This window comes from Methylobacterium sp. J-067 (assembly GCF_022829465.1).
Taxonomy (GTDB): Bacteria; Pseudomonadota; Alphaproteobacteria; order Rhizobiales; family Beijerinckiaceae; genus Methylobacterium; species Methylobacterium litchii.
This window is the reverse complement of sequence record NZ_JAKSXZ010000123.1, coordinates 54,345-109,383: the sequence shown is the minus strand read 5'-3', so window position 1 is coordinate 109,383 and position 55,039 is coordinate 54,345. Positions and strand designations below refer to the sequence as shown.

The following is a 55,039-nucleotide window of genomic DNA, read 5'->3' as shown; positions in this document are numbered from 1 at the left end:
ACGACAATACAACTTAAAGTTATAACGGGAATGGCTTGAAAACGCCCATCCGGCCGGGCGACCGCGTCCCCCGGAGGTGACGGTCCCACCGACCATGAACGGGGGGATGCCAAAGTCGGCGGGACCGGCCGGACAAGTCCGGCACTGTGACGGTGATCCACTCGGGCCGAGGCGACAATTACATGGATCAAAAGCAGCCGCCGATTTGTGCGACCTCATTGAAAAATGGCTCGACATACAACCAAAAGGCGAGTTCCCCGGCCAACCGGCGGCCCCGCACCGGCCAAGCCTGATTCGGTAAGGCTTGTGCGGTAGGACGGGACGGAGTTTCCGGCTGCGCAACCGCATGGACAGGCCCACCTCAGACAGGCTCCCCCGCCGCTCCCCCGCCCTGAAGGCGGAGGACGCCCTGCGCGTCGCCGAGGCGCGGCTGCTGCGGGCGCAGGAGGCCGTGGGCATCGGCCTGTTCTCGGTGAGCATCGCGGACGGGACCCTCTACCCGACCCCGCATTTCTGCCGGCTCTACGGAATGCCGGAGCGGGAGAGTTACCCGGCCGAGGCCTTCGAGAACCTCGTCCTGGCCCAGGACAGGCACCTCGCCTCCACCGCCGAGAGCCGCCGCAGCGGCGAGCCGCCGAAGGACGTGGAGTACCGGATCCGCCGCCCCGACACCGGGGAGATCCGCTGGATCGCCCGCCGGGGCGAGATCGAGCGCGACGCGGACGGCCACCCCGTCCTGTTCCAGGGCATCGCCCGCGACATCACCGAGAAGCGCGCCGTCCGCGACGCCCTGGCCGAGAGCGAGCAGCGCTACCGCGCCCTGTTCGAGGCGGTGGACGACGGGTTCTGCATCATCGAGTTCATCGATGGGCCGGACGGCCCCCTGAGCGACTACGTCCACGTCGTCGCCAATTCCGGCTACCAGCGGCATACCGGCATCCCCGACATCGTCGGCAAGCGCCTGCGCGAGATCGCGCCGGACGAGGCCGAGGGCTGGCTCGACCTCTACGGCGGGGTGCTGCGCAACGGGGTGCCGATCCGGTTCGAGCGGGCCTTCGTCACCGTCGGGCGGCACATCGAGGTCTCGGCGGCGCGGGTGGAGCCGGCCTGCCGCCGGCAGGTCTCGGTGCTGTTCCGCGACATCACCGAGCGCAAGCGCGCCGAGGCACGCCTGCGCGAGAGCGACGAGCAGTTCCGCATCCTGGCCGAGGCGATCCCGAACCATGTCTGGTCGGGCCGCCCGGACGGGACGCTCACATGGTTCAACGCGCAGACCTACGACTACACCGGCCTCGCGCCCGGCCTCCTCGAAGGGCTGGACGGGTGGCGTCAGGCCGTCCACCCGGAGGACCTGCCGGCGGCCGCGGCGGAGTGGTCCCACGCCCTCGCCACGGGCACCGTCTATCAGCACGAGATGCGCCTGCGCCGGGCGGACGGGACTTTCCGCTGGTTCCTCGTCCGCGCCGAGCCGATCCGCGACGCAGCCGGGGCGATCGCGCGCTGGGTCGGCACCAATGCCGACATCGACGAGGGCAAGCGTCGGGCGGTGGCCCTGGAGCGGCTGGTGGCCGAGCGCACCGCCGACCGCAACGCCCTGTGGCAGCTCTCCCGCGACCTGATGCTCCGCTGCACCTTCGAGGGCATCGTCACCGCCGTGAACCCGGCCTGGATGGAGATCCTGGGCTGGCGCGAGGACGAGCTTCTCGGCCGCAACCTGTTCGACCTCGTCCATCCCGAGGATGTGGCACGCAGCCTGGAGGGGGCGCGCGACCTCTCCTGCGGGATGTCGCATGCCCGGTTCGACAACCGCTACCGGGCCCGCGACGGCGGCTACCGCTGGATCGCGTGGTCGACGCGGCCGAGCGAGGGGTTGATCAACGCCGTCGGCCGCGACATCACCGCCGAGCGCGAACGCGCCGAGGCCCTGGCCCGCACTGAGGAGGCCCTGCGGCAGGCGCAGAAGATGGAGGCGGTGGGCCAGCTCACCGGCGGCCTCGCCCACGACTTCAACAACATGCTCGCCGGCATCGTCGGCTCCCTGGAGATGATGCAGACCCGCCTGCTCCAGGGCCGCACCGGGGAGCTCGACCGCTACATCGGCGCGGCGCAGGGGGCGGCCAAGCGCGCGGCGGCCCTGACGCACCGGCTGCTCGCCTTCTCCCGCCGCCAGACGCTGGACCCGAAGCCCACCGACGTGAACCGCCTCGTGGCGGGGATGGAGGATCTGGTCCGCCGCACGGTCGGGCCCTCCGTCGCGGTGGAGGTGGCGGCGGCGGGCGGCCTCTGGCCGACGCTGGTCGACCCGAGCCAGCTGGAGAACGCCCTCCTCAACCTCTGCATCAATGCCCGCGACGCGATGCCGGAGGGCGGGCGCATCGTGATCGAGACCTGCAACCGCTGGCTCGATCCCCGCGCCGCCGCCGAGCGCGACGTCGAGCCCGGCCAGTACGTCTCGCTCTGCGTCTCGGACAACGGCACCGGCATGGCGCCGTCCATCGTCGCCAAGGCCTTCGACCCGTTCTTCACCACGAAGCCCCTCGGCGAGGGGACGGGGCTCGGCCTGTCGATGATCTACGGCTTCGTCCGCCAGTCGGGCGGGCAGGCGCGGATCTATTCCGAGGTCGGGCAGGGCACGAGGGTCTGCCTCTACCTGCCCCGCCATCTCGGGGAGGCCGAGGAGCCGGACGAGATCCCCGCGCAGGTGGAGGCGGCCCAGGCCAAGGCCGGCGAGACGGTGCTGGTGGTCGACGACGAGCCGACCGTGCGGATGCTGGTCGCCGAGGTGCTGGGCGACCTCGGCTACGCCGCTCTCGAGGCGGCGGATGGCCCGTCCGGCCTGAATGTGCTGCAGTCGGACGCGCGGATCGACCTCCTCGTCACCGATGTCGGCCTGCCGGGCGGGATGAACGGGCGGCAGATGGCCGATGCCGGACGGCTGAGCCGCCCGGACCTGAAGGTGCTGTTCATCACCGGCTATGCCGAGAACGCGGCCCTCAACCACGGCCACCTCGCCCCCGGCACGCAGGTGCTTACCAAGCCCTTCTCCCTCGACACCCTGGCCGCGCGCATCCGCAGCCTGATCGAGGGCTGAGGCCGGCTCAGTGCGCAGCCGCCACGGCGCCGCCGAGGCACTGGTGCATGAAGGCCTTGCGGTCCGGCCCCTTCGGCAGGGCCTTGGCGATGGCCTGTTCCCGGCAGGCGTCGCGCTGGGGCTTCATGCAATCCCGCATCGCCGCCTTGCGCTCCGGCCCCGTCAGGCTCCGGCTGTCGACCTGCGCGCGGCACTGCGCCCGCGCCGAATTCGCCTCCGGCGCGGCGGGGGTGGCGGCCGGCTGCGCCAGGGCGATGCCCGACAGGGCCGCGAAGGTCGCGGCGGCGAGGCAGGAATGGACGAGTGTTCTCATGGAGGCTTCCCGGATGGCGGCCCCGTGCGGGCCGGAGGCCGCATGAAGCGCCGGAAACCTATCGGCTCGATGGCAAGCGCGTGACGAAACGTAACGGCGAGGACCCGAGGCCGCGCGATGACAACTTGTCATCGAGGTGCCGTCCAAAACTACAGCTTCGTTCAGGATGAGGCGCCTATGGAGGGAAGCAGTCTCGCCGAAGTGCGGCGTGACGGGGCGTCCGTCCATGAACAGCGCGACCTTCCTGCTCGCCTTCAACTTCGCCATCGGCCTGTCCTTCGCCGCGGCCTTCCTGGCCGTGTCCCGGCGTTCCAGCCTTGCCCTTGGCCGTTACTGCGCCGCCGGCTTCGTGGCGGCGGCCTCGACGGTCGCCATCGAAGGGATGGTCGCCGCGATTCCCTCCGTGCGCCTCGCCTCCACCCTCTCCTTCGGATCGCTGATGACGGCGCTCACCGCGATCACGGCGGGGCTCGTCCGGCATTACCGGCCACAGGCGCGGACCGGCGCCCTCTGGACCGTCCTCGTCGTCGCGGTGATCGCCAACGCCTTCGTGGTGTTCGACTTCCCCCGGGGAACCTGGGAGCAGGCCTTCGGCTACCAGGGACCCTTCGCCGCGATGCTCGCCATCGCCGCGACGATCGTGGCCCGGCACTCGCCGCGGCGGCCGGTGGATCTCGCGCTCGCGGCGGTGCTCGGCCTCAGCGCCCTCCAGTTCGCGGCGAAGCTCGTCATGCTCGGCCTCGCGGGGGCGGGGCCGGGGGTGCGCGCCTACTTGTCGAGTCCCTACGCCTTCTACTCGCAGACGGCGGGGGGCATCCTGTCGCTGCTGCTCGGCCTCTCCCTCCTCGGCCTGCTGATGGCGGAGACGATGGCCGAGGCGAGAGACCGGCTGCAGACGGACGCCCTCTCCGGCCTGCCGAACCGCGCCGCCTTCCTCGAACGGGCCGCGCGCACCCTGCGCGCCTTGCCGCCGGGTGAATCGGCCGCCCTGATCATGGCCGACCTCGACCGGTTCAAGGCGATCAACGACACCTACGGCCACAGCGCGGGCGATGCGGTGATCCGCGCCTTCGGGGCGAACCTGCGGGCGCATTGCGGCGAGGGGGCGCTCTGCGGACGCCTCGGCGGCGAGGAATTCGCCCTGCTCATCCCCGCCTGCACGCCCCAGACGGCGCGGGCGCATGTCGAGGCGGTGCGGGCGCTCGGCAGGAGGACCCGCTATCCGGAGTTGCCGGAGGGTCACGCCGTCACCGCGAGCTTCGGCGTGACCTTGATGGCGCGCGACGAGCCGCTGGAGACGGCCCTGCACCGGGCCGACATGGCCCTCTACGCGGTGAAGAAGGCAGGCCGCGACGGCCTGCGCTTCGCCCCCGATCCGCGCACCGCTCAGCCTGCCCCGGCTCAGCTCTTGTCGAACGGGTTCTGCGAGGTGCGCAGGCTCAGGCGGATCGGCGTGCCCGGCAGGTCGAAGGCCTCGCGCAGGGCGTTGACGAGGTAGCGGGTGTAGGATTTCGGCAGCGCGTCGAGCTGGTTGCCGAACAGCGCGAAATGCGGCGGGCGGCTCTTCACCTGCGTGGCGTAGCGGATCTTGATCCGCCGGCCCGACACCGCCGGGGGCGGGTTGCGCGAGGTCGCCTCGCTCAGCCAGTCATTGATCTTGGAGGTGGACACGCGCCGATCCCAGACCTCGGCGGCATTCACCACCGCCTGCATCAGCTTGTCGATGCCCTCGCCGGCCAGCCCCGAGAGCGGCACCACCGACACGCCGCGCACCTGCGGCAGCAGGCGGGTGCAATTCTCGCGCAGCTGCTTGAGCAGGCCCGGCTGGTCGGCCACGAGGTCCCACTTGTTGAGGCCGATCACCAGGGAGCGGCCCTCGCTCTCCACGAGGTCGACGATGGTGAGGTCCTGCTTCTCGAAGGGGATCGTCGCGTCGAGGAGCACCACGACCACTTCGGCGAAGCGCACGGCGCGCAACCCGTCCGAGACGGCGAGCTTCTCCAGCTTGTCGTCGATGCGGGCGCGGCGGCGCATGCCGGCGGTGTCGTGCAGCTTGATCCGCCGGCCCCGCCACTCCCAGTCGAGGGAGATCGAATCGCGGGTGATGCCGGCCTCGGGGCCGACCAGCAGCCGCTCCTCGCCGAGCATGTTGTTGATCAGCGTCGACTTGCCGGCATTGGGCCGCCCGACGATGGCGACGCGCAGCGACCGGCCGCCGGGGCCGTCCTCGTCCTCCTCCTCGTCGGGATCGGGCTTGGGCAGGGCCTCGATCAGGGCGTTGTGCAACTCGCCCAGGCCCTCGCCGTGCTCGGCGGAGAAGGGGATCGGGTCGCCGAGCCCGAGGGAGAACGCCTCGTAGGCGCCCGATATCCCGGCCCCGCCCTCGGCCTTGTTGGCGATGAGGATGACCGGGCAGCCCGCCCGGCGGGTCAGTTCGGCGAAGGAATGGTCGGCCGGCAGCACCCCGGCGCGGGCGTCGATGACGAACAGCACCACGTCGGCGGCGAGGATCGCCGCCTCGGTCTGCATCCGCATCCGGCCGGTGAGGGTGTCGTCGTCCGACTCCTCGAGGCCGGCGGTGTCGATGACCCGGAAGATCAGGCCGCCGAAGGCGACGTCGCCCTCGCGCCGGTCGCGGGTCACGCCGGGGCGGTCGTCCACGAGGGCGAGCTTCTTGCCCACGAGGCGGTTGAAGAGCGTCGACTTGCCGACATTCGGCCGGCCGACGATCGCGACGGTCGGCATGTCCATCGGGTCAGTCTCTCGTGTGTCGGGGTCAGCGGGTGATGGGCGGCGGCGGCGCGGCGGGTTCGGGCTTGGCCTCCGTCTGGGTGACGGGGCCGCCCGCGACGATGGCCGCGTAGACCTCGATGCGCTCGCGCAGGGAGCGCGGCGTGTCGGGATCGGCGACGATCTGGTCGAACCACCGGCTCGCCTCCTCGTAATCGCCCTTCTTCAGGGCGGCGAGGCCCAGCATCTCCCGTGCCGTGTGGCGGTAGGGGCTGCCGGCGGCGAGGCTCTGCAGGTTGGCGAGGGCGGGATCGGGGTTCGGGCCGTCCATGCGGATCAGCGCGGCGCGCAGCCGGGCGAGGTCGCGCAGGCCGTCGCCGAGGGAGGCGTCGCCCGCGAGCGAATCGTATGCGGTGGCGGCCTTGGCCGGGTCGGCCTTGGCGGTCTCGGAGGCGGCGCGGAAGCGGGAGAGGAGGCGGTAGCCCGCCGTGCCGTCCTGCTCCAGGGCGGTGAAGGCCTTGTCGGCCTCCTCGGGCTTGCCGTCGCGGGCGAGGCGGTTGGCCGCGTCGAAGCGCACGGAGGCCGCCTCGGCCGCCGCCTGCTGCTGCGTCTGCCAGTAGCGCCACCCGGCGACGCCCACGACCAGCAGCACCGCCAGCGCGATGATCACGCCGCTGTAGCGGCGCCAGATCGTGAGGATCCGCTCGCGGCGGTACTCCTCATCGACCTCGCGGATGAATTCGTTGTTCTCGGCCATCGTATCCCGGCCGGCGGCGGGCGCCGGACCACCTCGCGATCCTCGAAGGCCGTGCGCCTAACACAGGGGCGCGGACTTGGCGACCTTTGCTCCGTCCGTAGGGACGGCCGCGTCCGCCGTTGCCAGACCGCCTATCGGTTCTGAGCCCTCACATGCTCCCCGGCCAGACCGGCACGCCGATCACCGGGTAGTGGAGGTAGCGGGCGAAGACGAACCACGCGGCGGTGCCGATTAGCACCACCAGCACGTCGTTGCGCCAGCCGGCCGGCACGGCGACGGCGGCGCGGCCCCCGGCCGGCACGCCCGCCGCCCGCTCGCGGCGCTTGATGCTGATGCGGGCCGAGACCGCCCAGGCGAGGAAGCCGCCGAACAGCAGGATCGAGCCGAGGTCGCCGTTGGCGAGGAGGTGGGCGGTGGCCCAGATCTTCACGGCGAGCAGCATCGGGTGCTTCGCCTTCGCGCGGATGTGGCTCGGGATGTAGGTCGCCGCGAGGCTGATGAAGGCGAGCAGCACCAGCGTGAGCGCGAGGTGGCGCGTCCAGACCGGCGGATCCCAGACCGGGATCATCCCCTGCAGCCGGTAATCGTGGAAGCCGACGCCAATCAGGATCAGGCCGAGCAGGGACAGGGCAGTGTAGCCGAGCTTGTAGCGGTTCTCGCCGATCCGGCCGATGATGGCCATCCGGCGGGCGCTGAGCATGGAGAAGGCGTGGGTGCCGAGGAACAGCACGAGGCCGAGGATGAGGAGGAGCATGGGGCCTCGTGGACAAACGAAGGGTCGCGGTTCTCAAGCGAAGTTCGGGGCGCTTGTCCAGCCGCCGCCCGGACGCAGCCCGTCCCGGGTTGACCTTCGGCACGGGGAATGCAGGCCTCGGTGCCTGGAGGAGATCCCATGGCCAATGACAGCCCCGACGATTCGGTGATCCGCGACGAGACGGCCCTGCGCGCCGGAATCGGGCCGGTGCGGGCGCTCGCCGCCGAGAAGGTCCTCGACCATCTCGACGCCTACGCCCTGCGCTTCATCGCCCTGTCGCCCTTCCTCGTGCTCGCCAGCGCCGACGGGACGGGCGACGTCGATGCCAGCCCCCGGGGCGACGCCCCCGGCTTCGTGGCCGCCCCCGACGCCCGCACGCTGGTGATCCCCGACCGGCGGGGCAACAACCGGGTCGATTCCTTCGTCAACATCCTCACCAATCCGAATGTCGGATTGATCTTCTTCGTGCCCGGCATCCCCGAGACCCTGCGGGTCAACGGCGCGGCCGAGATCACCCGTGATCCGGCGCTGCTGGAATCGGCCGTCGCGCAGGGCAAGGTCCCCGAGACCGGGCTCGTCGTCCGGGTCAGGGAATCCCTGTTCCATTGCGGCAAGGCGCTGATCCGCTCCCGCCTGTGGGACGCCGGCCAGCACGTCCCGCGCGACGCCTTCCCAAGCCTCGGCCGCATCCTCGCCGACCAGACGCGGGCGCTGCCCGTCGAGGAGGCGGAGGCCTCCATCGCCGAAGCCTACGTGAACCGGCTATACTAAGCCCCGCCACCGGAGCGAGGAATGCCATGGCCGACCCGAGACCGCCCGCCAACCGCGCCCGTGGCACCAGCGCGACGGGGGCTCACACCCTCGGTGCCGGGGCGGCGGGGGCCTATGCGATGGGAGCGCTCGCCCTCGGGGTGGTGGTGTTCGGCGCCTTCGCCATCGGCCGCCTGTCCATCGGCCGGGCGCGGATCGGATCGCTGGAAATCGACGAGTTGACCGTGCGCTCCCTGCACATCCTCCGCGAGGAGTGACGCTTGTCGCCCCGATGGAACATAAGTAGAACAGAAGCGCTGTGGGTGCCTTGCCGCGCGGCATTGCCGACGGGCGGCGAGGGGCGCATGTGTAGGCCGTAACGGCAGCCCCGTGAGATGCGGAACGCAAGGAGAGATCGATGGCGGGCAGCGTCAACAAGGTGATTCTGGTGGGCAACCTCGGGCGCGATCCCGAGATCCGTCGCCTCGGTTCGGGCGATCCGGTCTGCAACCTGCGGATCGCGACCTCGGAATCGTGGAAGGACAAGGCCTCCGGCGAGCGCAAGGAGAAGACCGAGTGGCACTCGGTTGTGATCTATAACGAGAACCTGTCGCGGGTGGCCGAGCAGTACCTGCGCAAGGGTTCGAAGGTCTACATCGAGGGCCAGCTCCAGACCCGGAAGTGGGCCGACCAGTCGGGCGTCGAGAAGTACACGACCGAGGTGGTGCTGCAGCGCTTCCGCGGCGAGCTGACGATCCTCGACGGGCGCGGCGGCGGTGGCGGCGAGTTCGCGTCCGAGGAGGAAGGCGGCGGCCAGATCAGCCGTGGCGGCGATTTCGGTAGCGGCGGCGGTGGCCGGGGTGGCGATTTCGGCGGTGGCCGCGCCCAGGGCGGCGAGCGTCGCCCAGCTCCGTCCACGGGTGGCGGCGCCGGCGGTGGCCGGGGCGGTTACGACCTCGACGACGACATCCCGTTCTAGGATCGGTCCTGTCCCTCTCCCCGGCTGCGGGGAGGGGGACTCCTCAGCCGCCCGTCACGCTCATGTGCCGGGGCACGGCCGCCGGGCGCTGGCGCTCGATGACGAAGTCGTGGCCCTTGGGCTTGCGGGAGATCGCCTCCTCCACCGCCCGCGCCAGCACGGCGTCGTCCTGCGTGGCGCGGAGCACGGCGCGCAGATCCGCCGAATCCTCCTGGCCGAGGCAGAGATAGAGCTGGCCGGTGCAGGTCAGGCGCACCCGGTTGCAGCTCTCGCAGAAATTGTGGGTCAGCGGCGTGATGAAGCCGAGCCGTCCGCCGGTCTCCTCCACGCGGACGTAGCGGGCCGGGCCGCCCGTGCGGTCGGGCAGCGGCGTGAGGGTGTAGCGGCTCTCCAGGCGCTGGCGCGCCACCGAGAGCGGCAGGAACTGGTCGGTACGGTCGGCCTCGATCTCGCCGAGCGGCATCACCTCGATCAGTGTCATGTCCATGCCGAGGCCGTGGGCCCAGGCGATCATGTCGGGGATCTCGTCGCCGTTGACGTCGCGCAGGGCCACGGCGTTGATCTTCACCTGCATTCCGGCCTTGCGCGCGGCCTCGATGCCGCCGAGCACCACCGGCAGGTCGCCCCGGCGGGTGATGTCCTTGAACTTGGCCGCGTCCAGGGTGTCGAGGGAGACGTTGACGCGCTTCACCCCGAGGGCCGCCAGTTCCGGCGCGAAGCGCGCGAGCTGGGTGCCGTTGGTGGTGAGGGTCAGCTCCTGCAGCGCGCCGGACTCGAGATGGCGCGAGAGCCGGCGGAACAGGTGCATGATGTCCCGGCGCACCAGGGGCTCGCCCCCGGTGATGCGCAGCTTGCGCACGCCGCGCGCGATGAACACGCCGCAGAGCCGGTCGAGTTCTTCCAGGCTCAGGAGGTCGCGCTTGGGCAGGAACTGCATGTTCTCGGACATGCAGTAGGCGCAGCGCAGGTCGCAGCGATCCGTCACCGAGATGCGCAGGTACGTGATCGCCCGCTGGAACGGGTCGATCAGCGGCGCGGGCCTCGCGCCGGCCGGCAGGACCGTCGAAGGGAGGGAGATGTCATCGGCCATTGCAAGGGATATGATGGCCGGAACGCTCCCGGGCAAGCGTGCCCAGTGAGCGCAACCCCCAATTGCCCCAACGGTGTGACCCGTGAACCCTGTCCAGACCCAGGACCAAAGCCAGGATTTCTGGCCGACCGAGCTGCGCCTGTCCCCGGACAAGCGGATCCTCAACGTCGCCTTCGAGGACGGCACGCGCTTCGCCCTGCCGGCCGAATACCTGCGGGTGTCGAGCCCGTCCGCCGAGGTGCAGGGCCATTCCCCCGCCGAGCGGAAGGTGCTCGGCGGCAAGCGCAACGTCGCGATCCTCGGCGTGGAGCCGGTCGGCAACTACGCGGTGAAGCTCACCTTCGACGACATGCATGACACCGGCCTGTACGGCTGGGGCTACCTGCACGAACTCGGCCGCAACTACGTGCGGCGGTGGGAGACCTATCTCGGCGAACTCGCCGAGCGGGGGCTCGACCGAGACACGGTGGCACCCGCCAAGTCCGGCGGGTGCGGCTCGGGCTCCTGCGGCTGCCATTGATGCCGGGCTTCGCCTGCACGATCCCTGCCGTGCCGACGGTGCAGCAGGACGACGCCTCCGTGCGCGTCACGCGCTGGGATTTTACCCCCGGCGCCGTCACCGGCTGGCACGAGCATGGCTGGCCCTATGTCGTGGTGATGCTCGCCGACGGCATCCTGCGGGTCCATGACGGACAGGCGGTGAGCGAGACCACCCTGAAGGCCGGGGACACCTACACCCGCCCGGCCGGCATCCGTCACGATGTGATGAACGGCGCGGATCATCCGATCGCCTTCATCGAGATCGAGCTGAAGCGGCCCGGCGCCCTTTAGAGGCCCTACTCCTCCTCGCCGCCCTCGCCGCCCAGCGACCATTCCTTGACCCGCGCGAGGTGGTCGTAGGCCCCCGTGCCCTTGGCGTATTGCGGGTAGGGTCGTGAGGTGAAGGCCGCCTCCCCGGTGAGGAAGCGGGCGATCAGGCCGCGCAGGCGCTGCATGTGGTCGGCGACGATCGCCTCGACGCTGCGCTCGTCGCCGCGCGGCGGCTTCACGGGGATCGGCACGAAGGCCTTCCGCCCGCCCGAGGCCTGGACGTAGAGCAGGTCCGGCGTCTGCGCGGTGCGCGGCAGGTCCTTGAAGGCGCCGTGCATCAGCATCGCCGCCTCCAGCGTCAGCTGCGGCGAGAAGCCGGCGAAGATCTCCTTCGCGCTCGGCACGGTGCCGGTCTTGAAGTCCACGATGCAGGCGGTGCCGTCCGGCCGGAGTTCGATCCGGTCGGCGCGGGCGCGCAGGGTGAAGGTCTCGCGGCCGAGCGGAATCGTCCAGCGGCCGAACATCTCGGCGTGAACGCGGGTGAGGCCGGGCCGCCGCTCGGCCTCCCAGGGCAGGTAGGACAGGGCCATGCGGGCGTAGCGCGGCCACCATTCCGCGTAGAGGCTCGGATAGGCGTCGTTGATCGGCCCGAAGGCGTCGGCGGCGATCTGGGCGAGGCGCTGGTCGGCCGCGGCCGGCAGCGCCTGCGGATACGCGGTGGCGAACTCCGAAAAGATGCGGTGGACCAGGGTGCCGCGCTCGCCCGCGCCGGGCTGTGCGGCCAGCGGTTCCAGGGGATCGAGGCCGAGGACGTGCCGCGCGAAGATCGCGTAGGGGTCGCGCACCAGGGTCTCGATCTCGGTGACGCTGAGGCTGCGGGGGAACAGGGCCGGGTCGGGCTTGGGCGCGGGCCGCTTCAGGCGCGGCTGGGCGGGCGCGGCATCGAGGGCGTCGGCGAGGCCCGACAGGCGCCGCCCGGCGTTCAGCGCCGTGCCCCAGGCCTCCTCGCCCGCGAAGGCGCGCATCCGCTGGATCAGCCGCGAGGGGACGGTGGGCGAACCGTCGCGCTTGAGGGCGCGGGTGATCACCACGTCGTGGCAGCCCAGGGCCTCGGTGAAATCGTGGGCCATCTGGCCGATCCGCCGCTCCGGCGGGTCGAGGCCGATCCGCTCGCGCATCGGGCGGTTCAGGAAGGCGTCGGTCACGGTGCGCACCGGCCAGACGCCCTCGTCCAGGCCGCCGATCACGATGCGGTCGGCCTGGAGCAGGCGCGCCTCGATCAGCCCGAGGATGCGCAGGCGCGGATGCGGCGAGGGCCCCGCGCAGCCGACCTTCCGCTCCCGCGTCAGGGTGGTGAAGAAGCTCGGATAGTCGGCGAACTCGCCCTCCATCCCGCCGGGCTCGGCCATGTCGAGGTCGTCGAACAGGGTGTCGAGGCAGGCGAGCGAAGCCTCGGCCTCCGTTGCCTCGTCCCCTTCCGGGCCGGAGAGCAGGGCCTCGCAGGCTTTCCGGTGTCCGGCGGCGAGGGCGACGAGGTCGTGGGTGCCCCTGCCGTCCGGGCCGGGGAACGCGGCGAAGGCGCCGTCCAGCCGGTCGAGGATCGAGGCGGCCAGCTCCCAGTCGATCTCCGTCAGGCGCCGCTCGGCCCGGGGCGGGCGGCGGTCCGGGTCCTCCCCCGTCCGCCGCGCGGCGAGCGCCCGGCGCAGGCCCGCCAGGGTCGGGGCGGGGGCGGGGCCGCGCAGCAGGCCGATCTCCAGGGCGGCGGCGCCGCGCACCAGATCCGTGCGGGCGAGGCCGAGCCGCACCATCGGGTGCGACAACAGGGCGATGAGCCGGGCGGGGAGGGAGTCGGCCTGTTCGCGGGCGAGGTCGGCGGCGAATTCCGCCGCGAGGCGGGCGAGGCGCCCGGCCGGGGCGGCGGCGAGCGCCAGCCCGGCGGAATCCTCCGCGACGATCCCCCAGCGCAGCAGCTCGACGGCGACCCGGCCCGCGAGCCCCCGGTCGGGGGTGACGAGGAAGGCCGTCGCGCCGGGCGTCTCCAGGGTCTCGCGCAGCGCCAGCGCGGCGACCAGCGCCTCCTCGCGCTCGTCGGCGGCCTCCACCAGGGCGAGCCCGTCGAGGCCGAGCCGCGCGGTGGCCTCGCGCTCGGCCGGGTCGAGGATCGACCATGCATCGGTGGTGTCGGCGGGCCGGAGCGCCTGGGAGAGCATCCGGGTGCGGGCCGTCCCGGCGGCGTCGGGGGTGCCGAGCGCGACGATCTCCGTCCGGTTCATGGCGAGGCCGCCCGGCCCGAGCAGCCGGTGCAGGATCGCCTGCGGATGGCCGTGGGCGATGGTGCGGGTGAAGCCCTCACCGGTCTCGATCCCGTCCCAGCCGGCCTCGTCGAGGTCGAGATCGAGCCCCGGCAGCACCACCGCGCCGCGCGGCAGCCTCGCCACGGCGGTGATGAGCTTGGCGGTGGCGGGCACCGAGCCGAGGGAGCCCGCGACGATCACCGGATCGTCCGGCGCCTTGGCGAGGCGCTCGCCCTCCGCGAGGATCAGGCTGCGGGCGCGGGCGACGGGGTCGGCGAGCTGGCGCGCGTCGAGGAGCTTCGGCCAGTTCTCGGCGGCGATCTTCACGAAGTCGAGGGTCAGGCCGAAGTAGCGGGAATACTCCGCCTCCACCGCCCCGGCGATCTCCGACCAGGGCAGGCCCTCGACGGTGAGCGCGTCCATCAGCCCTTCGAGGTCGCCCGCCAGCCCCACCGCGTCGGCGGGGGAGGAGGGCACGAGGAACGGCACCTCGTCCTGCAGGGGCAGGAGCGAGCGGTCGACGGTCTGCGCCCAGGCGCGGACGAGGCGGGCGAGGATCAGCCGCCGTTCCAGCGGCGCGATGGGCGGCCGGGCCGGGGCGGCGCCGAGCAGCGGATCGGCGGCGAGGTCGAGTTCGGCCTCGTCCGCCTCGCCCAGCGGCACGGTGCGCGGCAGCAGCGCCGCGTCGCCCAGGCGCGCGGCCAGGATCGCCGAGAGGGCGCGGGCGGCCCGGCGGGTCGGCAGGTAGATCGAGACGGAGGCCAGCGCCAGCGGGTCCCGCGCCACCGGCCCGACCAGCTGCCCGGACAGCAGGGCGTCGGCCACGGCCGGCAGGAACGGCACGCCACGGGACACGGTGAAGACGGCCTGACGGGCGGTCATGGAGCGGGCGGGGTTTCGGGAGGCGAGGACGGGTCTCGCGGGAGGCCCTTATACACGCCCCGGCGGGGCGCCGCCCCCGATTGGCGCCCGCCGATTGACGCCCGCCCGGCGGGGTGGGAAAGCCATGGGCATGAGCATGCCCGCCGATCCCCGCGCCGCCCTCGGCCTGCCGGTCAAGGAGGCCGACGTCGCCGCCATGAAGGCGGAGGCCGCGTCGTGGTTCGCCACCCTGCGGGACCGGATCGTGGCCGCCTTCGAGGCGATCGAGGACGAGGCGGAGGACCCCCTCCACCCGGACGCCCCGCGCGAGCCCGGCCGCTTCGTCCTGACACCGTGGCAGCGCACCGACCACAGCGGCGTGCCGGGCGGCGGCGGGGTGATGGCGATGCTCAGGGGCCGGGCCTTCGAGAAGGCCGGAGTCCACATCTCGACCGTGCATGGCGAATTCGCCCCCGAGTTCCGAGCGCAGATGCCCGGCGCGGCGGAGGATCCGCGCTTCTTCGCGACCGGCATCTCACTGATCGCCCATCCCTGGAACCCGCATGCGCCCACCGTGCACATGAACACGCGGTTCGTAGCGACGACCAAGGCGTGGTTCGGCGGCGGCGCCGACCTGACCCCCGTGCTGGAGCGGCGGCGGACTCAGGACGACCCGGACAGCCGGCACTTCCATGCCTGCCTGCAGAAGGCCTGCGAGGCCCACGGGGTGGATCACGCGGCCTACAAGGCGTGGTGCGACGAGTATTTCCACCTCAAGCACCGGAACGAGCCGAGGGGCATCGGCGGCATCTTCTACGATTACCGCTGGAGCGAGGAGCCCCAGGCGGACCTCGCCTTCACCAAGTCGGTCGGCCTCGCCTTCCTCGACGCCTATCCGCCGATCATGCGTGGGAACATGCGCAAGGCCTGGACGGAGGAGGATCGGACGGAGCAGCAGATCCGGCGCGGGCGCTACGTGGAGTTCAACCTGCTCTACGACCGGGGCACGATCTTCGGGCTGAAGACCGGCGGCAACGTCGCCTCCATCCTGTCCTCCATGCCGCCGACCGTGCGCTGGCCGTGAGGTCGCGCCCGCGATGACCGATGCCTACGCGCCGCAGCAGGATGCGGCCCTGAAGGCGATCGATGCGTGGCGCCGCGACGGCGGCGCGCAGGTGTTCCGCCTCTTCGGTTATGCCGGCACCGGCAAGACGACGCTCGCCCGCCGCATCGCGGAGGATGTCGACGGGTCCGTGGTGTTCGGCGCCTTCACGGGCAAGGCCGCCTCGGTGATGCGCCAGAAGGGCTGCCACGACGCGGCGACGATCCACTCGCTGATCTACCGCACCAAGGAGGCGGAGGAGGGCGGCGGCCCGACCTTCACTCTCAACCGCTCCGGCCCGGTGGCCAAGGCGGACCTCATCGTCATCGACGAGTGCTCGATGGTCGATTCCGACCTCGGCAACGACCTCCTGTCCTTCGACAAGCCGGTGCTGGTCCTGGGCGATCCGGCCCAGTTGCCGCCGGTGCGCGGCGGCGGCTTCTTCACCGAGGCCGAGCCCGACGTGATGCTCACCGATGTCCACCGGCAGGCCAAGGACGACCCGATCGTGCGCATGGCCATGACCGTGCGCGAGGGCGGCCGGCTGGAGCGGGGGGAGTTCGGGGCGAGCCGCGTCGTCTCCCGCCGGGACCTCGACCCCGCGCAGGTCATGGAGTGCGATCAGGTGCTGGTCGGGCTCAACAAGACGCGGCGGCTCTACAACAACCGCCTGCGGGAGATCGCCGGCCACACCGATCCGATGCCGGCGGTGGGGGAGAAGCTGGTCTGCCTGCGCAACGATCGGGTGAAGGGCCTGCTCAACGGCTCGACCTGGACGGTCCATGCGCTCCGCGCGCCGCCCCGGCCGGACATGGTCCGCCTCGACATCGTGCCGGAGGACGACCCGGCGCTGCGCCGCCGCCCCACCGACATCAAGGTGCTGCGGGCGATGATCGCCGGCACCGACGAGGAGATCCCCCTCTACCAGCGCCGGGAGACCGACGAGTTCACCTACGGCTACGCGCTCACCGTGCACAAGGCGCAGGGCTCGCAGTGGGACCGCGTGACCCTGTTCGATGAATCCTACGCCTTCCGCGAGCACCGGGCCCGGTGGCTCTACACCGGGCTGACGCGGGCGGCGCAGGCGATCACCGTGGTGGTGTAGGGCCTCAGGCCCGGCACGCCTCGAAGCCCTCGCGGATCGTCGCCTCGTCGAGGTTGCGGCCGATGAAGACCACGCGGCTGACGCGCGCCTCGTCCTTCCCCCAATCGCCCTGCACGTCCCCGTCGAGGATCATGTGCACGCCCTGGAAGACGAAGCGCTTCGGCTCGTTCGGGAAGGCGACGATGCCCTTGCAGCGCAGGATGTCCGGGCCCTGGACCTGCGTGAGGTTCGAGATCCACGGCATGAACCTCTCCGGGTCCACCTCGCCCTCGATCTTCGCGGAGATCGAGCGGATCTCCGAATCGTGGTGATGGTGGTGGCCCTCCTCCAGGAAGTCGGGCTCCACGTCGAGGATGCGGTCGAGGTCGAAGGCGTTGCGCTCCAGCACTGCGTCGAGGGGCACGGCGCAATTCGTCGTGCGGTGCAATTGCGCCAGGGGGTTGATGGCGCGGATCTCGCCCTCCACCCGGTCGAGGTCGGCGGGCGAGACGAGGTCCGACTTGTTGAGCAGGATCACGTCCGCGAAGGCGATCTGGTTCTTCGCCTCGGGGGCGTCCTTCAGGCGGTCGGTCAGCCACTTGGCGTCGGCCACCGTCACCACCGCGTCGAGGCGGGCGGCGTCGCCGACATCCTGGTCCACGAAGAAGGTCTGGGCCACGGGGGCCGGGTCGGCGAGGCCGGTCGTCTCGACGATGATCGCGTCGAACTTGCCCCGGCGCTTCACCAGCCCGTCCATGATGCGGATCAGGTCGCCGCGCACGGTGCAGCAGACGCAGCCGTTGTTCATCTCGAACACTTCCTCGTCCGCGCCGACGACGAGGTCGTTGTCGATGCCGATCTCGCCGAACTCGTTGACGATGACCGCGTAGCGGCGCCCGTGATTCTCGGTGAGGATGCGGTTGAGCAGGGTCGTCTTGCCCGCGCCGAGATAGCCGGTGAGCACCGTGACCGGGATCTTGCCGTCCGTCTGGGGGGAATGTGCCATAGCGGCCTGCCGTGTTCGCGAAGGGTCGTCGGGGTTGCGGCTGTAACATTGTCACGCGACCTCGCCAACGGAAGGGGCCCCGTCCCCAGCCCGTCACAGGTCCGTCATGCGGGTCGATCACAGACGGAGACAGCCCCTCACGAAACCGTCGTTTGCCGCGCGGCGGCCGAGGTTCTAACCCCCATCCCGAGACGGTGGCGCGACTGATTTTGCGTCATTGCCTTGGAAAAGCGCCAACCTCGGGTTCAACGCTTGCTCCCAAGGCAGGCGCGAATCGCGGCTGACATCTCACCGCCCGGCTGAAACGACGCCCATGGACGCCCGCAACCCCCTCCATCCGGATCAGGCAGGCCTCTCCCCGACGCGGCCCGCTCGGCGGCGGCGGGGCCGCGTTCTCCTCGTCCTGCTCGTCGTCCTGGGCGGCATCGGCGCCTTCGCGGCCCTGCGCCCGCACGAGGCGCGCGACCTCGGCGAGCGGGTGATCGCGGCGGTCAAGGGGTTGTTCGCCTCGGACGACCAGGATGCCGGGATCGACGCGACCAAGGCCGCCCCGGTGGAGCGGGTGTTCCGCCCGAGCAAGGAGCAGCGCGCCTCCTTCGAGATCCTGCCCGTGGCGACCCAGGTCTTCCGGCCCGAGGGCGCGGCGGAGGGCCGAATCGCCCTCAACGACGACGACAACGTGCCGGTGGTCTCCCCCTATTCCGGCCGCGTCACCAAGGTATTGGTCCGGGCGGGCGACGACGTGAAGGCCGGGGACGTGCTGTTCGTGGTCGAGGCCACCGACATGGTCCAGGCGCAGAACGATTACCAGGCCGCGCTCAACACCCTGCAGAAGCAGCAGGCGCTGCTGAAGCTAGACCAGACCATCGCCACCCGGCAGCAAGAGCTGTTCCAGGCCAAGGCGGTGGCCCTGAAGGACTACCAATCCGCACAAAACGACGTGATCGCAGCGCAGAGCGACCTGAAGACCGCCGAGGCCGCCCTCGACGCGGTGAAGAACCGCCTGCGGCTGCTCGGCAAGACCGATACGGAGATCGCGGCCTACGAGAAGAACGGCACGATGAGCCCGGAGACGAAGATCCGCGCGCCCATCCCCGGCACCATCGTCCAGCGCAAGGTCGGCATCGGCCAGTACATCACCGCCTCCGGCGATCCGCAATTCGTGATCGGCGACCTCTCCACCGTCTGGCTCATCGCCAACGTGCGCGAGAGCGAGATCCCGAAGATCCGCATCGGCCAGGAGGTCGAGGCGAAGGTGGCGGGGTTCGGCGCCCGCGTGTTCAAGGCGCGGGTGAACTACATGGCCGCGAGCCTCGACCCGGCGACGCGCCGCCTCGCCGTGCGCAGCGAGGTCGACAATCCCGACCGGCTGCTCCGGCCGGAGATGTTCGCCACCTACACGATCGTCACCGGCAAGGGCGAGCCGAGCCCGAGCGTGCCCCTCTCCGCCGTCGTCTACGAGGGCGGGCGCACCCATGTCTGGGTGGCGCGGCCGGACGGGGCGGTGGAGGCCCGCGACCTGCAACTGGGGCTGATCAACGGCGACAACGCCCAGGTCGTCTCCGGCCTGCAGGCCGGCGAGCAGATCGTGACCCGCGGCGCCCTGTTCATCGACAGGGCGGCCACGGGCGACAAGGCGTCGTGAGGCGGGCGCGATGAACGCTCTGATCGTCTTCGCGCTGAGGCAGCGCGTCCTCGTTTGCCTGCTCTTCGTGCTGATGCTCGGCATCGGCTACGCCGCCTACACCAAGCTCAACATCGAGGCCTATCCGGACCCGGTGCCGCCGCTCGTCGACGTCATCACCCAGAATCCCGGCCAGTCGGCGGACGAGATCGAGCGCTACATCACCATCCCGCTCGAGGTGGCCCTGGCGGGCATTCCCAACGCCCAGGTGGTGCGGACGATCTCGCTGTTCGGCCTCTCCGACGTGAAGGTGCAGTTCAACTACAATTACACTTACGAGGAGGCGCTCCAGCGGGTGCTCAACCGCCTGTCGCAGGCGCCGCAACTGCCGAACGGCGCCCAGCCCTCCATCTCGCCGACGAGCCCGGTCGGCGAGATCATGCGCTACAAGCTCGTCGGCCCGGCGGGCTACTCGCCGATGGACATGAAGACCCTGCAGGATTGGGTGCTGCAGCGCCGCTTCAAGGCGATTCCGGGCGTGGTGGACGTCACCGCCTTCGGCGGCAAGGCCAAGGAATTCGAGGTCGCCGTCGACCTGAACCGGCTCCAGGCACAGGGCCTGACCCTGGTGCAGCTAACGAACGCCTTGAACAACGCCTCGATCAATGTCGGCGGCCAGACCCTCAATGTCGGCCAGCAATCGGCGGTGGTGCGCGGCGTCGGCCTGATCCGCGACATGGACGACATCAAGGACACGCTCATCAGCCTCGTCAACGGCGTGCCGGTGCTGGTGCGGGACGTGGCGGACGTGCGCGTCTCGAACGCCCCACGGCTGGGCATCGTCGGCCACGACAACCAGCCGGACGTGGTCGAGGGCATCGTGCTGATGACCCGCGGCGGCGAGAGCCTGCCGACCCTGGAGCGGGTCGAGGCCGAGATCGACAAGATCAACTCCTCCACCGTCCTGCCGCCGGACGTGAAGATCGAGCGGATCTACGACCGCTCGGGCCTGATCCACACCACCACGCACACGGTGATGCACAACCTCGTCTTCGGCGTGGTGCTGGTCTTCGTGGTGCAGTGGCTGTTCCTCGGCTCACTCACCAGCGCGATCATCGTGGCGGCGACGATCCCCTTCGCGCTGGGCTTCGCCATCCTGATCCTCGTGATCCGGGGCGATTCAGCGAACCTCCTCTCGCTCGGCGCCATCGATTTCGGCCTGATCGTCGATGCGACGGTGATCATGGTCGAGAATGTGTTTCGGCACCTCGCCGAGCCGGAGCATTCCGAGGGGCAGCCGGCACCGGGGGGGCTGAAGGGGCGGCTCGGCACCATCGCCATCGCGGGCGCCGAGGTGAACCGGGCGATCTTCTTCTCGGCCACCATCATCATCGTCGGCTTCCTGCCGCTCTTCACCATGTCGGGCGTCGAGGGCCATATCTTCGGGCCGATGGCCAAGACCTACGCCTACGCCCTGGTCGGCGGTCTGGTCGCCACCTTCACCGTCTCGCCCGCCCTCTCGGCGCTCATGCTGCCGAAGAAGGTCGAGGAGCGCGACACACTCATCGTGCGGGTGCTGCGCGTCGGCCACGAGACCGCCCTGCGCTTCGGCCTGCGCAACCGCGTGCTGACCGTCGCCGTGATGCTGGCGGTGTTGCTTGGCTCGGGACTGGCCGCCCGGCATCTCGGCCTCGAATTCCTGCCGAAATTGGAGGAGGGCAACCTCTACGTGCGCGGCACCATGCCCTCCTCGATCTCCCTGGAGGCCGGCAACGCCTACGTGCAGCGCCTGCGTAAAATCTTCCAGGAGGTGCCGGAGGTGATCACGGTCATCTCGCACCAGGGGCGGCCGAACGACGGGACCGACGCCACCGGCTTCTTCAACGTCGAGATCCTGGCACCCCTGAAGCCCATCGACCAGTGGCGCAAGGGCCTGGACAAGGACACCCTGATCCACGACCTCAACGCCCGGCTCGAACAGGAATTCCCCGGTATCGAGTTCAACTTCTCCCAGTATATCGAGGACAACGTCCAGGAGGCGGCCTCGGGCGTGAAGGGCGAGAACTCGGTCAAGATCTACGGCACCGACCTCGCGCAGCTGACGAAGACCGCCAACCAGGTGAAGGCGGTGCTCTCGACCGTTCCGGGCATCACCGACCTGTCGGTGTTCGAATCCCTCGGCCAGCCGACGGTGCGGATCGACGTCGACCGGCACAAGGCGGCCCGCTACGGCCTCTCGATCAGCGACGTGAACACCACGATCCAGGCGGCGGTCGGCGGCCAGACGGTGGGCGACCTCTACGAATACGGCTCGGACCGGCACTTCCCCATGCGGGTGCGGCTCGCCAAGGAGTACCGCTCGTCGCTGGCCACGATCCGCAACATCGCGGTCGGCGCGCAGAACCCCAATGGCGGGGTGATCCAGGTGCCCCTCTCCGAGATCGCCGACGTCGATCTCGTCTCCGGCGCCTCGTTCATCTACCGCGAGGACCAGGAGCGCTACATCCCGGTGAAGTTCTCCGTGCGCGGGCGCGACCTCGGCTCGACGGTGCTCGAGGCGCAGCGCCGGGTGGAGCAGGAGGTCGACATGCCCTCCGGCTACCACGCGGAATGGGTCGGCCAGTTCACGAACCTCACCGAGGCGGCGACGCGGCTCAGCCTCGTCGTGCCGATCACCCTGCTGCTGATCGCGCTGCTCCTGTTCGTGAACTTCTCCTCCGTCACCGACATGCTGCTCACCCTCTCGGTGATCCCGATGGCGATGATCGGCGGCATCTTCGCCCTGTTCGCGACGGGCACGCCCTTCTCGATCTCGGCGGCGATCGGCTTCATTGCCCTGTTCGGCATCTCGACCATGGAGGGCGTGATCCTGCTCGCCTACTACAACCAGCTCCTCGACGAGGGCTGGGAGCGGTCGGAGGCGATCTGGAACGCCGCCGTGGTGCGCATGCGCCCGGTGATGATGACCTGCGTCGCGGCCTGCGTCGGCCTGCTGCCGGCGGCGATCTCCACCGGCATCGGCTCGCAGGTGCAGAAGCCCCTCGCCCTCGTGGTGGTCGGCGGCATCATCCTGGCGCCGAACCTGATCCTGGTGATCGTGCCGATCCTGATCTCCCTGTTCTCCCGGCGGAAGACCAACCCCGACGCGCGGGCGCTGCGCGAACACCGGATGGCGGCGTGATGGCGGGCCTTGCGCGCGACGCCGTGGCCGGCGGGCCACAGGCGTGGGGCCGACTCGGCCGGCGGGGCGGGGTCCGCATTGACTCCGGCCGTCCCGGCGGCCCTTTTCCCGAGGAGCGGAGCGGGTGTCGGACCGCGGCGGGGGCATGATGACGAGGAGGGGCCGGAACGGTGCCGGGCGGGTCGCGGCGGCCCGGACGACGCGCGGCGTCGTCGCCGGATCGCTGGCGGCGGCGTGGCTGTCGGCCTGCGCCGTGGGGCCAAACTTCGTCCCGCCCGAGGCGCCGCCGGTCACGCGCTACACCAAGGAGCCCCTGGCCAACCCTTCCGCCGCCGACACGGTGCGCACCCGCCAGGGCGGCTCGGCGGACCAGAGCTTCGTCTCCGGCGCCGACATCCCCGGGCAATGGTGGACCCTGTTCCACTCGAAGGCGCTCAACCGCCTCGTGGAGCAAGCGTTCGCCAACAACCCGAACCTAGAGGCCGCGCAGGCCGGGTTGCGGGTGGCGCAGCAGAACGTGCTGGCCCAGAAGGGCACCCTCTACCCGACCCTCACCGCCACGCCCCAGGCGCAGGAAGCCCTGGCGCCGGGCCTGCAGCTGCAATCGCCGCTCAACAACCAGGCGCGGTATCTCTACTCGCTCTTCACCCCGCAGGCGGTGGTCTCCTACAACCCCGACGTGTTCGGGGCCGACCGGCGGCAGATCGAATCCCTGGAGGCGACGGCCGAGAACCAGCGGTTCCAGCTGGAGGCCGCCTATCTCAGCCTGACGGCCAACGTGGTGGCGGCGGCGATCCAGGAGGCGGCCCTGCGGGCGCAGATCGACGCCACCAAGAAGGTGATCCAGGCCCAGACCGAGGTGCTGGGGCTCTACAACAAGCAATTGTCCCTCGGGCAGATCGCCGGGGCGGACGTAGTGCAGCAGCAGGCGGCGCTGGCGCTGTCGCAGCAATTGCTGCCGCCCCTGGAGAAGCAGCTCGCGATCCAGCGCGACCTGCTGACGGCGCTGGCCGGGCGCCTGCCCTCGGACGAGGTGTCGGAGACCTTCGCCCTGGCGTCGCTGCGCCTGCCGACGAAGCTGCCCGTCAGCCTGCCCTCGCGCCTCGTGCAGCAGCGGCCGGACGTGAAGGCGGCCGAGGCGCTGGTGCAGCAGGCCTCCGCGAATGTCGGCGTGGCGGTGGCCAACCGCCTGCCGCAATTCAACATCGGGGTGACCGGCGGATCGAGCGCGGTGCGTCTCGCCAACGTGACGAATCCCGGCGCAGCCTTCTTCACGATCATCGGCCAGACGACGGCGCCGATCTTCGACGCGGGCACCCTGTTCCGCCGCCAGCGGGCCTCGGAGGAGAGCCTGAACCAGGCCCAGGCGCAGTACAAGGCGATCGTGATCACCGCCTTCCAGAACGTCGCCGACGCGCTGCGCGCCCTCCAGGCCGACGCCAGGGCGGTGGCCGCCGCCCAGGCCGCCGAGAAGGCGACGGGCCAGAGCCTGGAGCTGATCCGCAAGCAATACACGGCGGGCGCCGTGAACTCGTCGCAGGTGCTGATCGCGCAGCAGGGCTATCTCTCGGCGCTGGTCACCTCGGCCTCGGCCCGCGCCACGCAATATGCCGACACGGCGGCCCTGTTCGTGGCGCTGGGCGGCGGCTGGTGGAACCGCAACGACGTCGCCCCCGCGCCGCCGGAGACGGACCCGCTGAAGTTCCTGTAAGACGCCTCACACGTACATGGTGAGGGCGTCCTGCAGCATCTCGTTGGCAGCGTTCAGCACCTTTGTGTTGGCGCTGTAGGCCTGCTGCGTCTCGATCATCTTGGCGAACTGGTCCGAGATGCTGGCATTCGACTGCTCGATGGAGCCGGCGGTGACGCTCGACCCGGCGAGGCCGTAGCTCGGGGTGCCCGACGTGTCGGTGGCGAGGTAGGTGCCGCCGTCGAGGGGGGCGAGGGTCTCCGGGCTGTCGAACTGGGCGAGCGTCATCGTGCCGAGGCTCTTGGTGCTGCCGTCGGCGTTGGTGGCGGTGATCGAGCCGGCCGCTGAGATCGCGAGGCTGGCCGGCGCGGCGCTGCCCGTGGCGACCTGGACCGGCGCGCTCGCCGAGGGGCCGGCGAACAGGTAATAGCCCGCCCCGTTCACGAGATAGCCGTTGGCATCCGCCGAAAAGTCGCCGCGGCGGGTGTAGCCCGTCTCGCCGCCGAAGCTCGGCGTGGCGGTGGAGCCGGTGTTGGCCTTCACGATGAAGTAGCCGTCGCCGGAGATCGCGAGGTTGGTCGAGACCCCGGTGGAGGCGATGGTACCCTGCAATTGTAGGCTGGAGCGGGAACTGAGGGAGACGCCCCCCGCCGGCTGCGAGCCGGCCTCCGTCTCGGCGAGGAGATCGGCGAAATGCGTCTCCGTGCTCTTGAACCCCGCCGTCGAGGAATTGGCGATGTTGCCGGAGATGTTGTTGAGGGCGAAGGCCTGGGCGGAGAGGCCGCTGGTGGAATTCGAGACCGCGTCGAGGAGGCTCATGGCGTCGTCGTCCTGCCCGGACGTCCCGCGCGGATCGGGGCGGGTGCCGGCCCGCCGTTTATGGTTTCGAGACCGTTAAGGCGGGGTGTGTTCCTGAATGTTTCGAGCCTACCCGCCCATCGCCGTCAGCAGCACCTCCCGGCGGTGCGGGCGGTCGCGGTGCTCGATCAGGTAGATCCCCTGCCACGTGCCGAGGGCGAGCCGGCCGCCGACGACCGGGACCACGAGGCCCGAATCCGTGACCATGGTGCGGATATGGGCGGGCATGTCGTCCGGTCCCTCCGAACCGTGGACATAGGCATCGTGCCGGGGGGCGAGGCCGTCGAGGGCGGTGAGGAGGTCGGTCTGCACGTCCGGGTCGGCGTTCTCCTGGATGGTGAGGGAGGCCGAGGTGTGCCGGCAGAACACGCTGGCGAGGCCGTTCCCGATGCCGCTCTCGTGCACGAAGCCGGCGATGGCGGCGGTGATGTCGGTGAAGCCCTGGCCGGGCGTGGCGACGATGAGCCGGCCGCTCGCCTGCTGCGTCACCGGCCCGGAGGACAACGCCTCGACCCGTCCGAATCGACCGCTCCTCATGCGTCCTCCTGCAGGCTGGCGCCGGGGGCGATCTCCGTCTCGCCCCGGGCGAGGATGCGCTCCAGCACGTCGATCCGGTCCGCCTCCGCCGGGGGCTTGTCCCAGCGGATGCGGCTGACGCGGGGGAAGCGCATCGCCACCCCCGACTTGTGGCGGGTGGAGCGTTGCACACCCTCGAAGGCGATTTCCAGCACCAGCCCGGCCTCGGGCCCGTAGGCGACCTCCCGCACCGGGCCGAAGCGCTTGGTCGTGTGGTTGCGGACGTAGCGGTCGAGCTTGGCGAGTTCCGCGTCGGTGAAGCCGTGATAGGCCTTGCCCACCGGCACCAGCTCGTCGCCGCCCTCCGGCGCTTCGCGCCACACGCCGAACGTGTAGTCCGAGTAGAAGGACGAGCGCTTCCCGTGCCCGCGCTGGGCATACATCATCACCGCGTCCACGATATGCGGCTCGCGCTTCCACTTCCACCACGGGCCCTTGGGGCGGCCGGGCAGGTAGACGCTGTTGCGGCGCTTGAGCATCACGCCCTCGATCGCGTCCGCATCCTCCCCGGCGCCCACGGAGGCCGGGTCGGCTCGGGCGGCGGCCAGCGCGTCCCAATCCGCGAAGGGCACGAGGGGCGAGATGTCGATGCGGGCGTGGTCGAGGCGGCGGATCACCGCCTCCAGCCGCTCCCGCCTCGCCGAGAACGGCTCGGGCCGCAGATCCTCGCCCTCGCTCGCGAGCAGGTCGTAGGCGCGCACATGCGCCGGGAACTCCTCCAGCAGCTTGCCCGTCACGGATTTCCGGTTGAGCCGCTGCTGCAGCACGTTGAAGCTCTGCACCCGGCCCTCGCGCAGGATCAGCAACTCGCCGTCCAGCGCCCCTTCGAAGGTGATCGCCTCCGCGAGGTCGGGGAAGGCCCCGGTGATGTCCTCGCCGGTACGGGAATAGACCCGTCCCACCTGCACGCCCTCGCGGTCGCGCCCGCCGACGAGCTGCACGCGGATGCCGTCCCATTTCCACTCGGCGGAGAAGGCCTCCGGCTCGAGCTTGTCGAGGTCGTCCCGCTCCTCGATCGGGTGCGAGAGCATCGGCGGCCGGAAGGGGGCCGGGTTCAGGGTCTCGGGGCGCTCGGCCCGTCCCTCGACCCAGGCGAACAGGCTGGCGAAGGGCGGCTCCAGCCCGTGCCACACCTCCTCGACGGCATCCGCTTCGTGCCCGCCCAGCGCCCCGACCGCCGTCTTGGCGAGCCGCGCCGAGACGCCGACGCGGAGGTTGCCCGTGACGAGCTTCAGGAGCGCCCAGCGCCCGGTCTCGTCCAGCGCGTCGAGCCAAGTGGCGAGATGGCCGGGCAGGTCCTTCTTCGCCGTACTGGCCAGGGTCTCCACCACCTCCGCGAGGCTCGGGGGAGGGGGATTGTTGTGGCCGATGCCGGCCCCGTCAGCCTCGGCCGGCGCGGGCCAGATCAAGGCCGTCGTCTCGGCGAGGTCGCCGACGTAATTGTGCGACAGGCGGAACAGCACCGGGTCGATGCGTGCCTCCACCAGCCCCCGGATCAGCGCCGGCTTGGCCTCGCGGAAGCTCAGCGAGCCGGTCATGGCGCCGAGGGCATAGCCGCGCTCCGGGTCGGGCGTCCGGGCGAAGTAATCCTGCAGCAGCCGCAGCTTGGCGTTGCGGCGGGGCTCGTAGCCGAGGCGGTCGAGGAGGTGGGCGAAGTCGTTCACGCCGCCTCCTCCGTGCCGGCCGCCACGGGCTCGGCCTCGCCGTCGTCGCCGTAGCCGAGGAGATGCAGGGGCTTGGCCCGGATGCCCACGCTGCCGCACCAATGGACCAGGGCGTCCTCCTGCCCATGCGTCACCCAGACCTCGCCCGCCCCGGTCTCGCGGATGGTCCGGCACAGGTCCGGCCAGTCGGCGTGGTCGGAGATCACGAGGGGCAGTTCCACGCCCTTCTGCCGGGCGCGGGCGCGCACCCGCATCCAGCCGGAGGCGAAGCAGGTGACCGGGTCGGGGAACTTGCGCGACCACACGTCCTGGATGGAGGAGGGCGGGCAGATCACGATGGCGCCCGCCAGGTCCTTGCGCTCGGCGGCCACCACCTTGCGCGTCTCGCCCAGCGGAATGCCCTCGCGCTTGTAGAGGTCGGTCAGCTTCTCCATCGCCCCGTGGAGATGGATCGGCCCGTCCCAGCCCTCCTCGCGCAGGAGCGCCATCACCCGCTGCGCCTTGCCGAGGGCATAGGCGCCGACGATGTGGGCGCGCTCGGGGAAGAGCCTCTGGGACGCGATGAGCTTGCGCACTTCGCCCCGCGTGTCGGGATGGGTGAAGACCGGCAGGCCGAAGGTCGCCTCGGTGATGAACACGTCGCAGGGCACGACCTCGAAGGGCAGGCAGGTCGGGTCCGGGGCGCGCTTGTAGTCGCCCGAGACGACGACCCGCACGCCCTCATGCTCGATGACGATCTGCGCCGAGCCGAGGACGTGCCCCGCCGGCACGAAGCGCACGGAAACGTCGCCGACGCGCAGGGTCTCCCCGAGCTTGGCCTCCTGCGAGGAGCCGCAAAAGTCCTCGCCGTAGCGCACGGCCATGATCCGCAGGGTCTCGGGGGTGGCCATCACATGGGCGTGGCCGGCGCGGGCATGGTCGGCATGGCCGTGGGTGATGAGCGCCCGCGCCGCCGGCCAGGTCGGGTCGACGTGGAATTGCCCGAGGGGGCAGTAGAGCCCCTCGCGGGTGAGGGTGAGCAGATCGCTCGCGCGTGTGGACATCGACCCTCGATCAGACACCTTGCGGGGCTCCGCCCCGCGCCCGCAAAAGGGCGAGTCCTTCTGAAACCCTGTTCGACGCATGTACGTCCCCCAGAGTTCCGGCGATCTCCTCGCCGACCGCCGTTATCGCTACGCCGAGGCCTGCCTCGCGGAGGGCGACGCGGCCGCCTGCGCCGACCTCGCTGCCCAGGCGGTGGAGATCGCCCCACGCTACGCCCCGGCATGGCTGCTCCTCGGGCGGGCGCGGGAGGCGCTGTTCGCCGCCACCCGTGAGGCCGCCGAGCGGGAGGCCGCGCTCGCGGCCTACGGGACGGCGCGCGGCCTCGACCCGGAGGATCGGATCGGCGCCGGGCTGCATCTCGCCCGGCTCGGGATGGGGGAGGGGGCCGCCCTCACCCCCGCCTATGTCCGCGCCCTGTTCGACGGTTACGCGCCGCGCTTCGAGCGCCACCTCGTGGAGGGGTTGCGCTATGTCGGGCCGGCCCTCGTGGCGGAGGTGCTGCCCGCCGCGCCGGCGCGCTTCGAAGCCGCCCTCGATCTCGGCTGCGGCACCGGCCTCGCCGGGGCGGCCCTCGCCCATCGGACCGGGCGCCTCACGGGCGTCGACCTGTCGCCGGCCATGCTGGCGCAGGCCTGCGCCAAGGGCTGCTACGACAGGCTCGTCGCGGCCGAACTCGGGGCGTTCCTGAGGGACGAGCCGGCGGAATCAGCCGATCTCTGCCTCGCGGCGGACGTGTTCATCTACTGTGCCGACCTCGCGCCGATCCTCGCCGGCATCGCCCGCGTGCTCCGGCCGGGCGGATGGGCGGCCTTCACGATCCAGTCGCCGCCGGAGGGCGAGGCGGACCCTCCGGTGCGCCTCGGCACGGACGGACGCTACGCCCATGCGGATGCTCACGTGCTCGCGGCGGCCGGGGCGGCCGGTCTCGCGGTGCGGGTGCTACGCGAGGCGACGGTCCGGTTCGAGGGGGGAAGGCCGGTGCCCGGTCGCATTGCCGCCCTGCAACCCGTGCTTGGATGAAACCTCGGCCGGCTCCGTCCATTAAAGGTCGGCCGCCATGGGGCGGCCTTAGTCACGGGGGGTGACGCATGGTCAACGAGCGGATCGAGAAGGACAAGTCCAGAGCCCCGGAGGACAAGTCGTTCCCCGCCGATCCACGGTCCCGCCTGTTCTTCGCCATCGCCCTGGCGATGCTCGCCGGGACCGCCGATTCCATCGGCTTCCTCGAATTCTCGCAGCTCTTCATGTCGTTCATGTCGGGCAACACCACCCGCTTCGGCGTGGCGGTGGCGAACGGCGACTGGGACAACGTTACCCGCGTGGCGAGCACCATCGCGGTGTTCTGCTTCGGCGCCTTCCTCGGCACGCTGATCGCGGCGGCGGTGGGCCGCTGGCGGCTCTCGGTGCTGTTGACGATGCAGGCGGCCCTGCTCGCCGCCGGCCTGCTCATGCCCTGGGGCACCTTCGCCTATCCGCTCCATGCCTACCCGATCGTGCTGGCGCTCGGCCTGCAGAACGCCACCCTTCAGGACGAGGGCGGCCGCTCCCTGGCCCTCACCTACGTGACCGGCGCCGTGGTTCGGTTCGGCACCGGCTGCGCCAACCTGCTGATGGGCACCGTGGCGCCCTCCTTCTGGATCCAGGCGCCGCTCTGGGCGGGCCTCAGCACCGGCGCCGTGCTCGGCGGCCTGCTCGATTACCGCTTCGGCGAGATGGCCTTCCTGTTCCCCGCCAGCCTCGCGGCGATCCTGGCCCTCATCGCCATCGCGCTCACCGTGGCGAAGCCGGGCAGCACCCTCGTCGCCGGCTCCTCGCCCGCGCCGGATGCAAGCCCCAAGGCGAAGATCATCGACGCGATCCACTGACACGACCCGCCGCCGGTTGTGGGCGAGGCGCGGCCTGCGGTTTTCCGCGGGCCGCGCCTGCCGTAAGCCTGCACCGCCCGGAATCAGGCGGCTCCCCGTCCGTGACCGGGGACGGAATCGCGCGATGGATCCCCGCCACACGGCCCCCCACACCAGTCCCAACCCCAACCCCAACCCCCGCCCCCGCGTGGTCGCGGTCGCCGTCCAGAAGGGCGGCACCGGCAAGACCACGCTCTCCGCCTCCCTCGCCGTCGCGGCGACCCAGGCCGGCGAGCGGGTGACGGCCTTCGACGCCGACCCGCAGGGCTCGCTCTGCGCCTGGGGCACCCTCCGGGGGGGACCCGAGCCGGTGGTCGACCGGCTGCGGCCCTGGGAATTCGCGCAGTTCCAGCCGATCCTCGACGAGCAGGCCGAGCAGGGGCGCACCCTCGCGATCATCGACACGCCGGGCTCCTCCATCGGCGGCGTCGCGGCGATCCTGCGGCTCGCCGACCTCGTGATCATCCCGATCCGCCCCTCGCGGCTCGACCTGATGGCGGCCCTGCCGACCATCGAACTCCTGGCCGGGCAGGGGCTCGGCGACCGCCTCGCCCTCGTCCTCAACCAGTGCCCGCCGCCGCCCTCGCCGCGCACGGGGCTCTACGCGCAGCAACTCGCCGGCCTCGGGATGATGGCCGAGCCCGCCCTGCTCCAGCGCGTCGATCATCAGGATGCCATCGCCCTGGGCCGGGGCGTCACGGAGCACGCGCCGGCCGGCTACGCGGCGTCCGAGATCCGCGCCCTCTGGTCCTGGATCGACCGGCGCATCGCCCGGCCCTGACGGCCGGGGCGGGGAATTAGTCCGCTTGTTCTCTTTCTATGTGTGTGAGCGCACCCAACAACGACAATAAAAGGATTAAATGACAGCTGGATATACTGTGCGCATGCGCACTTATACATTCGAAAATAGGCGCTATGTTCTTCTCATCGGCGCAGGACAGAGGGTCCGGCGCGAAGACACCTCGAAGGGGTTATTGACATGAAGCGCTTTGCGATCCTGGGCCTGGCCGTCACCGCTCTCGCCCTGCCGTCCCTGGCCCATGCCGAAGGCGGCGACGGCAGCCGCCAGGCGGCCGGCGGTGGCCACATGAGCAGCTACATCAGCGACCCGTACCACAACCCGAAGTCGCTCCATTCCCAGCGGATGGGCACGGGCCAGATCGCCGGCGCGCCGATGTTCCACGACGGGCACCGCGCCACGGTCAGCCGCGGCGTCGTAATCGCCCCGCACTGGGCCTCGGGCACCGCGCCCCGCCGCTAACGCCACCTGACCGGAAGAACCCCCGCGATCCGAGGATCGCGGGGGTTTTTTATTGGAGTAAGCGAAGACCAAGACCGAAGAAGGGGCGGTTATCCGCCCTGTTCCCGCGTCACGAGGGTGCGGTTGGGCGCGACGTCCTTCTTGTCCTGGTAGAGGGGGACGATGGCGCGCAGCCAGCCGCGGGTCTCGTAGCCGCCGTAGTTGCGCTCGATCACGTCGCGGGTGACGTAGGCCTGCAGGTTCACCGGCCCGAAATTGTAGCCGACGAGGGCGCCCACCGCGATCTGCCCCTGCCGCCGGTAGCCGGCGACGGCCGTCGGCAGGTCGGTGGAGCCAAAGGCCACCGGGCCGATCTCGAACTTGCCGAACCTCTTCGTCGCGGTGAGGTCGAGGTTCAGATAGTCCGGGTAGAGCACGCCGAAGGGCGAGCGCTCGTTCAGGAACGTGCCGTAGAGCAGGTTCGCTGTCAGGTTGAACCCGTTGCCGGTGTAGCTCGCCGCGAAGCGGTGCGAGAGCGAGGCTTCCTGGGTGAGGAAGCGGGTGTCGATCGGCAGGTAGCCGCCGAACAGGTAGCTCACACCGAAATCGTTGCCGAGGTCCCAGGCGAGCTGCCCGGCGAGCAGCGGCTGGCCGATGCCGCTTTGGTAGGATCCGCCGCGCGGGCTCGCCGCCGCCACCGGCTGCGTGAAGAAGAACTGGACCCGCGCGCCGAGCACCGTCCAGGGCGTCGCGAGGGCGAGCGTCGGCAGGTTGACGTTCGAGTCCGACGAGGCCGGGGCGGTGTCGCGCACGCCGAAGCTCGACAGGTTCACGAAATACAGGCCGACCGGCAATTGCGCGCCGGTCGGCAGGCCGATGGTCTGGCCCGGCTGGGCCGCCGAGCCCGCCTGCGCCGCGCTTCCCGCCAGGGCCACGCCCAGCCCTAGCCCGAGCGCCGTGGCCCGCTTCGCCCTCGTCCGCATCCACGCCTCCGCGTCCCGTCCCTGTTCGATGAGACGGCTACGCTTCGCGGATTCATCCGGCCGGGGCGGGGGAACGAGCCGGCGGCGTGTCCTATGGCACGGGGCGGCTCAGCCCCTTTCGCCCAACGCGGCGAGGATCCGCGCCCAGGACCGTGTGCCCTTGTGGAAGCTCGTTAGGTCGTACTTCTCGTTCGGCGAGTGGATGCGGTCGTCGTCGAGGCCGAAGCCGATGAGCAGCGTGTCCTTGCCGAGCAGCCGCTTGAAGTCGCCGACGATGGGGATCGAGCCGCCCGCACCCACCGTCACCGCCGGCACGCCCCATTCGGCTTCCAGGGCCGCCTTGGCGGTGGCGAGTTCCGGCATGTCGAAGGGCAGGCTGATGGCCCGCGAGCCCTTGTAGGTGACGATCTCGACCGAGCAATCGGCCGGCACCCGCTCGCGCACGAAGGCCTCGAAGCTTGTGGCGAGCGCCGCTGGGTCCTGGTCGTCCACGAGGCGGAAGGAGACCTTGGCCGAGGCGGTGGAGGCGATCACCGTCTTGGTGCCCTCGGCGGTGTAGCCGCCCCAGATGCCGTTCACGTCGCAAGCCGGGCGCGACTGCACGAGTTCCAGCGGCAGGCGCCCCTTCTCGCCGGCCGGCTCCTTGAGGCCGATGGGGCCGAGGAGCGACTCGGCGGTCATGCCGAGGCCGCGCCATTGCGCGATCACCTCGGCCGGGCGCTCGTGGACGCCCTCGTAGAAGCCGGGGACCGTCACCCGGCCGTCCGCGTCGTGCAGGTCGGCGACGATGCGCGACAGCACGTGGATCGGGTTGCGTGCGGCGCCGCCGAAGAAACCCGAATGCAGGTCGCGGTCGGCGCAGGTGACCTTCACCTCGAAGTAGCACAGGCCGCGCAGCGACGAGGTGATCTGCGGCGTCCGCGGATCCCACATCCCCGTGTCGCAGACGAGGACCACGTCGCAGCCGAGCCGGTCGCGGTTGGCCGCGACCCATTCCGGCAGCCCCTGCGAGCCGCTCTCCTCGGCGCCCTCGATGAGAATGGTGACGCCGCATGGGAGTTCGCCGCTCATGGCGAGATGCGCCCGGCAGGCTTCCACGAAGGTCATCACCTGCCCCTTGTCGTCCGAGGCGCCCCGGGCGACGATTCGCTTGCGGCCACCGTCGTTGGCGAGGCGCGGCTCGAAGGGCGGATGCGTCCAGAGGTCGAGCGGGTCGACCGGCTGCACGTCGTAATGGCCGTAGAACAGGACATGCGGCGCGCCGGGCTTCGGCTTGTGGGCCAGCACCACCGGGTGGAGGGAGGTCTCCTCCACGCTGGTCGCGAAGCCCAGCGCCGTCAGGTCGGCGGCCAGCCACGCGGCGGCCTCGCGGCACTGCCCGGCATAGGCTGGGTCGGTCGAGATCGACGGGATGCCCAGGAAGGCGAAGAGCCGTTCGAGCGCGTTGTCGAGATCCGTGTCGATGTCGTTCAGGATCGCGTCGAGTCCGGCCATCGCTCTCTCCGCCGTGTCGGGGACAGGCGCAGGGTTAGCCGAGGCCGGCGCCGGGCGGCAATGCCCTTCCGTCGCAGGGGCTCCCTCTTCGGAACAGGCTCAGTTTGGAATGGTTATCGACGGAACCGGTCGTGCAGGGGCCATCGCGATGCGCCCCGCCGCCGAACCTTCGTCTTTCCCGCCGGCTCCGCCGGCCCTTTTCGCGGACGACGCCATGCAGCTCGAACAGAGTCCGCCGGTCTCGGCGGACACGCCCATCGGCATCACGCTCACCATCAACGGCCAGCGCCGGGAGTTGCAGGTCACGCCCTGGACCACCCTCCTCGACCTCCTGCGCGAGCGGCTGGACCTCACCGGCACTAAGAAGGGCTGCGATCACGGCCAGTGCGGCGCCTGCACCGTGCTGGTGAACGGCACCCGCGTGAATTCCTGCCTCACCCTCGCGGTGATGAAGGACGGGGCCGAGATCACCACCGTCGAGGGTCTGGCGAGCCTCGGCGAGCGCAAGGGCAGCAACGCCCTGCACCCGATCCAGGAAGCCTTCATCGAGCACGACGCCTTCCAGTGCGGCTACTGCACCCCCGGCCAGCTCTGCTCGGCGGTGGGCATGATGGAAGAGGGCCACGCCCATAGCCGCGAGGAAATCCGCGAGGCCATGAGCGGCAACATCTGCCGCTGCGGCGCCTACACCAACATCGTCGATGCCATTGAGGATGTGATGCACCAGGGGGGCGCACGATGAACCGCTTCGAATACGTCCGCGCCGGCACGGTGGCGGAGGCGGTCGGCGCCTTCGGAGCGGGTTCCCGCTTCATCGCCGGCGGCACCAACCTCCTCGACCTGATGAAGTACGAGGTCGAGAAGCCCGGCCGGCTCATCGACATCACCCACCTGCCCCTCAAGGGCATCGAGGAGAAGGACGGCGGCCTGCGCCTCGGGGCGCTCGCCACCAACGCGAACGTCGCCTACGATTCCCGCGTGGCCGAGCGCTACCCGCTCCTGCGCAACGCGATCCTGGCCGGCGCCTCGGCGCAGCTGCGCAACGCCGCGACGACCGGCGGCAACCTGCTCCAGCGCACCCGCTGCTACTACTTTTACGATGCCGGCACGCCCTGCAACAAGCGCGAGCCGGGCTCCGGCTGCCCGGCCATCGGCGGCGTGAACCGCATCCACGCGATCTTCGGCACCAGCGACCAGTGCATCGCCACGCACCCGTCCGACATGTGCATCGCGCTCGCTGCCCTGGAGGCGACGGTGCAGGTGAGCGGGCCTGAGGGCGAGCGGACGATCCCCTTCGCCGAGTTCCACCGCCTGCCGGGGAACGAGCCGCAAAAGGACACGAACCTGAAGCCCGGCGAGATCGTCGTCGCCGTCGATCTGCCGGAGCAGGGTTTCGCGCAGAACTACACCTACCTGAAGCTGCGTGACCGGCTCTCCTACGCCTTCGCCCTGGTCTCGGTGGCGGCCGCCCTCGATCTCGACGGCGACACGATCAAGACCGCCCGGCTGGCGCTCGGCGGCGTCGCCCACAAGCCCTGGCGCAACAGGCAGGCCGAGGCCGAACTCGCCGGCAAGCCCGCCACGCGGGAGACCTTCACACGCGTCGCCGAGATGATCGTGGCCGAGGCGAAGCCTCAGTCCGAGAACGGCTTCAAGATCGAACTCGCCCGGCGGGCCATCGTGCGCGGCCTCGAACAGGCCGCCGCCGGCACGCCCCAGTCGCTCAGCGACAAGCGCATTCAGTGAGGTCCCGATGACCATTCAGATCAGCCCCGCCGCCGGCAATGACCGGCATGTCGGCAGCCCGCGCAGCCGCGTCGACGGCCCCGCCAAGGTCACCGGCCTCGCCAAATACGCCGCCGAGTTCACCGCCGAGAATCTCGTCCACGGCTACGTCGTCACGAGCACCATCGCCCGTGGCACGATCACCGGCCTCGACACCGCCAAGGCCGAGGCCGTTCCGGGCGTCGTGAAGGTGCTCACCCACGAGAACCGCCCGGACATGTCCGCGGACCCGAAGTCCTACCAGGACATGGTCGGCCCCCCCGGCGTGCCCTACCGCCCGCTCTTCGACGCGAACATCCTGTTCTCCGGCCAGCCGGTGGCGGTGGTGCTCGCCGAGGATTTCGAGACGGCGCGCTACGCCGCCTCCCTCGTCAAGGTCACCTACAAGGCTGAGACGCCCAAGACGGACATCGATACCCTCGTCGGCGAGGCCTACGACCCGCCGAAGAAGCGCGACGGCATCAAGCCGCCGCCGGAGCCGTGGGGCGATGCGGACGGGGCCTTCGCCAAGGCGCCGATCCGGGTCAACCAGCAGTACCGGATGGCCAACGAGCACCATAACCCGATGGAGCCCCACGCCACGACGGTGGTGGTGGAGCCGGGCGGCAGCTTCACGGTCTACGACAAGGTCCAGGGCGTCGCGAACACGCAGCAATACCTGACCGGCGCGTTCGGCCTGAAGCCGGAGCAGGTGCGGGTGCTCAACCCCTATCTCGGCGGCGGCTTCGGATCGGGCCTGCGCCCGCAATTCCAGGCCTTCCTGGCGATGCTCGCGGCCCGCGACCTCGACCGCTCGGTGCGGATCGTGCTCACCCGCGAGCAGATGTGGAGCTTCACCTACCGGGCCGAGGCGGTGCAGACCGTCTCCCTCGGCGCGGGCCAGGACGGCGCCCTCCAGGCCCTCAAGCACGATGCGGTGCATGGCACCTCGCGTTACGAGGATTACCAGGAGAACATCGTCAACTGGTCGGGTACGCTCTACGCCTGCGACAACGTCAAGCTCACCTACAAGCTCGCCAAGATCGACACGGCGACCCCCGGCGACATGCGCGCGCCCGGCGCGGTCTCCGGCCTGTTCGCCCTCGAGAGCGCCATGGACGAGCTGGCGCAGGAGCTGGGCAAGGATCCGATCGAGCTGCGGCTCATTAACTACACCGACCGGGAGCCCATCGAGGACAAGCCCTTCGGCTCGAAGGCGCTGAAGTCCTGCTTCACACAGGGTGCCGAGCGGTTCGGCTGGGCCAAGCGGACCCCTGAGCCCCGCTCCATGCGCGACGGGCGCGAGCTCGTCGGCTGGGGCGTTGCCTCCGGCATCTGGGAGGCGCTGATGATGCCCTCCAAGTGCCGCGCGGTGCTGACCGGCGACGGGAAGCTCGAACTCGGCAACTCCACCGGCGACATCGGCACCGGCACCTACACGATCCTCACGCAGATCGGCGCCGACACGCTGGGCCTGTCGATGGAGGACGTGACGACGAAGCTCGGCGACACGTCGCTCGCCGAGGCTCCGGTCGCGGGCGGCTCGTGGACGGCGGCCTCCTCCGGCACGGCGGCGATGAAGGCCTGCCGCGAGATCGCGGCCCAGGTCTTCGTGCTCGCCCGGCAGATGGACGATTCGCCCCTCGCCAACGCCGATTTCGAGCGGGTGGTCTTCTCAAAGGGGCGCATCGCGCTGGCCGACGATCCGTCCCGCTCGGTGGCCATCGTGGACGCGATGAAGGCCGGCGGCTTCGACCGGATCGAGGTCGTGGGCGAGGCCGGGCCGGATTCGGACTTCGCCAAGGAGTTCGAGTGCTTCACCCACCAGGCGGTGTTCGTCGAGGTGAAGGTCGATGAGGAGCTGGGTCAGGTCCGCGTCACGCGGGTGGTCTCGGCCATCGCGGCGGGCAAGATCCTCAACCCCAAGACGGCCCGGAGCCAGATCATCGGCGCCACCGTGATGGGGATCGGCTCGGCGCTGCACGAGGAGTCGATGCTCGACCACACCCTCGGCCGCTGGATGAACCGCAACCTCGGCGAGTACCATGTGCCGGCCCATGCCGACATCCACGACCTCGACGTGATCTTCGTGGACGAGGAGGACAAGGCGAACCCGCTGGGTGTGAAGGGCGTGGGCGAGATCGGCATCGTCGGCACGGCGGCGGCCATCGCCAACGCGGTGCACCACGCCACCGGCAAGCGCGTCCGCGACCTGCCGATCACCATCGAGAAGCTGCTGTAAGCGTCGTTGACCCCCTCTCCCCGCCTGCGGGGAGAGGGAATGATGGCCGACGGTGTGGTGGGCGGCGCTCCCGCAGGGCGTGGTATCGCTGGCCTGGGCGGGGGGACCCGCCGGAGGGCCTACCTTTGAGCGTACTTCTGCAATCCTGGCGCTTCTGGGCGATCCTGTCGGCGGTGTTCGCGGCGATGACCGCCATCCTCGCCAAGGTCGGCGTCTCGGGCGTCCCCTCCGACGTGGCGACCTTGGTCCGCACGGTGGTGATCCTGCTGTTCGCCGCCGCCATCGTCGTGGCGACGGGGCAGGGGGCCGCGCTGGGAACGATCTCCGGGCGCAGCCTGCTGTTCCTGATCCTGTCCGGCCTCGCCACGGGGGCCTCGTGGCTCTGCTACTTCCGCGCCTTGTCCCTGGGGGAGGCGGCCCGCGTCGCGCCCATCGACAAGCTCAGCGTGGTGCTGGTGGCGATCCTCGGCGCGAGCGTGCTGGGCGAGACCCTGAGCGCGGCGGCCTGGGCCGGCGTCGTGCTGATCGCGGCCGGCGCCGCCCTCGTCGCGTCCGGCTGGTAAGCCGGATCGTAACCTTTCCCGCCGATCCTCGGATCTCAACGCGGGAGGTGACGATGGAATGGGTCTATCGCGGCTTCGAAACGTCGCTCCTCGCCCTGACGCTGGCGCTCGGCCTCGCCGCCCTGGCGAGCCTCGGACCCCCGAAGGAGCCCGAGGCGACCTTGAGCGTCACCCTGCCGATGCTCAGCGTGACGGCGTCCCGGTAGACGGGCTCAGCCCTCCTTGAACCCGTATTCCGGCGTGCCCTCGTCGTTGCCGTAATACTTGTAGGGCAGGAACTTGCCCGACATCGTCAGCTTCACGCGGTCGCCCTTGTTGTTGGCCTCGCGCGCCATGTCCATGTTGAAGTCGATGGCCGACATGATGCCGTCGCCGAACTCCTCCTGGATCAGTTCCTTGAAGGTCGTGCCGTAGACCATCACCAGCTCGTAGAAGCGGTAGATCAGCGGATCGGTCGGCGGCATGGAGGGGATCGAGCCGCGATAGGGCGCCTCGTTGATCATGCGCTCCTCGGCCTCGGTGAGGCTGAACAATTCGGCGGCACGCTTCGCCTGCGCCTTGGGCAGCTTCATCTGGCCCATGCAGGCGGCGGTGATCAGGAAGGGCGACAGGCCGCCGATCTGCTCGTGGATGTACTTCCAGCTCCAGCCTTTTTCCCGCTTGATATCGAGCAGCTTCTCGGTGAGGTCTTCGCGCTTCATCCTGTCCTCCGCACCGTGACGTGCCTTCGTTGGTGTCACGGCGTTCCGCCGTGGCAAGCCCCGTGCCAGCCTGGACCGGGAGTTGCGGCCGTGCTTTCCCTGCACCGCCCCGTCGCGTTACCAGCGCGGCGGCGGGATTGGGCTTGCATCGGTCCCTGCTTTACGGACCATGCGTGCAAGCTCGCGGAGGTGGTTTTGGGCGGCGACGATCAGGACGTGCGCGAGGAAGGCGGCGAGGCGGGATCCGCCTGGGAATTCGTGTTGCCCGACGAGATGGCGACCGAGGACCTCGGCCTGTTCCTGTGCGAGTTCCTGCTGCCGGGGGACCGGGTGGCGCTCTCGGGCGGCCTCGGGGACGGCAAGACGACGCTCGCCCGCGCCATCATCCGCGAGTTGACGGGCGATCCCGCCCTCGAAGTGCCGAGCCCGACCTTTACCCTCGTGCAGCCCTACGCGGCCCGCGACGGGCGCTCCATCGTCCATGCCGACCTCTACCGGCTGCGCGACCCGGACGAGCTGGTCGAACTCGGCTTCGAGGAGATGGCCGAGGGGGCGATCACCCTGGTCGAGTGGCCGGAGAAGATGCCGGCCCAGGGCGGGCCCCTCCTCTCCGTCACCCTGGCCCTCCGGCCGGAATTCGGCGAGGGCTCGCGCTTCGCCCGGATCGAGGGCTTCGGCGGCATGCAGGCCCGCATCGACCGGGCGCGGGCGGTGCGCAAGCTCCTGGCCCGCGCCGGCTGGGACGATGCCGAGCGCATCCTGATGCAGGGCGATGCCTCGTCCCGCGCCTACGAGCGCCTGCGCAAGCCCGACGGCACCACGGCGGTGCTGATGATCTCCCCGGCCCGGGCGGACGGCCCGCCCGTGCGCGACGGCAAGCCCTATTCGGCCATCGTCCACCTCGCGGAGAGCGTCCACGCCTTCGTCGCCCTCGACCGGGGCCTGCGGGCGCTCGGCTTCTCGGCGCCCAAGGTCTACGGCGAGGACCTGACCGAGGGGCTGCTGATCCTCGAAGACCTCGGCAGCGAGCCGGTGATCGAGAACGGCGCCCCCCGGCCGGAGCGCTACGCGGAGGCGGTGCGGCTGCTCGCCAAGCTCCACGCCACCGACCTGCCCGCCGTGTTGCCGGTGGCGGAGGGGATCGACCACGTCATCCCGCCCTACGACAAGGAGGCGCTGCTCTTCGAGGCGGAGCTTCTGCCGGAATGGTACGCCCCCGCCATCCGGGGCGTGAGCCTCACGCAGGAAGTCCGTGACGAGTTCGTCGCCCTGTGGCGCGAGGCGCTGGACGGGGCCATCCCCGCCCGCCCGACCTGGACCCTGCGCGACTACCATTCCCCCAACCTGATCTGGCTGCCGAACCGGGAGGGTCTGGAGCGGGTCGGCGTCATCGACTTCCAGGACGCGGTGATGGGCCATCCGGCCTACGACGTCGCCTCCCTGCTGCAGGATGCCCGCGTCGACGCCAGCGCCGACTTCGAATTGCGCCTGCTCGGCCTCTATGTCCGCGAGCGCCGCGCCCGCGATCCGAACTTCGACATGGGCGCCTTCGCCACCGCCTACGCGCTGCTGGCGGCGCAGCGGGCGACGAAGATCCTCGGCATCTTCGCCCGGCTCGACCGGCGGGACGGCAAGCCCGGCTACCTCGCCCACCTGCCGCGGATCGAGGGCTACCTCGCCCGCAACCTCGCCCATCCGGCGCTGGCGGCCGTGCGGGACTGGCACGCGCGGCACCTGCCCGGCACCGTCGCCGATAGCCAAGAGGCCGACAGCTAAGAGGCCTGATTCCGCGCGACGGCCAGGATGACTTCCATGAGCGACGCCCCCGAGACCCCGATCACCCGCGCCTTCGTGCTGGCCGCCGGCCTCGGCACGCGGATGCGGCCGGTGACGGACACCCTGCCGAAACCCCTGGTGGCGGTGGCGGGCAAGCCGCTCCTCGACCACGCCCTCGACCGGGCGGCCGAGGCGGGGCTGACGGACGCGGTGGTGAACGTCCACTGGCTCGCGGAGCAGATCGAGGCGCATCTCGCCCGCCGGACGGGGCCGCCGCGCCTCACCGTCTCGGATGAGCGCGAGGCGCTGCTGGAGACCGGCGGCGGCATCCGCAAGGCGCTGCCGCTGATGGGCGCGGCGCCCTTCGTGGTGCTGAACTCCGATTCCTTCTGGCTCGAAGGCCCGGTGCCGAACCTGTCGCGCCTCATCGCCGCGTGGGACGGCGCGCGCATGGATGCGCTCCTCCTCGTGGCGCCCACCACGACGAGCCTCGGCTACGAGGGCGCGGGCGACTTCCTGATGGCGGCGGACGGGCGCCTGGAACGGCGCGGCGAGCGCAAGGTCGCCCCCTTCATCTACGCGGGCGTCGCGATCCTGAAGCCCGCCCTGTTCGCGGACACGCCGGAGGGTGCCTTCTCCCTCAACCGGCTGTTCGACAAGGCCATCGCCTCGGAGCGGCTCTTCGGCATGCGCCTCGACGGGCAATGGCTGCATGTCGGCACCCCGGAGGCGATCCGCGCCGCCGAGGAGCGAGTCCGGGCCAGCACCCGGATTCCGTAAGTTCAAGGGCCGCCGGGCCCACCCCGCGACGGAGATCGCACCATGCAGGAAACCCCAAGGTCGGCCGAAGGCCGCATCGCCCTCGTGACGGGGGCGGCGCGGGGCATCGGCCTCGCCAGCGTCGAGCGCTTCCTCGCGGAGGGCTGGAAGGTCGCCCTCCTCGACATCGACGGCGGCAACCTGGAGGCCGCGATGGGCCGCCTCGCCAAGCCCGACGCGACGCTGGCCATCGTGGCCGACGTCTCCGATCCGGCGCAGGTGAATGCGGCGGTCCGGCAGGTGGAGGAGCGGTTCGGCCGGCTCGACGCCCTCGTCAACAACGCCGGCATCGCGATCTTCAAGCCGCTCCTGGAGACGACCTTCGAGGATTGGTCGAAGGTGCTCGCCGTGAACCTGTCGGGGCCGTTCCTCTGCACCCAGGCGGCGGCGCCCCTCATGGCCGCCCATGGCGGCGGGGCGGTGGTGAACATCACCTCGATCTCGGGCCTGCGCGCCTCGACGCTGCGGGTCGCCTACGGGACCAGCAAGGCCGGGCTCGCCCAGCTCACCAAGCAGCAGGCGGTCGAACTCGCCCAGCATGGCATCCGCGTGAACGCCGTCGCCCCCGGCCCCGTGGACACCGCCATGGCCAAGGCGGTCCACAGCCCCGAGATCCGCGCCGCCTACCACGACGCGGTGCCGCTCGCCCGCTACGGGCTTGAGAGCGAGTTGGCGAACGTCATCGTGTTCCTGTGCTCGGAGAAGGCGTCCTACGTGACGGGGCAGGTCGTGGCCGTCGATGGCGGCTTCGAGGCCACCGGCATCGGCCTGCCGGCTCTGCGCGGACACAACGGTTAATCGCGCACTAAACACATCTGCGCGATTTTGTTCGATATCGGCGGCTGGACAACCTTAAGGCAACGTCTTGCCGTTATTGCGGATGACGGAGGCGATGGCGACCGCGAGAGACGCGGCGCCCGCCCGCCGAGGATTCCGCCCCGTGAACTACACCGTCACTGCCCGCTGCGCCGTCGGCCGCCGGGACCATCGCCATGCCTCGCTCCTGGCGGCCCTCGACCAGGCCATGAGCCTGTCGGCCGCCGGCCTCGCGGAGGTGGCGATCATCGACGGCGACGGGCGCTCCGTGACGCCGGGCACCCTCTACCGGACCCTGTTCGGCCCGCGCCCCGCCGCGCAGCCGGCGGCGAAGGCGGCCTGAGCCGCCCGCGTCTCAGCCGACGCTGCGCAGATAGACCGGCCGCCGGGTGGATTCGGCGGCCATCTCGCGGATGAAGGACGCGATGCGCGGCGCGATGATCGAGCGGTAGCGCGAGCCGTTGAACACGCCGTAATGCCCGACGCCCTCCTGCAGGTGGTACGCCTTGCGGGAGGCGGGCAGGTTCGGCGTCATGTCCAGGGCGGCCTTGGTCTGGCCGACGCCGGAGATGTCGTCGTTCTCGCCCTCGACGGCCAGGATGGCGCAGCGGCGGATGGCGGCCGGGTCCACCGGCACCCCGCGCGAGACCATCTCCCCCTTCGGCAGGGCTTGGTTCACGAACACGGTCTGCACGGTCTGCAGGTAGTACTCGGCGGTGAGATCCATCACCGCGAGGTACTCGTCGTAGAAGTCCCGGTGCTTCTCGGCCGAATCGCCGTCACCCCGCACCAGATGGTCGAACATGTCGATGTGGGCGGTGACGTGCCGGTCGAGGTTCATCGCCATGAAGCCCGACAATTGCAGGAAGCCGGGATAGACCCGCCGGAAGGCCCCCGGATAGATCGGCGGCACGAGGCTGATCGTGTTCTGCTCGAACCACTCCTGCCCGCGCTCCTGGGCGAGGCAGTTCACGGCGGTGGGCGAGCGGCGGGTGTCGATGGGGCCGCCCATCAGCGTCATCGAGACGGGGACGTGCGGCTCGTCCTCGGCCTCCATCAGCGCCACCGCGGCCATCACCGGGACGGCCGGCTGGCACACGGCCATGACGTGCAGGTCCGGCCCGAGTTCGGCGAAGATGTCGCGCAGGTAGTCGATGTAGGTGTCGAGGTCGAAGGGCCCGGCGAGCAGCGGCACCATCCGCGCGTCGGTCCAATCGGTGATGAACACCTGATGGTTCGGCAGCATCGCCTCGACGGTGCCGCGCAGCAGGGTGGCGTAGTGGCCCGACATCGGCGCGACGATGAGGAGCTTAGGCTGCGGCTCGGCGGGTGGGGTGCGGACGGCGCGGTCGAAGGCGATCAGCCGGCAGAACGGACGCTCCGAGACGACGCGCTCGGTCACGGGCACCGTCTGGCCCTCGACGACGGTCTCGGTGAAGCCGAAGGCGGGCTTGCCGTAGCGCCGCGTCACCCGCTCGAACATCTCGCAGCCCGCCGCGATGGAGCGGGCGTAGGGCGAGTAGGCGAGGGGGTTGGCCGGGCTCTTGATGCTGTAGCGGGTGAGGTCGGCTGCGAGGCGCGCCGGAGCCATCATCATCCGCGCGCCTTCGAACAGTCCATAGGCCAGCAGCATGGGGGATCCCTCGGCAACGGGGCTCGCCCCGTCTGGAAAGCGGCAACCCCATGCTCAAGATGAAGGTTCCCCCTGAATGGGGCCGTAACGGCGCGGCGCCTCGCCCCACCCGAGGGTGAAACCGGGATTGTCCGGGCTTTCTGCCGCGATCGATGTGGGTTCTGGCCGGAGCACCCTAGTTTCCTGGGATGCATACGATCCAGGAGCGACTGACCGGACTCGACGGCAGGGCGCGGCAGCTTCGGCTCGATACCTTCGTCAGGCTCCGCTGGCTCGCCATCACCGGGCAGAGCGCGGCCGTGGTCGGGGCTCAGTTCGGGCTGGGCCTGAACCTACCCTTCGGCTGGTGCTTCCTCGTCATCGCCGCCTCGTCGTGGCTGAACCTCGCCCTGCGCATCCGCTTCCCGGCGAGCTACCGGCTGAACGCCGATTCGGCGGCCCTGCTGCTGGCCTTCGACATCGTGCAGCTGGCCGCGCTCCTGTTCCTCACGGGCGGGTTGCAGAACCCGTTCTCGCTCCTCTTCCTTGCCCCGGTCCTCATCTCGGCCACCGCCCTGCCGCCGGAGCGCACCCTGGCGCTGGGGCTGCTGGCCATCGGCCTCGCGACGCTGCTCGCCCTGGTCCACCGGCCGCTGCCCTGGTTCGCGGACGGCAAGATCGAACTGCCGTTCCTCTACGTCTCGGGGGTCTGGACCGCGATCCTCCTCGGCACCGCCTTCACCGGCGTCTACGCGTGGCGGGTGGCGGAGGAGGCGCGCCAGCTCGCCCAGGCGCTCGCCGCCACCGAACTCGTCCTGGCCCGCGAGCAGCACCTGTCGCAGCTCGACGGGCTCGCGGCGGCGGCGGCGCACGAACTCGGCACGCCGCTCGGCACGATCATGGTCGTCTCGAAGGAACTGATCCGCCAGCTGGGGCCGGATGCCTCCCCGGCGGTGGCGGAAGACCTCGCCCTCCTGCGCGAGCAGGTCGACCGCTGCCGCGGCATCCTCGGCAAGCTCACCTCCCTCGACGGCGAGGGCGAGGGCGACTTCCTCACCACCGTCACGTTCAGCCACCTCGTGGAGGAACTGGTGGCGCCGCAGCGGGCGCTCGGCGTCGTCATCGACGCCTCCTGCCATGGCGAGGGGCCGGAGCCCTCCTGCCGCCGCAACCCCGGCGTGATGTTCGGCCTGGGCAACATCCTCGACAACGCGGTCGACTTCGCCAGCACGCGGGTCGCCATCACCGGCCAGTGGAACCACGACCGGGTCTGGATCGAGATCCGCGACGACGGGCCGGGCTTCTCGGCGGAGGTGCTGCTGCGCGCGGGCGAGCCCTACGTGACCACCCGCAGCGTCGAGCAATCGCAGGACGGCGGCAGCGCGACGGTCGGTCTCGGCCTCGGCCTGTTCATCGCCAAGACGTTGATCGAGCGGTCCGGCGCGCAGATCAGCCTGTCGAACGCGGCCGCGGCCAATGCCCATGGTGCCATCGTCCGGGTTTCGTGGGCGCGGCATATCTTCGAAAGAGGAGCCGTTCCGCGCCATTCTCCGGAGATAAGTGGTTCCGCGCCCCTGCCGCCGCGCGACATCGTGCCTATATAAAGGTTTCAACAGAGACATCTTCGAAAGGGACCCCCGATGCTCACGCAATCCGGGACCTCCGCGGCGACCGATGCCGCGATCTTGAGCGATTCCGATCCGCTTGCCGCCTTCACCGATCGCAGCCTGCTGATCGTGGATGACGACAAGCCCTTCTCCACCCGTCTCGCGCGGGCGATGGAAAGCCGTGGCTACCATGTCCAGGTGGCCGAAAGCGTCGCCGAGGGCGTGTCCGCCGTCGAGTCCCATGCCCCCGCCTTCGCGGTGATCGACATGCGCCTCGGCGACGGCAACGGCCTCGATGTCATCGCCCGGCTCAAGGAGCGCCGGCCGGAGGCGCGCGGCGTCATCCTCACCGGCTACGGCAACATTGCCACGGCGGTGACGGCCGTGAAGCTCGGCGCGTTCGACTACCTCGCCAAGCCCGCCGACGCCGACGAGATCCACGGCACGCTCATGGCCCAGCCGGGCGAGCGCGCGGATCCGCCGGAGAACCCGATGTCCGCCGACCGGGTGCGGTGGGAGCACATTCAGCGGGTGTATGAACTCTGCGGTCGCAATGTCAGCGAGACGGCGCGCCGCCTGAACATGCACCGCCGGACGCTCCAGCGCATCCTGGCCAAGCGCGCCCCGCGCTGAGCGGGCGCGACCCGGGCGGCGCTGCTTGCGCCGCCTGCCCGCCCTGAGGTAGCAGGACGCCTTGCGAGCCCGGTCGACGGGCGGCGGGAAGGGCTGAACTCGTGAACGCACGCAATGCGGTCACCATCCTGAGCATGATGGTCCTGGTGGGCACGGAGGTGTTCGCCGTGGCGATCGCGGCCGGCTGGGCGCTGGCGGGTCTGTTCGACCTCGGAGACCGGGTCGGCCATGTCCTGATGGGGCTCTTCAGCCTGTTCGCCGCCTGGATCATGCTCCAGCTCTGGCGCCGCGCCACGAGCATCGAGCCGATCACCCAAGCCAGACGGTCCTGAATCCTGCGTGCCGTGCAGGGTGGCGGACCTTTCTCAACGTTCGACAAGGTGAGCGGGCTGATCTAAGGATCGCCGATCACGTTTTCGATGTCGCCGGCGCGGTGCGCGCTCGGCAACCGGTGAGTTAAACAGCGATGAAAGCCCGAATCACCGTCACCCTGAAGACCGGCGTGCTGGATCCCCAGGGCAAGGCGATCGAGGCGGCCCTGAAGTCGCTCGGGATCGCCGGCATCGAGGGTGTCCGGCAGGGCAAGGTCTTCGATCTCGAGGTCGCCGCCGCCGATTCCGCGTCGGCCCAGGAGACCTTGAAGGCGGCCTGCGAGAAGCTTCTCGCCAACACCGTCGTCGAGAATTACGCGATCGAGATCGCCTGATGCACGCGGCCATCGTCGTCTTCCCCGGGTCGAACCGCGAGGCGGATGTCGCGCGGGCGCTGCGGCTCTCGGGGGCGAAGGTCTCGATGGTGTGGCACGCCGACACGGCGCTGCCCGCCGGCACCGACCTCGCCGTCCTGCCCGGCGGCTTCTCCTATGGCGATTACCTGCGCTGCGGCGCCATCGCGGGCCGGGCAGCGGCCATGGATGCGGTGCGCGCCCACGCGGCCCGGGGCGGCCTCGTGCTCGGCATCTGCAACGGCTTCCAGATCCTGTGCGAATCGGGCCTGCTGCCCGGCGTCCTGATGCGCAACGTCGACCGCCGGTTCATCTGCCACCGGCAGACCCTGCGGGTCGAGCGCACCGACACGCGCTTCGCCCGCGCCTACACGGCGGGGCAGGTGATCGACGTCTGCGTCGCCCATGGCGAGGGCAATTACTTCGCCGATCCCGACACCATCGCCCGGATCGAGGGCGAGGGCCGCGTGGCCTTCCGCTACTGCGACGAGGCGGGGCAGACCACAATCGCCGCCAACCGCAACGGCTCGCTGAACAGCATCGCCGGGATCTATTCGGAGAAGGCCAACGTCCTCGGGATGATGCCCCACCCGGAGAACTTCGTCGAAGGCCTGATCGGCGGCACGGATGGGCGCGGCCTGTTCGAGAGCCTCGCGGCCTGAGGCAGTTCTCTTTCGGGAACAGGGTGGGGCACGGATAGACTGATTTCGGTCAGTCTTCGCCGTGCCCGGCGGACTGCATTTAATGCGGCGTTAAGGTTTTCACTTCATGAAGGAGGCATCCAGTTTTCTGGATGTCGAGTGCGACCCGGTTTCGTCCACTCTGTTTGATGCCTCCCTGATGACTCGTTCAGCCGCCCCTCGGGGCGGCTTTTTTCGTCGCCCCGGGGGAAGAAGGGGAGCGCCGCCTCACTCAGCGGCGCTCGCGTGGATGCGGGGCGTAGGGCTCTCCGGCGCGGCGGCCTGCTCGCCCTCCCGCACCGCCTTCCGGCGGAAGACGCGCATCACCACCACGAAGAAGACCGGCACGAAGAACACCGCGAGCACGGTCGCCGTGATCATGCCGCCCATCACGCCCGTGCCGATGGCCTGCTGGCTCTTCGAGGCGGCGCCGGTGGCGATGGCCAGCGGCACCACGCCGAAGATGAAGGCGAGCGAGGTCATCACGATGGGCCGGAAGCGGAGCGTCGCCGCGTCGATGGCCGCCTTCACCACGGAGGTGCCGGGCTTCCACAGGTCCTTGGCAAATTCCACGATCAGGATCGCGTTCTTGGCCGAGAGGCCGATGATCGTGATGAGCCCGATCTTGAAATACACGTCGTTGGGCATGCCCCGCAGCATCACCGCCGCCACGGACCCGATCACCCCCAGCGGGATGACGAGGAGCACCGAGACGGGAATCGCCCAGCTCTCGTAGAGGGCGGCGAGGCACAGGAAGACGATCAGCACCGAGAGGGCGAGCAGCAGCGTCGCCTGGCTGCCCGCCAGCTTCTCCTGCTCGGACTGGCCGGTCCAGGCATAGCCGAAGCCCTTGGGCAGCTGGAGCATCAGTTGCTCCATCTCGGTGATCGCATCGCCGGTGGTGAAACCCGCCCGGGGTTCGCCGGTGAAGCGCACCGATTGGTAGCCGTTGAAGCCGACGATCTGGCTCGGCCCCACCCCCCATTTCAGTTCGGCGAAGGAGGACATCGGCACCATGGTGCCCGTGCTGTTCTTCACCGCGTAGTTGAGGATGTCCGCCGCGTTGAGCCGCTGCAGCTGCTCGGCCTGGACGTAGACGCGCTGCATCTTGCCCCGGTTCGGGAAGTCGTTGGTGTAGACCGAGCCGAGGTTCACCTGGATGACGTCGTTGATGTCCTCGAACTTCACGCCGAGCGCCGCCGCCTTCTCGCGGTCGATGATGAGCTCGGCCTGGGGCGTGGCGGGCAGGCCCTCGATCTTCACGTTCTTCAGGACGGGGCTGCGCCGGGCGATGGCCAGGAGTTGCGCCTGCGCGGCGGTGAGGGCCGCGTAGCCCCGCTGCGCCCGGTCCTGCAGGCGGAACGAGAAGCCCGACGCGTTGCCGAGGTTGTCGACCGGCGGCGGTTCCTGCGCGTCGATCATCGCATCCCGGTAGTTCCCAAGGGCGTCGTTGGTGCCCTTCACCAGGGCGGCGGCGGAACTGCTCGCGTCGCGCTCGTCCCAGGGCTTCAGGGTCACGAAGGCCTGGCTGGTGTTCGGCCCCTGGCCCGAGAACGAGAAGCCGTTGAGGATCGTCACCGTGGCGACGCCGGGCTGGGCGAGGAGATGCTCCTCCACCTTGCGCACCGCCGTCATGGTTCGGTTGAACGAGGCGCCGGGGGGCGTCTGCACGTCGACGGTGAAGAAGCCCTGGTCCTCCACCGGCAGGAAGCCCTCCGGCAATTGCACGAAGGCGTAGGCCGTGCCCGCGACCAGGGCGAGGTAGACCAGCATCACCCGGCCGGACTTTCGGATGAACCACGCTGTGCCGCGCCCGTAGCGGGCGGTCTCCCGGTCCACGAACCGGTTGAACATCCCGAACACGCCGCCCTTGGCGTGGCCGTGACCCTTCTCGATGGGCTTCAGGAAGGTGGCGCAGAGCGCGGGCGTCAGCGACAGGGCGAGCAGCGCCGAGAAGGCGATGGACGTGACCATCGCGATGGAGAACTGCCGGTAGATGATGCCCACCGAGCCGGGGAAGAACGCCATCGGCACGAACACCGCCATCAGCACCAGGGTGATGCCGATGATCGCCCCGGTGATCTGGTCCATGGCCTTCTTGGTGGCCTCCTTCGGGAGCAGCCCCTCCTCGTTCATGATGCGCTCGACGTTCTCGACCACGACGATGGCGTCGTCCACGAGGATGCCGATGGCGAGCACCATGCCGAACATGGTGAGCACGTTCACGGAGAAGCCCGAAAGCCACATCACCGTCACCGTGCCCATCAGGGCGATGGGCACGACGATGGTCGGGATCAGCGTGTAGCGGATGTTCTGCAGGAACAGGAACATCACGAGGAAGACGAGGATCACCGCCTCCACGAGGGTGTGCAGCACCTTCTCGATCGAGGCCTTCACGGCCGGGGTGATGTCGTAGGGGATGTCCCATTTCAGCCCCGGCGGGAAGAACTGCGACAGCTCCTCCATCTTGGCGCGGATGGCCTTGGCGGTCTCCAGGGCGTTGCCGTCGGGGGCGAGAGTCACCGAGATGCCGGCCGCCTGCCCGCCGTTGAGGCGGGTCGAGAACTGGTAGGCGTCGCCGCCGAGTTCGATCCGGGCGACGTCGCGCAGGCGCACGTTCGAGCCGTCCGAATTCGCCCGCAGGACGATGGCCCCGAAATCCTCCACCGTGGAGAGCTGGCCCTTCACGACGATGGGCGCGGTGAGCGCGTTGGCGGACGGGCTCGGCTGCGCGCCGACCGCGCCGGAGGCGATCTGGATGTTCTGGTTGCGGATCGCGTCGCTGACGTCGCCGGGCGTCAGCGACAGGCCGCGCAGCTTGTCGGGATCGACCCAGACCCGGAGGGAGCGTTCCGTCGAGTAGAGCGTCGCGCGCCCGACGCCCGGGATGCGGCGGATCTCGTTGATGACGTTGCGGATCAGGAAGTCGCCGAGGCCGACCTCGTCCATACCGCCATCGGTGGAGACGAGGGTGATGATGTTGAGCGTCGCGGCGGAGGCCTCCTCCACGAGGATGCCGTTCTGGCGCACCTCCAGGGGAAGGCGGGCCTCCACGCGCTTGAGGCGGTTCTGCACCTCCACCGAGGCGAGCGACGGGTCGGTGCCGGGCCGGAAGGTGGCGGTGATGTTCACGGAGCCGAACGAGTCGGTGGTCGACTCGAAGCTCATGATGTTGGCCGCGCCGTTCAGCTCATCCTCGATGAGCCGGGTCGTGCCCGTGTAGAGGCTCTCCACCGAGGCGCCGGGGAAGGCGGTCGAGAGGGCGATGGAGGGCGGCGCGATCACCGGATACTGCGCCACCGGCAGGTTCGGGATCGCCAGCGCGCCGCCGAGCAGGATGAACAGCGCGACGACCCAGGCGAAGACCGGGCGGTCGATGAAGAAGCGGGCCATGAAGCGCCTCCCTCAGCGACGCTGCGCGGCGGCTTGCGCCCGCTGCTGCGTGTCGGCCTTCTCGCTCGCCTCGTCGGCGTCGGTCTGCTGCGCCGCCTCGGCATGGGGCGGGGTCTGGTCGATGGGCTTCACTTTCATCCCCACCGTGACCTTCTGGAAGCCGTCCACCACGACGCGCTCCCCGGCCTTCAGGCCGGAGCGGATCAGCCAGTCTCCGCCGACGACGGGCCCGACCTCCACCGGCTGGCGCATCACGGTCTGGTCCTCGCGGATCAGCCAGACCTCGGCGCGGCCGTCCTCGGTGCGCTGGATCGCCTGCTGTGGCACGGCGATGGCGTCCGAATCGATGCCCTGCTTGATGCGGGCGCGGACATACATGCCGGGGAACAGCTCGTCGTGCGGGTTCGGGAACTGCACGCGCAGCGTCACCTGGCCCGTGCTCGGGTCGGCGGTCACGTCCGAGAAGAGGAGACGGCCGGCGAGCGGGTAGAGGCTGCCGTCGTCCATGATGAGGTGGACGTTGGCGGAATTCTCCTCCAGCCGCGCCAGCTCACCGCTGGCGAGGTCCCGGCGCAGGCGGTTCAGCTCGCCCACCGACTGGGTGATGTCGACGTAGATCGGGTCGAGCTGCTGGATCGTGGCGAGCGCCCCCGTCTGGCCCGGCTCGATGAGCGTGCCTTCGGTTAGGAGCGCCCGGCCGATGCGCCCGGTGATCGGGGCGCGGACATCGGTCCAGGAGAGGTTCAGTTGCGCCCGGTCGCGGGTCGCCTTGGCGCCGGCCACCTCGGCCTCGGCCTGCTTCTTCCCGGCGAAGGCGGCATCGTACTGCGCCTGGCTGGCGGTCGCCCGCGAGAGCAACTGCTCCAGCCGGTCCGCCTGCTGCCGGGCGAGGACCTGCGCGGCCTCCTGGCGGGCCAGCGCCGCCTCGGCGCTGGCGAGCTCGACCTCGTAGGGGGCGGGGTCGATCTTGTAGAGGATGTCGCCTTCCTTGACCTGGCTGCCCTGCTCGAACAGCCGCTTCACCACGAGGCCGGAGACGCGGGAGCGCACCTCGGCGATGCGCATCGGCGCCACGCGGCCGGGCAGGTCGCGGACATAGGGAATCGCCTGGGCGTGGACGGTGACGAACCCGACCTCCGGGACGGGGGGCGTCGGGGCGGCGGCCTCGCGCGGGTTGCAGGCGGCGAGCGACAGGCCGAGCGCCGCGACGGGCAGCAGCACGAGGGCGCGGGCGGGAAGGAAGGGCAGGCGGATCACGGGTTGCGACGCTCCTGACTGGCGTCTCGCGAATGCGGACGGCAATCGTGTGGGCAGACCTAAAGGCTCAAGGCGGCGCTCTCGGCAGGTCCGGGCTCCAGGGCATCATGCCCCCGCTCCGTGTCCAAAATCCGAAAGGGCGAGGCTCAGGCCGCGCGGGGAGGGCGCAGGGGCGAGGCGACGGGCTCGGGCGAGGGCAGGGTCGCGCTCCCCTCGCGGAAGGGCGCCGGCACGAAGCCGGGCACGGGCACGGATTGCGCCACGGGGGAGGGCAGGGCCGGGTCGGCCGTCATCTCGCCATCGGCGGCGGCGACGGCGGGGGCGTCCCAGTCGAGCCGGTGCATCAGCGGCGCCGGGGCAGGGGCCGTGTGCGGGGCCATCACGGTGAGGATCGGCCGGAACGCCATCCCGGGGACGGACGTTTCCATTTTGCCCTGTCCGAAAGCGACGAAGGCGAGGGCGACGAGGCCCAGCACGAGCAGCCCCAGACCCGTGGCGAACGCCGCGGGCCGCGTGCCGGGCCGGAGGGCCACGGGCTCCGCATCGAGGCGGGCCGAGGGGGCAGGCGGGCTGATCACGTCGCTGAGATAAGCGCGGCCCCTCGCGGATGCAATCGCAACCGGTGCCGCAGCGTGTGTGGCGGCAATCGCACACCCCCGCGCAAACCCGCCCCCGTTCCGGCCGGCGGCCTCATCCCTGCCGCGATGCCGATGCCCGTTCCGGTTGAGGACCTACGGGTCCGCCTTTTGTGATGGACGTAAGGATAGCGCATGTCGGGACGCATCGCGACGCTGGCGATCGCGGGATTGATGCTCGGGGCCGTGCCCCTCGGAGCCGTTCCCGCCAAGGCCGATCTCTTCGACCGGGGGCCGATCGCCGATTTCCTCAACGGCTTCCGCACCCAGGCGATTCCGCGGGAGACGGTGGCGTGGTCGGGCAAGGAGAAGCCCGGCACGGTGGTGGTCTCCACCCGCCAGCGGCGGCTCTTCTACGTGCTCGGCGGCGGCGAGGCGATCCGCTACGGCGTCGGCGTCGGCCGCGAGGGCTTCTCGTGGTCGGGGGTGAAGACCGTCTCCATGAAGAAGGAATGGCCGGATTGGCGCCCGCCGCAGCAGATGCTGGCCCGCCGCCCCGACCTGCCCCGCTACATGGCCGGCGGCCAGGACAACCCCCTCGGCGCCCGCGCCATGTATCTCGGCTCGTCGCTCTACCGCATCCACGGCTCGAACGAGCCCGAGACGATGGGCGCGGCGGTCTCCTCGGGCTGCATCCGCATGACCAACAAGGACGTGGTCGATCTCTACGACCGGGTGAAGGTCGGCACGAAGGTGGTCGTGCGGGACTGACGCCGGATCGCGGGCCTCCGGCGGCGTGTCGCCCTCCGGAGGCCCGGCCTCGTCCTATTTCGGCACGAAGGCCCAGTAATCGAGGTCGAGGATCACCGCCGGATCGTAGCCGTCGTTGAACTTGTCGGGGAAGGCGGCGCAGGGCTGGTTCTTGGTGGCCACCGTGCGCAGGCGCAGCAGGCCGACATCCTCGCGCCCCACGTCGGCGGTCTCGACCACCTCGCTCCACGCATAGACCGTGTCGCCCGCGAAGAGCGGGCCGACATGCCGGCCGGCATTGATGCCTGCGAGGGCGAAGGCGTTGCCCAGCCCGTTGTAGCTCAGCGCCCGGGCCAGCGAGATCACGTGCCCGCCATAGATCAGCCGGCGGCCGAAGCGGGTGTCCTTGGCGGCGAGTCCGTCGAAATGCACCTTGGCCGTGTTCTGGAACAGGCGCGTGGCGATCTGGTGCTCGGCCTCCTCGACGGTCATGCCGTCGACGTGGTCGATGCGCTCGCCCGCCTGATAATCGCCGAAGCGGTGCGGGCTGCCGGCCAGCGCCACGTCGTAGGCGGCGGGGTTCAACGGGGGCAGGGCGCCCGCGAGGTCCTTCGGATCGACGGCCTTGGCGAGCGTGGGCACGTGCTCCTCGGCGATCACCGCCTCGGGGTCGCGCTTGCGCACCAGCACCCAGCGGCAATAGCTCAGCACGGTCTCGCCGTGCTCGTCCGAGCCCACCGAGCGGACGTAGACGACGCCGGTCTGCCGGTTGGAGCTCTCCTTCAGGCCGATGACCTCGGAGACGGTGGACAGCGTCTCGCCGGGATAGACCGGCCGGCGGAAGCCGCCCTCGGCATAGCCGAGGTTGGCGAGCGCGTTCAGGGACACGTCCGGCACAGTCTTGCCGAACACCACGTGGAAGGTGAGCAGGTCGTCCAGGGGGCTTCTGGGGTAGCCCAGGGCGCGGGCGAAGGCGTCCGAGGACTGCACGGCGAAGCGCGGGCCGTAGAGCCCCGTGTAGAGGGCCACGTCCCCGGTCGTCACCGTCCGCGGGGTGGCATGGCGGATGGTCTCGCCGAGGCGGAAATCCTCGAAGAACCGGCCGGGATTGGTCTTCACGGGGCGCCGCTCCTCAACGGGTGTAGACATAGGCCGCCGGGACGGCGAACTCGTGCAGCAGGCGGCTGATGAACAGCAGCAGCAGGATGAGGATGATCGGCGAGATGTCGACGCCGCCGAGGTTGGGGA

51 protein-coding genes (1 of these 51 running past the window's edge) are annotated in these 55,039 nt (G+C 70.4%); 31 read left to right on the top strand and 20 right to left on the bottom strand.

All coding sequences use genetic code 11. The features are described 5' to 3' along the window. The first annotated feature begins 346 nt into the window (after nucleotides 1–346). Nucleotides 347–3,091, top strand: coding sequence for a PAS domain-containing sensor histidine kinase (locus MKK52_RS17995; RefSeq protein ID WP_243956109.1), 2,745 nt, complete (start codon nucleotides 347–349; stop codon nucleotides 3,089–3,091). A gap of 7 nt (nucleotides 3,092–3,098) precedes the next feature. Here MKK52_RS17995 and MKK52_RS17990 read toward each other — a convergent pair whose 3' ends face one another. Beyond that, a complete protein-coding gene (locus MKK52_RS17990; RefSeq protein WP_243956106.1) occupies nucleotides 3,099–3,404 on the bottom strand; it encodes a PsiF family protein in 306 nt (101 codons plus the stop codon). Between the two features lie 226 nt (nucleotides 3,405–3,630). On the opposite strand from MKK52_RS17990, the gene MKK52_RS17985 reads away from it, so the two are divergent. After that, a complete protein-coding gene (locus MKK52_RS17985) occupies nucleotides 3,631–4,902 on the top strand; it encodes a sensor domain-containing diguanylate cyclase (protein ID WP_243956104.1) in 1,272 nt (423 codons plus the stop codon). Here the strand turns inward: MKK52_RS17985 and der are convergent. The 3 genes from der to MKK52_RS17970 all read right to left on the bottom strand — a co-directional run bounded on the left by der (nucleotide 4,806) and on the right by MKK52_RS17970 (nucleotide 7,645). After that, on the bottom strand, nucleotides 4,806–6,155 hold the full coding sequence (gene der, locus MKK52_RS17980) for a ribosome biogenesis GTPase Der (RefSeq protein WP_243956102.1): 1,350 nt from the start codon (nucleotides 6,153–6,155) through the stop codon (nucleotides 4,806–4,808). The two genes, MKK52_RS17985 and der, sit on opposite strands and share 97 nt — an antisense overlap. Nucleotides 6,156–6,180: 25 nt before the next feature. After that, entirely contained in the window at nucleotides 6,181–6,891 is a 711-nt protein-coding gene (locus MKK52_RS17975) for a tetratricopeptide repeat protein (protein ID WP_243956100.1), read from the bottom strand. A gap of 148 nt (nucleotides 6,892–7,039) precedes the next feature. Continuing rightward, nucleotides 7,040–7,645 (bottom strand): NnrU family protein, encoded by a 606-nt coding sequence (locus MKK52_RS17970; RefSeq protein ID WP_243956098.1) that lies wholly within the window; start codon nucleotides 7,643–7,645, stop codon nucleotides 7,040–7,042. 138 nt (nucleotides 7,646–7,783) lie between these two features. Between MKK52_RS17970 and MKK52_RS17965 the strand changes: the two genes are divergently transcribed. The 3 genes from MKK52_RS17965 (at nucleotide 7,784) to ssb (ending at nucleotide 9,374) form a co-directional block, all read left to right on the top strand. After that, nucleotides 7,784–8,416: an MSMEG_1061 family FMN-dependent PPOX-type flavoprotein gene (locus MKK52_RS17965; protein ID WP_243956096.1), complete on the top strand. Its 633-nt coding sequence runs from the start codon at nucleotides 7,784–7,786 to the stop codon at nucleotides 8,414–8,416. 26 nt (nucleotides 8,417–8,442) lie between these two features. Next, nucleotides 8,443–8,673, top strand: coding sequence for a hypothetical protein (locus MKK52_RS17960; RefSeq protein WP_243956094.1), 231 nt, complete (start codon nucleotides 8,443–8,445; stop codon nucleotides 8,671–8,673). A gap of 140 nt (nucleotides 8,674–8,813) precedes the next feature. Then, nucleotides 8,814–9,374, top strand: coding sequence for a single-stranded DNA-binding protein (gene ssb, locus MKK52_RS17955; protein ID WP_243956092.1), 561 nt, complete (start codon nucleotides 8,814–8,816; stop codon nucleotides 9,372–9,374). Between the two features lie 43 nt (nucleotides 9,375–9,417). On the opposite strand, the gene moaA is transcribed toward ssb, so the two are convergent. Further along, on the bottom strand, nucleotides 9,418–10,464 hold the full coding sequence (gene moaA, locus MKK52_RS17950) for a GTP 3',8-cyclase MoaA (protein WP_243956089.1): 1,047 nt from the start codon (nucleotides 10,462–10,464) through the stop codon (nucleotides 9,418–9,420). An 82-nt stretch (nucleotides 10,465–10,546) separates the two neighbouring features. On the opposite strand from moaA, the gene MKK52_RS17945 reads away from it, so the two are divergent. Both MKK52_RS17945 and MKK52_RS17940 read left to right on the top strand, forming a co-directional pair. Next, the gene (locus MKK52_RS17945) at nucleotides 10,547–10,984 is read left to right on the top strand and encodes a gamma-butyrobetaine hydroxylase-like domain-containing protein (RefSeq protein WP_243956087.1); all 438 of its coding nucleotides are present in this window, start codon (nucleotides 10,547–10,549) and stop codon (nucleotides 10,982–10,984) included. Beyond that, on the top strand, nucleotides 10,984–11,295 hold the full coding sequence (locus MKK52_RS17940; protein WP_243956086.1) for a cupin domain-containing protein: 312 nt from the start codon (nucleotides 10,984–10,986) through the stop codon (nucleotides 11,293–11,295). The genes MKK52_RS17945 and MKK52_RS17940 overlap by 1 nt, the downstream gene beginning before the upstream one ends. A 5-nt stretch (nucleotides 11,296–11,300) precedes the next feature. Here MKK52_RS17940 and addB read toward each other — a convergent pair whose 3' ends face one another. After that, nucleotides 11,301–14,450 (bottom strand): double-strand break repair protein AddB, encoded by a 3,150-nt coding sequence (gene addB / locus MKK52_RS17935; RefSeq protein WP_243956085.1) that lies wholly within the window; start codon nucleotides 14,448–14,450, stop codon nucleotides 11,301–11,303. 130 nt (nucleotides 14,451–14,580) lie between these two features. Between addB and hemF the strand changes: the two genes are divergently transcribed. Continuing rightward, entirely contained in the window at nucleotides 14,581–15,513 is a 933-nt protein-coding gene (gene hemF, locus MKK52_RS17930) for an oxygen-dependent coproporphyrinogen oxidase (protein ID WP_243956084.1), read from the top strand. A 13-nt stretch (nucleotides 15,514–15,526) separates the two neighbouring features. Continuing rightward, nucleotides 15,527–16,636, top strand: coding sequence for an ATP-dependent RecD-like DNA helicase (locus tag MKK52_RS17925; protein ID WP_243956083.1), 1,110 nt, complete (start codon nucleotides 15,527–15,529; stop codon nucleotides 16,634–16,636). A 4-nt stretch (nucleotides 16,637–16,640) separates the two neighbouring features. On the opposite strand, the gene MKK52_RS17920 is transcribed toward MKK52_RS17925, so the two are convergent. Next, nucleotides 16,641–17,621 carry a CobW family GTP-binding protein gene (locus MKK52_RS17920; protein WP_243956082.1) on the bottom strand — a complete coding sequence of 327 codons (981 nt, stop codon included), beginning with the start codon at nucleotides 17,619–17,621 and terminating at the stop codon, nucleotides 16,641–16,643. Between the two features lie 313 nt (nucleotides 17,622–17,934). On the opposite strand from MKK52_RS17920, the gene MKK52_RS17915 reads away from it, so the two are divergent. The 3 genes from MKK52_RS17915 (at nucleotide 17,935) to MKK52_RS17905 (ending at nucleotide 24,137) form a co-directional block, all read left to right on the top strand. Further along, nucleotides 17,935–19,266 carry an efflux RND transporter periplasmic adaptor subunit gene (locus tag MKK52_RS17915; RefSeq protein ID WP_243956081.1) on the top strand — a complete coding sequence of 444 codons (1,332 nt, stop codon included), beginning with the start codon at nucleotides 17,935–17,937 and terminating at the stop codon, nucleotides 19,264–19,266. A gap of 10 nt (nucleotides 19,267–19,276) precedes the next feature. Continuing rightward, a complete protein-coding gene (locus tag MKK52_RS17910) occupies nucleotides 19,277–22,426 on the top strand; it encodes an efflux RND transporter permease subunit (RefSeq protein WP_243956079.1) in 3,150 nt (1,049 codons plus the stop codon). A 145-nt stretch (nucleotides 22,427–22,571) separates the two neighbouring features. Continuing rightward, entirely contained in the window at nucleotides 22,572–24,137 is a 1,566-nt protein-coding gene (locus MKK52_RS17905) for an efflux transporter outer membrane subunit (protein WP_243956077.1), read from the top strand. A 6-nt stretch (nucleotides 24,138–24,143) separates the two neighbouring features. Here MKK52_RS17905 and MKK52_RS17900 read toward each other — a convergent pair whose 3' ends face one another. The 4 genes from MKK52_RS17900 to MKK52_RS17885 form a co-directional block, all read right to left on the bottom strand. Continuing rightward, nucleotides 24,144–24,935, bottom strand: coding sequence for a flagellar hook basal-body protein (locus MKK52_RS17900; RefSeq protein ID WP_243956076.1), 792 nt, complete (start codon nucleotides 24,933–24,935; stop codon nucleotides 24,144–24,146). A gap of 108 nt (nucleotides 24,936–25,043) precedes the next feature. After that, entirely contained in the window at nucleotides 25,044–25,511 is a 468-nt protein-coding gene (locus MKK52_RS17895) for a secondary thiamine-phosphate synthase enzyme YjbQ (RefSeq protein WP_243956075.1), read from the bottom strand. Beyond that, nucleotides 25,508–27,214 carry a cisplatin damage response ATP-dependent DNA ligase gene (locus tag MKK52_RS17890; RefSeq protein ID WP_243956074.1) on the bottom strand — a complete coding sequence of 569 codons (1,707 nt, stop codon included), beginning with the start codon at nucleotides 27,212–27,214 and terminating at the stop codon, nucleotides 25,508–25,510. The genes MKK52_RS17895 and MKK52_RS17890 overlap by 4 nt, the downstream gene beginning before the upstream one ends. Continuing rightward, complete coding sequence (locus MKK52_RS17885; RefSeq protein ID WP_243956073.1) at nucleotides 27,211–28,257, bottom strand: ligase-associated DNA damage response exonuclease; 1,047 nt, start codon at nucleotides 28,255–28,257, stop codon at nucleotides 27,211–27,213. Before MKK52_RS17885 ends, MKK52_RS17890 begins: the two co-directional genes overlap by 4 nt. Before the next feature lie 79 nt (nucleotides 28,258–28,336). On the opposite strand from MKK52_RS17885, the gene MKK52_RS17880 reads away from it, so the two are divergent. From MKK52_RS17880 to MKK52_RS17865, 4 genes are all read left to right on the top strand, one after another. Continuing rightward, on the top strand, nucleotides 28,337–29,278 hold the full coding sequence (locus tag MKK52_RS17880; protein ID WP_243956072.1) for a class I SAM-dependent DNA methyltransferase: 942 nt from the start codon (nucleotides 28,337–28,339) through the stop codon (nucleotides 29,276–29,278). Between the two features lie 68 nt (nucleotides 29,279–29,346). After that, nucleotides 29,347–30,123 carry a YoaK family protein gene (locus tag MKK52_RS17875; RefSeq protein ID WP_243956071.1) on the top strand — a complete coding sequence of 259 codons (777 nt, stop codon included), beginning with the start codon at nucleotides 29,347–29,349 and terminating at the stop codon, nucleotides 30,121–30,123. Between the two features lie 124 nt (nucleotides 30,124–30,247). Next, a complete protein-coding gene (locus tag MKK52_RS17870; protein ID WP_243956069.1) occupies nucleotides 30,248–30,943 on the top strand; it encodes a ParA family protein in 696 nt (231 codons plus the stop codon). 198 nt (nucleotides 30,944–31,141) lie between these two features. Then, on the top strand, nucleotides 31,142–31,423 hold the full coding sequence (locus MKK52_RS17865; protein ID WP_243956067.1) for a hypothetical protein: 282 nt from the start codon (nucleotides 31,142–31,144) through the stop codon (nucleotides 31,421–31,423). A gap of 89 nt (nucleotides 31,424–31,512) precedes the next feature. Here the strand turns inward: MKK52_RS17865 and MKK52_RS17860 are convergent, their stop codons facing one another. Further along, nucleotides 31,513–32,385, bottom strand: a complete 873-nt coding sequence (locus MKK52_RS17860; RefSeq protein WP_243956065.1) for a transporter — start codon at nucleotides 32,383–32,385, stop codon at nucleotides 31,513–31,515. Nucleotides 32,386–32,493: 108 nt separating this feature from the next. Further along, complete coding sequence (locus MKK52_RS17855) at nucleotides 32,494–33,879, bottom strand: M20/M25/M40 family metallo-hydrolase (RefSeq protein WP_243956062.1); 1,386 nt, start codon at nucleotides 33,877–33,879, stop codon at nucleotides 32,494–32,496. 214 nt (nucleotides 33,880–34,093) lie between these two features. Between MKK52_RS17855 and MKK52_RS17850 the strand changes: the two genes are divergently transcribed. The 5 genes from MKK52_RS17850 (at nucleotide 34,094) to MKK52_RS17830 (ending at nucleotide 38,654) form a co-directional block, all read left to right on the top strand. Further along, nucleotides 34,094–34,621: a (2Fe-2S)-binding protein gene (locus MKK52_RS17850; protein WP_243956060.1), complete on the top strand. Its 528-nt coding sequence runs from the start codon at nucleotides 34,094–34,096 to the stop codon at nucleotides 34,619–34,621. Next, nucleotides 34,618–35,625, top strand: a complete 1,008-nt coding sequence (locus MKK52_RS17845; RefSeq protein WP_243956058.1) for an FAD binding domain-containing protein — start codon at nucleotides 34,618–34,620, stop codon at nucleotides 35,623–35,625. The genes MKK52_RS17850 and MKK52_RS17845 overlap by 4 nt, the downstream gene beginning before the upstream one ends. A 7-nt stretch (nucleotides 35,626–35,632) precedes the next feature. Further along, on the top strand, nucleotides 35,633–37,885 hold the full coding sequence (locus tag MKK52_RS17840; RefSeq protein WP_243956056.1) for a xanthine dehydrogenase family protein molybdopterin-binding subunit: 2,253 nt from the start codon (nucleotides 35,633–35,635) through the stop codon (nucleotides 37,883–37,885). Nucleotides 37,886–38,010: 125 nt separating this feature from the next. After that, a complete protein-coding gene (locus MKK52_RS17835) occupies nucleotides 38,011–38,448 on the top strand; it encodes an EamA family transporter (protein WP_243956054.1) in 438 nt (145 codons plus the stop codon). A 53-nt stretch (nucleotides 38,449–38,501) separates the two neighbouring features. After that, nucleotides 38,502–38,654, top strand: coding sequence for a hypothetical protein (locus MKK52_RS17830; RefSeq protein WP_243956052.1), 153 nt, complete (start codon nucleotides 38,502–38,504; stop codon nucleotides 38,652–38,654). 6 nt (nucleotides 38,655–38,660) lie between these two features. Here the strand turns inward: MKK52_RS17830 and cynS are convergent, their stop codons facing one another. Continuing rightward, nucleotides 38,661–39,149: a cyanase gene (gene cynS, locus MKK52_RS17825; RefSeq protein WP_243956051.1), complete on the bottom strand. Its 489-nt coding sequence runs from the start codon at nucleotides 39,147–39,149 to the stop codon at nucleotides 38,661–38,663. 195 nt (nucleotides 39,150–39,344) lie between these two features. Between cynS and tsaE the strand changes: the two genes are divergently transcribed. The 4 genes from tsaE (at nucleotide 39,345) to MKK52_RS17805 (ending at nucleotide 42,903) form a co-directional block, all read left to right on the top strand. Further along, nucleotides 39,345–40,925: a tRNA (adenosine(37)-N6)-threonylcarbamoyltransferase complex ATPase subunit type 1 TsaE gene (gene tsaE / locus MKK52_RS17820; protein WP_243956050.1), complete on the top strand. Its 1,581-nt coding sequence runs from the start codon at nucleotides 39,345–39,347 to the stop codon at nucleotides 40,923–40,925. A gap of 36 nt (nucleotides 40,926–40,961) precedes the next feature. Next, the gene (locus tag MKK52_RS17815) at nucleotides 40,962–41,705 is read left to right on the top strand and encodes a nucleotidyltransferase family protein (RefSeq protein WP_243956049.1); all 744 of its coding nucleotides are present in this window, start codon (nucleotides 40,962–40,964) and stop codon (nucleotides 41,703–41,705) included. A gap of 42 nt (nucleotides 41,706–41,747) precedes the next feature. After that, complete coding sequence (locus MKK52_RS17810) at nucleotides 41,748–42,542, top strand: SDR family NAD(P)-dependent oxidoreductase (RefSeq protein WP_243956048.1); 795 nt, start codon at nucleotides 41,748–41,750, stop codon at nucleotides 42,540–42,542. Nucleotides 42,543–42,636: 94 nt separating this feature from the next. Next, nucleotides 42,637–42,903 carry a hypothetical protein gene (locus MKK52_RS17805; RefSeq protein ID WP_243956047.1) on the top strand — a complete coding sequence of 89 codons (267 nt, stop codon included), beginning with the start codon at nucleotides 42,637–42,639 and terminating at the stop codon, nucleotides 42,901–42,903. 12 nt (nucleotides 42,904–42,915) lie between these two features. Here MKK52_RS17805 and MKK52_RS17800 read toward each other — a convergent pair whose 3' ends face one another. Then, on the bottom strand, nucleotides 42,916–44,193 hold the full coding sequence (locus MKK52_RS17800) for a polyhydroxyalkanoate depolymerase (RefSeq protein WP_243956046.1): 1,278 nt from the start codon (nucleotides 44,191–44,193) through the stop codon (nucleotides 42,916–42,918). Between the two features lie 188 nt (nucleotides 44,194–44,381). On the opposite strand from MKK52_RS17800, the gene MKK52_RS17795 reads away from it, so the two are divergent. From MKK52_RS17795 to purQ, 5 genes are all read left to right on the top strand, one after another. Next, the gene (locus tag MKK52_RS17795; protein WP_243956044.1) at nucleotides 44,382–45,776 is read left to right on the top strand and encodes an ActS/PrrB/RegB family redox-sensitive histidine kinase; all 1,395 of its coding nucleotides are present in this window, start codon (nucleotides 44,382–44,384) and stop codon (nucleotides 45,774–45,776) included. Between the two features lie 36 nt (nucleotides 45,777–45,812). After that, nucleotides 45,813–46,412 carry an ActR/PrrA/RegA family redox response regulator transcription factor gene (locus MKK52_RS17790; RefSeq protein WP_243956041.1) on the top strand — a complete coding sequence of 200 codons (600 nt, stop codon included), beginning with the start codon at nucleotides 45,813–45,815 and terminating at the stop codon, nucleotides 46,410–46,412. A gap of 101 nt (nucleotides 46,413–46,513) precedes the next feature. After that, the gene (locus MKK52_RS17785; RefSeq protein WP_243956040.1) at nucleotides 46,514–46,744 is read left to right on the top strand and encodes a hypothetical protein; all 231 of its coding nucleotides are present in this window, start codon (nucleotides 46,514–46,516) and stop codon (nucleotides 46,742–46,744) included. A gap of 134 nt (nucleotides 46,745–46,878) precedes the next feature. Then, on the top strand, nucleotides 46,879–47,118 hold the full coding sequence (purS, locus tag MKK52_RS17780; RefSeq protein WP_243956038.1) for a phosphoribosylformylglycinamidine synthase subunit PurS: 240 nt from the start codon (nucleotides 46,879–46,881) through the stop codon (nucleotides 47,116–47,118). Then, the gene (purQ, locus tag MKK52_RS17775) at nucleotides 47,118–47,798 is read left to right on the top strand and encodes a phosphoribosylformylglycinamidine synthase subunit PurQ (protein ID WP_243956037.1); all 681 of its coding nucleotides are present in this window, start codon (nucleotides 47,118–47,120) and stop codon (nucleotides 47,796–47,798) included. Before purS ends, purQ begins: the two co-directional genes overlap by 1 nt. Nucleotides 47,799–48,044: 246 nt before the next feature. Here purQ and MKK52_RS17770 read toward each other — a convergent pair whose 3' ends face one another. From MKK52_RS17770 to MKK52_RS17760, 3 genes are all read right to left on the bottom strand, one after another. Continuing rightward, complete coding sequence (locus tag MKK52_RS17770) at nucleotides 48,045–51,209, bottom strand: multidrug efflux RND transporter permease subunit (protein ID WP_243956036.1); 3,165 nt, start codon at nucleotides 51,207–51,209, stop codon at nucleotides 48,045–48,047. 12 nt (nucleotides 51,210–51,221) lie between these two features. Beyond that, nucleotides 51,222–52,430, bottom strand: a complete 1,209-nt coding sequence (locus tag MKK52_RS17765) for an efflux RND transporter periplasmic adaptor subunit (protein WP_409564694.1) — start codon at nucleotides 52,428–52,430, stop codon at nucleotides 51,222–51,224. Between the two features lie 182 nt (nucleotides 52,431–52,612). Further along, the gene (locus MKK52_RS17760) at nucleotides 52,613–52,999 is read right to left on the bottom strand and encodes a hypothetical protein (protein ID WP_243956035.1); all 387 of its coding nucleotides are present in this window, start codon (nucleotides 52,997–52,999) and stop codon (nucleotides 52,613–52,615) included. Nucleotides 53,000–53,236: 237 nt separating this feature from the next. On the opposite strand from MKK52_RS17760, the gene MKK52_RS17755 reads away from it, so the two are divergent. Further along, a complete protein-coding gene (locus tag MKK52_RS17755; RefSeq protein ID WP_243956034.1) occupies nucleotides 53,237–53,812 on the top strand; it encodes a L,D-transpeptidase in 576 nt (191 codons plus the stop codon). Between the two features lie 54 nt (nucleotides 53,813–53,866). On the opposite strand, the gene MKK52_RS17750 is transcribed toward MKK52_RS17755, so the two are convergent. Together MKK52_RS17750 and MKK52_RS17745 are read right to left on the bottom strand one after the other, a co-directional pair. Further along, entirely contained in the window at nucleotides 53,867–54,910 is a 1,044-nt protein-coding gene (locus MKK52_RS17750; RefSeq protein WP_243956032.1) for a MaoC family dehydratase, read from the bottom strand. 13 nt (nucleotides 54,911–54,923) lie between these two features. Next, nucleotides 54,924–55,039, bottom strand: the 3' end of a protein-coding gene (locus MKK52_RS17745; protein WP_238248522.1) for a YggT family protein. 187 nt of this gene lie beyond the right edge of the window; the window shows 116 of its 303 coding nt (coding positions 188–303); its start codon lies off the right edge, out of view; the stop codon is at nucleotides 54,924–54,926.

What these genes read in the sequence shown, in the direction of transcription:
- MKK52_RS17995 (WP_243956109.1), top strand. Translation starts at nt 347, where the DNA reads ATGGACAGGCCCACCTCAGACAGGCTCCCCCGCCGCTCCCCCGCCCTG.
- MKK52_RS17990 (WP_243956106.1), bottom strand. Translation starts at nt 3,404, where the DNA reads ATGAGAACACTCGTCCATTCCTGCCTCGCCGCCGCGACCTTCGCGGCC.
- MKK52_RS17985 (WP_243956104.1), top strand. Translation starts at nt 3,631, where the DNA reads ATGAACAGCGCGACCTTCCTGCTCGCCTTCAACTTCGCCATCGGCCTG.
- der (WP_243956102.1), bottom strand. Translation starts at nt 6,155, where the DNA reads ATGGACATGCCGACCGTCGCGATCGTCGGCCGGCCGAATGTCGGCAAG.
- MKK52_RS17975 (WP_243956100.1), bottom strand. Translation starts at nt 6,891, where the DNA reads ATGGCCGAGAACAACGAATTCATCCGCGAGGTCGATGAGGAGTACCGC.
- MKK52_RS17970 (WP_243956098.1), bottom strand. Translation starts at nt 7,645, where the DNA reads ATGCTCCTCCTCATCCTCGGCCTCGTGCTGTTCCTCGGCACCCACGCC.
- MKK52_RS17965 (WP_243956096.1), top strand. Translation starts at nt 7,784, where the DNA reads ATGGCCAATGACAGCCCCGACGATTCGGTGATCCGCGACGAGACGGCC.
- MKK52_RS17960 (WP_243956094.1), top strand. Translation starts at nt 8,443, where the DNA reads ATGGCCGACCCGAGACCGCCCGCCAACCGCGCCCGTGGCACCAGCGCG.
- ssb (WP_243956092.1), top strand. Translation starts at nt 8,814, where the DNA reads ATGGCGGGCAGCGTCAACAAGGTGATTCTGGTGGGCAACCTCGGGCGC.
- moaA (WP_243956089.1), bottom strand. Translation starts at nt 10,464, where the DNA reads ATGGCCGATGACATCTCCCTCCCTTCGACGGTCCTGCCGGCCGGCGCG.
- MKK52_RS17940 (WP_243956086.1), top strand. Translation starts at nt 10,984, where the DNA reads ATGCCGGGCTTCGCCTGCACGATCCCTGCCGTGCCGACGGTGCAGCAG.
- addB (WP_243956085.1), bottom strand. Translation starts at nt 14,450, where the DNA reads ATGACCGCCCGTCAGGCCGTCTTCACCGTGTCCCGTGGCGTGCCGTTC.
- hemF (WP_243956084.1), top strand. Translation starts at nt 14,581, where the DNA reads ATGAGCATGCCCGCCGATCCCCGCGCCGCCCTCGGCCTGCCGGTCAAG.
- MKK52_RS17925 (WP_243956083.1), top strand. Translation starts at nt 15,527, where the DNA reads ATGACCGATGCCTACGCGCCGCAGCAGGATGCGGCCCTGAAGGCGATC.
- MKK52_RS17920 (WP_243956082.1), bottom strand. Translation starts at nt 17,621, where the DNA reads ATGGCACATTCCCCCCAGACGGACGGCAAGATCCCGGTCACGGTGCTC.
- MKK52_RS17915 (WP_243956081.1), top strand. Translation starts at nt 17,935, where the DNA reads ATGGACGCCCGCAACCCCCTCCATCCGGATCAGGCAGGCCTCTCCCCG.
- MKK52_RS17910 (WP_243956079.1), top strand. Translation starts at nt 19,277, where the DNA reads ATGAACGCTCTGATCGTCTTCGCGCTGAGGCAGCGCGTCCTCGTTTGC.
- MKK52_RS17905 (WP_243956077.1), top strand. Translation starts at nt 22,572, where the DNA reads ATGATGACGAGGAGGGGCCGGAACGGTGCCGGGCGGGTCGCGGCGGCC.
- MKK52_RS17900 (WP_243956076.1), bottom strand. Translation starts at nt 24,935, where the DNA reads ATGAGCCTCCTCGACGCGGTCTCGAATTCCACCAGCGGCCTCTCCGCC.
- MKK52_RS17895 (WP_243956075.1), bottom strand. Translation starts at nt 25,511, where the DNA reads ATGAGGAGCGGTCGATTCGGACGGGTCGAGGCGTTGTCCTCCGGGCCG.
- MKK52_RS17885 (WP_243956073.1), bottom strand. Translation starts at nt 28,257, where the DNA reads ATGTCCACACGCGCGAGCGATCTGCTCACCCTCACCCGCGAGGGGCTC.
- MKK52_RS17880 (WP_243956072.1), top strand. Translation starts at nt 28,337, where the DNA reads ATGTACGTCCCCCAGAGTTCCGGCGATCTCCTCGCCGACCGCCGTTAT.
- MKK52_RS17875 (WP_243956071.1), top strand. Translation starts at nt 29,347, where the DNA reads ATGGTCAACGAGCGGATCGAGAAGGACAAGTCCAGAGCCCCGGAGGAC.
- MKK52_RS17870 (WP_243956069.1), top strand. Translation starts at nt 30,248, where the DNA reads ATGGATCCCCGCCACACGGCCCCCCACACCAGTCCCAACCCCAACCCC.
- MKK52_RS17865 (WP_243956067.1), top strand. Translation starts at nt 31,142, where the DNA reads ATGAAGCGCTTTGCGATCCTGGGCCTGGCCGTCACCGCTCTCGCCCTG.
- MKK52_RS17860 (WP_243956065.1), bottom strand. Translation starts at nt 32,385, where the DNA reads ATGCGGACGAGGGCGAAGCGGGCCACGGCGCTCGGGCTAGGGCTGGGC.
- MKK52_RS17855 (WP_243956062.1), bottom strand. Translation starts at nt 33,879, where the DNA reads ATGGCCGGACTCGACGCGATCCTGAACGACATCGACACGGATCTCGAC.
- MKK52_RS17850 (WP_243956060.1), top strand. Translation starts at nt 34,094, where the DNA reads ATGCAGCTCGAACAGAGTCCGCCGGTCTCGGCGGACACGCCCATCGGC.
- MKK52_RS17845 (WP_243956058.1), top strand. Translation starts at nt 34,618, where the DNA reads ATGAACCGCTTCGAATACGTCCGCGCCGGCACGGTGGCGGAGGCGGTC.
- MKK52_RS17840 (WP_243956056.1), top strand. Translation starts at nt 35,633, where the DNA reads ATGACCATTCAGATCAGCCCCGCCGCCGGCAATGACCGGCATGTCGGC.
- MKK52_RS17830 (WP_243956052.1), top strand. Translation starts at nt 38,502, where the DNA reads ATGGAATGGGTCTATCGCGGCTTCGAAACGTCGCTCCTCGCCCTGACG.
- cynS (WP_243956051.1), bottom strand. Translation starts at nt 39,149, where the DNA reads ATGAAGCGCGAAGACCTCACCGAGAAGCTGCTCGATATCAAGCGGGAA.
- MKK52_RS17815 (WP_243956049.1), top strand. Translation starts at nt 40,962, where the DNA reads ATGAGCGACGCCCCCGAGACCCCGATCACCCGCGCCTTCGTGCTGGCC.
- MKK52_RS17810 (WP_243956048.1), top strand. Translation starts at nt 41,748, where the DNA reads ATGCAGGAAACCCCAAGGTCGGCCGAAGGCCGCATCGCCCTCGTGACG.
- MKK52_RS17805 (WP_243956047.1), top strand. Translation starts at nt 42,637, where the DNA reads ATGGCGACCGCGAGAGACGCGGCGCCCGCCCGCCGAGGATTCCGCCCC.
- MKK52_RS17800 (WP_243956046.1), bottom strand. Translation starts at nt 44,193, where the DNA reads ATGCTGCTGGCCTATGGACTGTTCGAAGGCGCGCGGATGATGATGGCT.
- MKK52_RS17795 (WP_243956044.1), top strand. Translation starts at nt 44,382, where the DNA reads ATGCATACGATCCAGGAGCGACTGACCGGACTCGACGGCAGGGCGCGG.
- MKK52_RS17790 (WP_243956041.1), top strand. Translation starts at nt 45,813, where the DNA reads ATGCTCACGCAATCCGGGACCTCCGCGGCGACCGATGCCGCGATCTTG.
- purS (WP_243956038.1), top strand. Translation starts at nt 46,879, where the DNA reads ATGAAAGCCCGAATCACCGTCACCCTGAAGACCGGCGTGCTGGATCCC.
- purQ (WP_243956037.1), top strand. Translation starts at nt 47,118, where the DNA reads ATGCACGCGGCCATCGTCGTCTTCCCCGGGTCGAACCGCGAGGCGGAT.
- MKK52_RS17770 (WP_243956036.1), bottom strand. Translation starts at nt 51,209, where the DNA reads ATGGCCCGCTTCTTCATCGACCGCCCGGTCTTCGCCTGGGTCGTCGCG.
- MKK52_RS17755 (WP_243956034.1), top strand. Translation starts at nt 53,237, where the DNA reads ATGTCGGGACGCATCGCGACGCTGGCGATCGCGGGATTGATGCTCGGG.